Origin of the sequence: Saccharopolyspora karakumensis (assembly GCF_004349225.1) — a bacterium.
Classification (GTDB): Bacteria; Actinomycetota; Actinomycetes; order Mycobacteriales; family Pseudonocardiaceae; genus Saccharopolyspora; species Saccharopolyspora endophytica.
In genome coordinates this window covers 169,890-227,560 of the sequence record NZ_SMLA01000001.1, presented here as the reverse complement: position 1 = coordinate 227,560, position 57,671 = coordinate 169,890, and the positions used below count along the sequence as shown (strand labels likewise).

Genomic DNA, 57,671 nt, shown 5'->3' with positions numbered 1-57,671 from the left:
AGTACCCGCACGCGGTCGTGCAGCGCGCGCTGCACCGCGCCGCCACTTCCGCCGGCTCCGAGGCCGACATCTTCGCCGACCCCGAGGACGAGCCGGGGGCGCAGCTGAGGGCCTTGCTGATCAGCACGCGCCACAACGACCAGGGGGAGGTGTTCGAACGGTCCGCTGCGCGGGACCTGCCCGGTGCGGACGTGGTCGTACCGGGGGACACGGTGCGCGCCGACCCGCTGCTGCGCGCGGCGGTCCTGGCGGCCCGGTTCGACCTGGCCGCCGTGTACCTGGGCCTGGCCGCGGGCACCCTCAACGGCCCGGGCTGGCCGGCCCTGGCCATGAGCTGAGGCGAGCCGCACCGAGAACCCGGGATCTCCCCGATGCCGCACGCCCGCCCGGCGAGGTGTGCTTGGCCGGACGAGCAAGCGCGAGAACGAGGAAGCGAGAACGACTGTGGAGCTACTGCGAAACGCGGTGCGCCCCTACGCCTGGGGCTCGCGCACCGCTATTGCGGATCTGCTCGGTCGGCCCGTCCCCACCCCGCACCCGGAAGCCGAGCTGTGGATGGGTGCTCACCCGGGTGACCCGTCCCGGGTGCTGCGACCCGACGGGGACGAGGTGTCGCTGCTGTCGCTGCTGGACTCCGAACCCGCGCACCACCTCGGCGACGAGTGCGTGCGCCGCTGGGGCGGCAGGCTGCCGTTCCTGATGAAGGTCCTCGCCGCCGACGAGCCGCTGAGCCTGCAGGCCCACCCGTCCGCCGAGCAGGCCGCCGAGGGCTTCTCCCGGGAGGAGCGGGCCGGGATCGCGCGCAACGCGCCCAACCGCAACTACCCGGACCCGACGGCCAAGCCCGAGCTGATCTGCGCGCTCACCGAGTTCCACGCGCTCGCCGGGTTCCGCGAGGCGCAGCGCACCGTCCGGCTGCTCGACGCGCTGGACGTGCCCAGCCTGCGCGCGCACCGCGAGCTGCTGGCCGCGCAACCGGACGCCAGCGGTCTGCGCGCCCTGTTCACGACCTGGATCACGCTGCCCGAGCACTACCTGCGCGACGTCCTGCCGGAGCTGCTGGACGCCTGCGTCGCGCACGTCAGGGAGCGCGGCGAGTTCGCCCTGGAGTGCCGCACGGTGCTGGAGCTGGGCGAGGCCTACCCGCACGACGCGGGAGTGCTGGCGAGCCTGCTGCTGAACCGGATCGTGCTGCAGCCGGGCGAGGCGATCTTCCTGCCCGCGGGCAACCTGCACGCGTACCTGCACGGCACCGGCATCGAGATCCTCGCCAACTCCGACAACATCCTTCGCTGCGGCCTGACGCCCAAGCACGTGGACGTGCCGGAACTGCTGAAGGTCCTGGACTTCTCGTGCGGGGACATGCGAGTCCTCAAGGGCGAGTCGCTGGACGCCAACCTGACGGCCTACCGCGCGCCGGCCGACGAGTTCGAGCTGTCCCGGCTGGACTGGACGCCGGCCGAGTCCGGAACCGTCCACCTGGACTCGCCCGGTCCGCAGATACTGCTGTGCACCAAGGGAAGCGTCCGCCTGACCAGCGGTCATCCGGGCAACGGCTCGCTGCCGCGCGAACTGGTCCTGCACCGCGGCCACTCGGTGTGGCTCGCCGCCAGCGATCCGGCGGTGGAAGTCCGCCCGGCCGAACTGGATCCGGACGGGCAGGCCCAGGTCTTCCGGGCCGCGGCCGGGTCGTTCTCGAGAGCGATCTCGCACAACGGTTAGGTTCACTCCGCCCCTGATCGAGCCGGGCACCCGGTAGATTCCTCCCGACATCGCAGCCGGATCGCCAGGAGGAGAACGTGTCAGCAGGGGGCGGGACCAAGGCCATCCTCGCCGCATTGGTCGCCAACGCGGGAATCGCGGTGGCCAAGTTCGGTGGATTCCTGTTCACCGGTTCGTCGTCGATGCTGGCGGAGTCGGTGCACTCGCTCGCCGACACCTCGAACCAGGGGCTGCTGCTGCTCGGCCAGAAGACCTCGCAGCGCAAGGCCTCCGAGGAGCACCCGTTCGGCTACGGCCGGGACCGGTACTTCTACTCGTTCGTCGTGGCGCTGATGCTGTTCACCCTGGGTTCGGTGTTCGCGCTCTACGAGGGCATCCACAAGATCGAGCACCCGGAGCCGCTGGAGTCGGCGTGGGTGGCGGTGCTCATCCTGGTGATCGCGATCGGCCTGGAGACCTACAGCTTCCGGACCGCCATCAAGGAATCGCGCGCGATCAAGGGCGAGCTGACCTGGTGGCAGTTCATCCGCCAGTCCAAGACCCCCGAGCTCCCGGTGGTGCTGTTGGAGGACCTCGGCGCGCTGGTCGGACTGGTGCTGGCGCTCGGCGGTGTGGGGCTGACGGTTCTGACCGGCAACGCGATCTTCGACGGCATCGGCACCGTGTGCATCGGCGTGCTGCTCGGGGTCATCGCGGTGGTGCTGATCGTGGAGACCAAGAGCCTGCTCATCGGCGAGGGCGCGAGCCGCGACGTGCTCGACGAGATCGTCGGCCAGTTGGAGTCCGAGCGCGTGGAGCGCGTCATCCACATCCGCACCCAGTACCTCGGACCCGACGAGCTGCTGATCGCGGCGAAGATCTGCTTCACCGAGTCGCTCTCGGTTGCGGAAGTCGCCGCCGAGATCGATGGTGCTGAAAAGCGGATCCGAGCGAACGTTCCGGCGGCTCGCCTGATCTACCTGGAACCGGATCTCGACCGTGGCCGGATGACCACGGCCTGACACAAGACACCGTCTTGTCATCACAACGGGTTAACGAAAACTATGGCGAACACTAGTCGACCGTTACCTGGAGCGACACAAGCAGGTTAGGGTGCGTTCCACCCCGCGACACTTGGGACTTGATGAGGAGGCGACAGTGCCAGGCACTGGGCTGTGGCGAACCAAGTCGGTAGAGCAATCCATTCTCGACACCGACGAGCCGGACACAAAACTACGCAAAAACCTGGGCACCTGGGACCTGATCGTCTTCGGCGTATCGGTCGTGATCGGTGCCGGCATCTTCACGCTCGCGGCACGCACGGCGGGTGACGTCTCCGGACCTTCGGTTTCGCTGGCCTTCGTGCTCTCCGCGATCGCCTGCGGGCTCGCCGCGCTGTGCTACGCCGAGTTCGCCTCGACGGTGCCGGTCGCCGGTAGTGCCTACACCTACTCCTACGCGACCTTCGGCGAGTTCATCGCCTGGATCATCGGCTGGGACCTGATCCTGGAGTTCGCGGTCGCCGCCGCGGCCGTGTCCAAGGGCTGGTCGGTGTACCTCGAAGAGGTCCTGAAGCTGATCGGGCTCAGCGTGCCCACCTCGCTGCCGCTCGGGCCGCTCCAGTTCGACTGGGGCGCGCTGCTGCTGGTCGTGGTGCTGTCCACGCTGCTGGCGGTCGGCACGAAGCTCTCCGCGCGGGTGTCGCTGGTCATCACCATCATCAAGGTGGCCGTCGTGCTGCTGGTGATCGTGGTCGGCCTCGCCTACATCAACGCCGACAACTACACGCCGTTCATCCCGCCGGCCGAACAGGCCACTGAGGACAGCCCGGCGATCGAGCAGTCCCTGCTGTCGCTGATGCTCGGCGGTCAGACCAGCACCTACGGCATGTTCGGCCTGCTGGCCGGTGCCTCGCTGGTGTTCTTCGCGTTCATCGGTTTCGACATCGTCGCGACCACCGCGGAGGAGACCAAGAACCCCCAGAAGAACGCCCCGCGCGGCATCCTGGGCAGCCTCGCGATCGTCACGGTCCTCTACGTCGCGGTCGCGCTGGTGGTCACCGGCATGGTGCCCTACACCGACCTGGCCACCACCGAGGACGGCACCCGGGCCACCCTGGCCACCGCGTTCGCGCAGCACGGCGTGACCTGGGCGGCGGCGATCATCTCCGTCGGCGCGCTGGCCGGTCTGACCACTGTGGTCATGGTGCTGCTGCTGGGCCAGACCCGCGTGCTGTTCGCGATGTCCCGCGACGGCCTGATGCCCAAGGGCCTGGCCAAGACCTCCACCGCCGGAACCCCGATGCGCGCGACGGTCCTGGTCGGCGTCGTGGTCGTCCTGGCGGCGGCCTTCTTCCCGGCGGACAAGCTGGAGGAGATGGTCAACGTCGGCACGCTGTTCGCGTTCATCCTGGTCTCGCTGGGTGTCATCGTGCTTCGGCGGACCCGTCCGGACCTGCCGCGCGGTTTCCGCGCCCCGCTGGTGCCGTTCGTGCCGATCCTGGCGATCCTGGCCTGCCTGTGGCTGATGCTGAACCTGACCGCCCTGACCTGGGTCCGGTTCATGGTGTGGATGATCGCCGGTGTGGTGATCTACTTCCTCTACGGCCGGTCGCACTCGCGCCTGGGCAAGGAGGGCGACGTCGCCCACGGCGGCTCCGTCACCAGCTAGCCCGAGCAACACCCCACAGCGGCGTCCTCCTGCGGGAGGGCGCCGCTGTTGCGTTCGGGGCTCGTCGACCTCCGCGGCGGCGGGCGGTTGTGGGCCGAACCGACCGGCACAACGGATCTCGATCACGGACGGTTGGGGAGAAACCGCCCACTGCCGGGGACGTCGAGGCCGCGGGCCACCGGTGGAGGGGAGTGACATGCCAAGGGGTCCACGCCTTCGCGGCGTGGCCCCCTGTGGTGGTGTCAGCTGTCGGAGCGGAGGGAAGCGCCGCGCTCCCAGGGGGCGATGCGGCCCCGGGGCTCGGTGATCTCCGGCAGGACCGAGGGCTCCGAGCGGGCCTCGGAGCCCTGCTGCGCGGGCAGCTCCGGGGCGTCCTCGGCGGGCTCCGCGGCCGGTTCCTCGTGCGACTGCTGCTCCGGGACCTCGGTCTCCGACCCGCCCTTGCGGAACGGGATGACCGGCTTGGAGCGCTTGGTCCTGGCGGCCTCCGCCGTCTCACCCGGAGTGCGGCGGGGCAGGTCCTCGACCGAATCCGTGATCGACCCGCCGTCGTCGCCCTGCGGGGACAGCGACGCGCCGAACGCGTGCGGATCCGGCGCCGACGGGATCTGCGGAGCCTCCGGCGTCGACAGCGGCAGCGCCGCACCGCGCACCGGCCGCTCCAGACCCGCCGCCATCGCCACGGCGCGATCCCACTCCGGATCACCGCTGTAGTCGGAATGCCCCAGCACACCGGGAACCCAGCGACGGCAGGAGAACGGGCCACGCTGCGGGTCCGGCAACCAGTGATCGCCACCGAGCACCAGGGCCCCGGTCGGCCCGCGCGTCGCCGCGGGCAGGGGACCCTCCGTGCCGTCGCCGCGAAGACCGACGCCGATCAGCATCCCGTTGTAGACCTGCCGGTTCCAGGTGGTCACGGCCCCGCCCAACGGGTCCGTGCCGCGGCACAGCGACCGCCACCGGTCGCCCAGCGACCCCGCCAGGTCCCGCAGCGCCGAATGCGGCACCACACCGGGGAAAGCGCGCGGGTAGGCCCACTGCAACTGCGAACCGGCCGTCACCAGGCCGACCCGCTCGCGGTCCTGCTCCGGCAGCTTCTCCAGCAGCCGCGCAGCCGCGACCGCGGCGAGCAGGCTGCCCTGGCTGTGACCGACCAGCACCACGCGCGTGTTCGGATCGGACAGGTGCTCGGCGGCCCGGTCGGCCAGCTCGGGGATCACCTTCAGCGCGTAGCACGGCGGCACCACCGGGTGCGCCTCGCGCGGCCAGAACAGCGCCAGATCGCCCAGCACGCCCAGCACCCGCGCGGTGTCGCGCTTCGTCGCCGCCAGGAACACCGTGCGCAGCAACCCGACCGCCAGACCCGCCAGCGTCACCACGCCGATCGCGCTCAACCAGCCGACGCTGGGCATCCCGGCGAACCGGGCCGCCAGGCTCGCCGCGGTGCTGACCGTCAGGACCCCGGCGATCACCAGGAACAGCTGGTGCGAGTACCGGCGCTGCAGATCGGCGAACTTCCAGGCGCTCGCCGCCTTGCGCTGGTCCTCCTTGCGGCCGGCGTGCAGCAGCGCGACCTCGTCCGGGATGGGAGCGCCGTCCTCGCTGCGCCGGAACCGGCGGACCAGTAACCACGGCAGCGCCAGCAGCAGCGACGCGGCCAGCAGCACCACCGCGCTGCCCCAGAAGAACGTCACGTCGTCGAACGCGGCCGGCAGCAGCAGCGGAGCGGAACCCGGAGCTCGCGGCACGCTCAGCGTCTCCCGGACGCTGAGCGCCAGGCCCGCGCCGAACCCGTTGCCGAGCATCGCCGCCAGCATCAGCACCGGCGCGCTCATCCAGCCGCCCGCCCACGGCCGCAGCTGCTTCGGCGAGGATTTCCACTCGGGCCGCGCCAGCAGCGACGCCGGGACCAGCAGCACGGCGACCGCCACGCAGGTCAGCACCAGCAGCGCGGTGATCGAGTCGATCGTCGAACCCGAACCGGGCAGCGGCCCCCTCAGCTCGCCCGGGAGCAGCGCCGCGGAAGCGACCAGCACACCGCCGACCGACATCAGCACCTGCCGCGCCCGCCGCCCGAGCAGCACCCGGAAGACCTTGCTCGTCTCCCGCATCCCGGCCGGATCGTCCAGCCCGGCGGTGCCGACGACGGACAGGACCAGCAGCGCGGCCGCGACCAGCCAGCGCGGGTCGAAGCTCGGCGACAGCGGTCCGCCCACCGCCACCAGAGCCACAGTGGACAGAGCGGCCGTCACGTGCAGCGCCCGCAGGGCCGGGGTGTCCGGATCGGACACGACGTTCTCGCCGGGCAGCATCGGCGCCAGCGCGGAGTGCTGCGGGCTGTCCTTCTTGGGCGCCGACACCCGCCAGGACACAGTGGACAGCCGGTGCATGAGCAGCACCACCAGCGCCACCGGCACCAGCAGCGCGGTCGAGCGCAGCACGTCGACACCGCGCAGCGCGTGCGGCACGAAACCCATGCACTGCGCGCCGGGTGCCAGGCACTGCGCCGCCACCAGGTCCAGGGTGATCACGGTCAGCTGCGCCACCAGCAGCATCGTCAGCAGCAGCGCGGACAACCGCAGCAGTCCGCGCAGCACCGAGCCCAGCATCCGGCTGAGCGGGTTCGCGGTGCGAGTCGGCGGCAGCATCCAGTGCGCCATGTTGGCCAGCGCGAACGGGAACAGCAGAGCCCAGGTCGCCTTCGCCAGACCACCCGAGGTCATCGCGCCCCACACGTAGCCCTCGACGATCCGGGGCACCGAGCGGTCGCCGGCGTTGAGCATCGGGCCCGGAACGGGTCGGCGCAGCCGGTCGGCCGGCCGCATGATGCGACCCACCCCGTCGCCGGCCACGTCCACCGACGCCACCGAATCCGTCAGCTCGTCGCCGGTGGTGCCGAGAATTCCGTGCACGCGCAGCTCAACGACGCGGGTGTCGGGCCCGGGTACTTGCACAGGGGTCCTCCCGAGCAGGTCGTGATCATCGAACGCCGAGGTGATTCTCCATCGTGGATGCACACATGGCGACCTCTACGATCACGATTGTGATCGTCCCGGCAGGGGATGTCATGATTTCGAACGTTTTGCCATCGGGCCGCCGACGAGCGACGACGGCACCCGGCACCCCGCGGACACCGTTGGGCTACCGTTTCCGACGTGGGACGACTCATCGTCATCGAGGGGCTGGACGGCGCGGGCAAGCGCACCCTGGCCCGGGGGATCACCGCGGAGCTCAACGCGCGCGGGTGCAGCGTGGCGAGCGCGGCGTTCCCGCGCTACGCCGAGGACGTGCACGCCGAACTCGTGGCCGAGGCGCTGCGGGGTGAGCACGGCGACCTCGGGTCCTCCGTGCACGGCATGGCTGTCCTCTACGCGCTCGACCGCAGGGGAGCGGCCGACGGGCTGCGCGCCGACCTCGACACCCACGACGTCGTGCTGCTCGACCGCTACGTCGCCTCCAACGCCGCCTACGCCGCCGCGCGGCTGCACCAGCACGCCGACGGCGAGGTCGTGTCCTGGGTCCGCGACCTGGAGATCACCCGCTTCGGGCTTCCCGAGCCGGACCTGCAGATCCTGCTCCGGGTGCCCGCCGAGGTCGCCACCGGTCGGGCCGAGCACCGCGAGCGCACCGAGTCCGACCGCCGCCGCGACCGCTTCGAATCCGACACCCCGCTCCAGCAGCGCTGCGCCGAGGTCTACGCCGAGCTCGCCGAGGCGGACTGGTGGACCCCGTGGGTCGTCGTCGACGGGGCCGACGAGGTCGATTTCGCGGTGCTCGTCGACAAGCACGTCCTCGCCTGAAGGTTGAAACCGACACCACAGGGAGGCTGCTCCATTCGGTGGTACCGGTTGCGCTGAACCGGCGTCGAGTTCGCTACCTGCGACGACACCCGGCGGGTGGATGCACGGACTCCAAGTGACAAGTGCAACGATGTGGTGCATGAAGGCACGCGTGCTCGTGGTGGACGATGATCCGGCCCTGGCCGAAATGCTGACCATCGTGCTCCGGGGAGAGGGGTTCGAGACCGCTGTCGTCAGCGACGGCACCAAGGCGATGCCCGCCTTGCGCGAGCTCAAACCCGACCTGGTCCTGCTGGACCTGATGCTGCCCGGCATGAACGGCATCGACGTATGCAAGGCGATCCGGACCGAGTCCGTGGTGCCCATCGTCATGCTCACCGCCAAGAGCGACACGGTCGACGTCGTCCTCGGCCTGGAGTCCGGCGCCGACGACTACATAGTGAAGCCCTTCAAGCCGAAGGAGCTCGTCGCCCGGCTGCGCGCCCGGCTGCGCCGCACCGACGCCGAGCCCGCCGAGGTGCTCACCATCGGCGACGTGATCATCGACGTGCCCGGGCACGAGGTCACCCGCGACGGCCAGCCGATCGCGCTGACCCCGCTGGAGTTCGACCTGCTGGTCGCCCTGGCCCGCAAGCCGCGCCAGGTCTTCACCCGCGAGGTGCTGCTGGAGCAGGTGTGGGGCTACCGGCACGCGGCCGACACCCGCCTGGTCAACGTGCACGTGCAGCGCCTCCGCTCCAAGGTCGAACGCGACCCGGAGCGCCCGGAGGTTGTGCTCACGGTCCGAGGCGTCGGCTACAAAGCAGGCCCTCCGTGACGAGGGTCTGTTCCAGTGGGTGCTTTGCTGGTCGGTGCCGGTTGCGGAACCTGAGGCGCCGTCCGGACTCCGTGCGCCACTCCTGATGTGTTCCGCTTACCCCGGGGGTGGACATCGGCGTCGCGGCGTGCTCGCCTGACGACGTCTGGCGAACCCGCGGCGGTGCCAGCTGCGAGAGTGGGCACAGAGAAGGCGGCTCCGCCGCTTGCCCGTGGTGTTGGAACAGGGACGGTCGCCGTGAGCGTGTGGACGCGCCAGAGCCGCTGGGTGCGGTTGTTGAGCAGTCGTGTCCGCGAGGAGACGCGCGCTCGCTGGCACCGCTTCGAGGCGCTGTGGCGGCGGTCGATGCAGCTGCGCGTCGTCGTCAGCACCCTCGCGCTGTCGCTGGCCGTGGTGATCGTGCTGGGCATGGTGCTGCAGTGGCAGATCACCTCGCAGCTGCTGGAGTCCAAGGAGCAGGCCGCGATCTCGCAGGCCGAGGTGAGCCTGCCGATCCTGGAGCGCGAGCTCACCGCCGTCGACCCCAACTCCGACAGCGTCTCCGAGCAGCTGCAGGCCGCCCTGAACCGGCTGACGACCTCCTCCTCCGGCCAGTCCACCAGTGATGTCGCCGGCGCGTTCACCGCCGTGCTGGTGGACGGTCGAGCGCCCGGTGCGCGCCACGCGCAGCCCGCCGCCGGTCCCATCGAGGACGTGCCCGAGGACCTGCGCGTGTTCGTCGAACGCGGCCAGCTCGCCACCAAGATCCACACCGTGCCGGACGGCCAGGTCACGATGATGATCGTCGGGACCCCGGTGTCCAGCGCGACCCGCCCGCTGCAGATCTACCTGCTGTTCCCGCTGACCGCCGAGCAGCAGACCCTCGCCGGTCTGCAGCGGACCCTGCTGGTCAGCGCCGTGGTGCTGCTGGCGCTGCTGGGCGCGATCACCAACCTGGTGACCCGCCAGGTCGTGCGTCCGGTGCGGCAGGCCGCGCAGACCGCCGAGCAGCTCGCCGAAGGCGACCTGGACAAGCGGATGCGGGTGATCGGCGAGGACGACATGGCCCGGCTCGCCGAGTCGTTCAACGAGATGGCCGACAGCCTCAAGCAGCAGATCACGCAGCTGGAGGAGTTCGGCCAGCTGCAGCGCCGCTTCACCTCCGACGTCTCGCACGAGCTGCGCACCCCGCTGACCACGGTCCGGATGGCCGCCGACGTGCTGCACGCCTCCCGCGAGGAGTTCCCGCCCGGCCTGTCGCGCTCCACCGAGCTGCTCGTCGACGAGCTCGACCGCTTCGAGCTGCTGCTCGCCGACCTGCTGGAGATCTCCCGACTCGACGCCGGCGTCGCCGACCTGGCCGCGGAGCGGCTCGACCTGCACGAGATCGCCGAGCGCGCCGCCGAATCCGTGCGCGCCATCGCCGACACCAGCGGCGTCGAGCTCCGCGTGCTCGCACCCGCCGACGGCACCGACCTCGCCATCGTCGCCGACGCCCGCCGCGTCGAGCGCATCATGCGCAACCTCGTCGCCAACGCCATCGACCACGCCGAAGGCGGCCCGGTCGAGCTGCGCTTCGGAGGCAACGAGCAGGCCGTCGCCGTCACCGTCCGGGACTACGGCGTGGGGCTGCGCAGCGGTGAAGCCGAGCTGGTGTTCACCCGCTTCTGGCGCGCCGACCCCTCCCGCAACCGGCGCAGCGGCGGCACCGGGCTCGGCCTGTCGATCAGCCAGGAGGACGCCCGCCTGCACGGCGGTGAACTCGACGCCTGGGGCGAACCCGGCGAAGGCTCCTGCTTCCGCCTGACGCTGCCGCGCAAACCCGGCAAGGAACCCGAGACCAGCCCGCTGTCGCTGCCGAGCACCCGGCGCATCGCCGCCCCCGAAGCGCTGCTGGCCACCGGCGTGGAACGGCCGTCCGAAGCCGACGGCGAGCAGGACGTCCGCGACAACGGGCCCGCTCGCCTGACCGAAGAGTCCTGGGAGGAGAAGTGATGGACGCGCACCGGGCACGCCGACTGGCGGCACTGCTGGTCCTGCTGCTGTCGGTGTCGGCATGCGCGTCGATCCCGGAGGACTCCGAGCCCAAGGCGGTCAAGGAGGTCGACGGCAGCAACACGACCATCCCGATCAACCCGCCACCGGACGACATCGACGCGCTGGCCCTGGTGCGCAGCTTCGTCGACAAGGCCGCTTCGCCCGCCAGCAACCACGAGTCGGCCCGCAAGCACCTGGCGGAGTCGATGGAGCGCAACTGGACGCCACCGCCGGGCATGCTGATCGTGGAGAACGTCGACACCATCCCGGTCGCCACGCCGCAGCCGCAGCCCGAGGGCGTTCAGCTGGTGACGCTGCGGGCCGACCGGATCGGCAGGCTGCTCGCCGACTCCTCGTTCGTGCCCGAGAGCGGCGAGTTCGCCGTGGACGTGCGGGTCGAGCGCCAGAGCAACGGCCAGTGGCGGATCACCACTCCGCCGCCGGAGCTGGTCGTGAGCAAGACGTCCTTCACCTCCATCTTCCGGCCGGTGCCGATCTACTTCCTCGACCACGACCTCACCGGAGTCGCCTCCGACCTGCGCTACGTGGTGGCGCAACCGGCCACCACGCTGCCGCGCCGGGTCATCGACCTGCTCACCTCCGGGCCGTCGGAGGGCATGCGGCAGGCGATGCGCACCGCCATCCCGCCCGGAGTGCACCCCAAGACCAACACCACCGAGGCCGCCGACGGCGCCATGGAGGTCAACCTCAGCGAGCTCGGCGACGTCTCTCCCGAGATGCGCGAGCTGATCGCCGCGCAGGTGGTCTACACGCTCGAGGGCGTGAGCAGCGCGCGCGTGCGCATCACGGAAGAGGGCGTTCCGCTGCTCCCGGACGGCAAGGACCTGCGGCCCACCGACATGGAGCAGTACGAGGCCGACAACGTGCAGCGCCCGGACCTGCCGGGCCTGGCGGTGGTCGACGAACGCGTCCTGGTGCTCGACCGGAACGCGCGGCCGATCCCCGGGCCGGCCGGTTCCGGTGAGTACGACGTGGTGCGCGCGGGGCGCTCGCCGCACGGCGACAAGTTCGCCGCGGTCACCCGCCGCCCCGGTGGTGTGGCGCTGCGCGTCGGCGACTTCGGCGAGCAGCTGGCCGAGCTGCCCACGGTCGGCAACTACATGAGCAAGCCGACGTGGCGCGGCGACGAAGAGGCGTGGACCGTCGTCGACGGCCGCGACGTGGTGCGCGCGGTCGACACCGGCGGCGAGTGGACGCCGCAGACCGTCGACATCCGCGCGCTGCCGCCGGGCCGTCCCATCACCGACCTGCGGTTGTCCCGCGACGGCACCCGGATCGCGGCGGTGATCGACGGCAGCGTGGTGGTCGCCGGGGTCGCCGAGCAGGACGGCCACGCGGTGCTGCAACGCCCGGTGGTGCTGCGCGCTCCGCAGGACATGCAGGTCACGTCGGTGGAGTGGCGGCAGGACGAGTCCCTCGTCGCGATCACCGACAGCAACAACTACCCGGTCTACGACCTGTCGGTGGACGGCTTCCGCTGGGAGCCCTACACGGCGGCGAACCTGGGCCAGCCGCTGACGGCGGTCACGGTCGGACCGGGAGGCCAGGTGGTGGTCGCCGATCGCCACGGCATCTGGCAGTCCCAGGACACCGACGACGTCTGGTCCCTGACCGACGCGCCGATCGGGGGCGCGTCCATCCCGTTCTACCCGGGCTGATCACCGACGCGCGCCGGTGAGTCGGATCGGCGATCGGGCCATGATCGGCCGATGCCGTCCTGCCTGCGCGAAGCGCTCTCCGGCCTGGCCGACCTGCTGCTGCCGCTGCACTGCGTCGGCTGCGACGTCGCGGGCACCGCGTGGTGCCCGCGCTGCGCGGGCAGGCTCGGCGGGCTGCGCCGGGTGGACCGGCCGATGTTCGGGAACTCGCCACCGGTGTTCGCCCTCGGCCGATATCGGGGCGTCGCCCGCCGCGCGGTGCTGGCCTACAAGGAGGACGGTCAGCGCGGGCTCGCCCCTCCGCTGGGCGCGCAGCTGGCCACGGGGCTGCGCTCGATCACCCTCGACCGCTCGCTGGAACCGGGGTGGTGGCTGGTGCCCGCGCCCTCGCGCGCGATGACCTCGCGGCGGCGCGGCGGTGCCCACATGGCCCGGATCGCGCACTTCGCGGCGATCGAGCTCAGCGCCGCGGGGATGCCGGCGCGCGTCGCCGACTGCCTGCTGACCGGACCGGGGGCCGCGGATTCGGCCGGGCTCACCCCGCAGCAACGCCTCGACAACCTCGCCGGCCGGGTGCTGGTGCGCCCCGGCCGGCTGCCCCCGGAGGGGGCGCAGGTCGCGTTGCTCGACGACGTCGTGACGACGGGAGCGACGGTGACCGGCGCCGCGGCCGCGCTCGACGGGGCCCGACGCCCGGTCGCGGTGGCGCTGGCCCTGACCGCGACGGCCGGCTGATCTCGTCGAGTGATTTCGCCTTACCTGATCGGCCCAGGAACTGATCGGCGGCCGCGTTCGTTCCCCTGGTGTGAGCTGGCTGAAAAGGCAGATCGCCCCCATGCGCAGAGCTACTGCGCTTTCTACCCGAACGGGTGAACCACCCGTTCGGAGGCTCACTTCGGCCACGCCTGGCACGCAGCGTGATCTGCTGCTTTCGGCAGCAAACATCACTCTCGGTGGATGCTTGACTTCGCCCGTCTGAGGGGGTGTCACAAATCGATAAACCGAGCTAACGTGGCGAACCAATCCAGCCGACCGAGGCGGAGGGAAGGAGCGAAACCCATGTCCCTGGCGCCTGAAATGAGCTGATCTCCTTTCCGGGCGCCCCCGTGCACACCTCGCCTACGGAGCATGCAAGGAACGGAGGTCGTGAATGGATATCGTCGTCAAGGGTCGTAACGTTCAGGTTCCCGATCACTACCGGGAGCACGTCAACACCAAGATGACCCGGCTTGAGCGGTACAACCGGAAGGCCATTCGGGCGGAAGTGGAACTGTTCCACGAGAAGAATCCCCGCCAGGCCAAGAACTGCCAGCGAGTCGAGATCACTCTGAAGGGCAAGGGCGCTCCCATTCGAGCCCAAGCCTGCGCAGGCGACTTCTACGCCGCCCTCGACGCCGCGACGACCAAGCTGGAGAGCAGGCTCCGGCGCATGCACGACCGTAGAAAGGTGCACTACGGACAGCACAACCCGACTTCCGTGGCAGAGGCGACCGCAGCGATGGCGGACCGGCCCGTGGTGACCGGCCCGGTCGGATCCGGCTCCGGTGGAGCCGAAGGCCGAACCGCGCTGCTCGAAGCGCCCCAGGAAGCTCCCGCGTACACCGCCGAGGTGCCGGGACAGCGCATGACCGAAGAGGACGGCTACGCCCCCGGCCAGGTCGTGCGCGAGAAGGAGCACTCGGCCAAACCGATGACCGTCGACGAAGCCCTCTACCAGATGGAACTGGTGGGGCACGACTTCTACCTCTTCTCCGACGCGGACAGCGGACGTCCCAGCGTCGTCTACCGCAGGAAGGGATTTGACTACGGCGTGATCCGACTCGCCGAGGCATGAAACCCATCTGGGCGGCTTGCCCGGCGGAACCTGAGAGACGTCGTCCGACCGCGGGCGCCACTCCTGTACCGAGCGGAGTGGTCGTCCCGGCCGGGACGACACCCCAGAACCCGCGGCGGTGCGAGCTGCGAGAGTGGGAAGCAGGCAGCGGTTGACGCCGCTCGCCCGACGGCACAGGGCGAGTCTGCGCCACGCCCGACCCACACGGCTGTCCCCCGCGTACGGTGGTTCGCGGGGGACAGCCGTATGTTGCGGTCCGCCAACGCTGCATCGGACTACGGCACACCCCCACAGCCAGCTCTAATACGATGGCCACAAAGCGTCCGTGACGGACGCGTCACGATCAGCTAGCGAGGTCGACCGGATGGTCCTGTCCCGACTGCTCCGCGCCGGCGAGGGCAAGATGCTCAAGCGCCTGCGTGCTATCGCAGCGCACATCAACGAGCTCGAAGACACCGTCGTCGGTTTGTCCGATGCCGAGCTGCGGGGCAAGACAGACGAGTTCAAGCGCCGCCACAGCGACGGAGAGTCGCTCGACGACCTGCTGCCCGAAGCCTTCGCGGTCGCCCGCGAAGGCGGCAAGCGCACCCTCGGCCAGCGGCAATTCGACGTGCAGCTGATGGGCGGCGCCGCCCTGCACCTGGGCAACATCGCCGAGATGAAGACCGGTGAGGGCAAGACCCTGACCTGCGTCCTGCCCGCCTACCTCAACGCCATCACCGGCGAAGGCGTGCACGTGGTCACCGTCAACGACTACCTCGCCAAGCGCGACGCCGAGTGGATGGGCCGCGTGCACCGCTTCCTCGGCCTGGAAGTCGGCGCGATCCTCGCCGAGATGACCCCGGAGCAGCGCCGCCAGGCCTACGCCGCCGACATCACCTACGGCACCAACAACGAGTTCGGCTTCGACTACCTGCGCGACAACATGGCCTGGAGCCTCGCCGACTGCGTGCAGCGCGGCCACCACTTCGCCGTGGTCGACGAGGTCGACTCCATCCTCATCGACGAAGCCCGGACCCCGCTGATCATCTCCGGACCCGCCGACCAGTCCTCCCGCTGGTACCAGGAGTTCGCCCGGCTCGCCCCCATCCTCAAGCGCGACGCGCACTACGAGGTCGACGAGCGCAAGCGCACGGTCGGCGTCACCGAAGAGGGCGTGTCGATCATCGAGGACCAGCTCGGCATCGAGAACCTCTACGAGGCCGCGAACACGCCGCTCGTCGGCTACCTCAACAACGCGCTCAAGGCCAAGGAGCTCTACCAGCGCGACAAGGACTACATCGTCCGCGACGGCGAGGTGTCCATCGTCGACGAGTTCACCGGCCGAATCCTGGCCGGTCGCCGCTACAACGAGGGCATGCACCAGGCGATCGAGGCCAAGGAAGGCGTCGAGATCAAGGCCGAGAACCAGACGCTGGCCACGATCACGCTGCAGAACTACTTCCGCCTCTACGACAAGCTGGGCGGCATGACCGGTACCGCCGAGACCGAGGCGGCCGAGTTCCACACCACCTACAAGCTCGGCGTGGTGCCCATCCCCACCAACGAGCCGATGGCCCGCATCGACCAGCCCGACCTGGTCTACAAGGGAGAGCCCGCCAAGTTCGAGGCCGTCGCCGAGGACATCGCCGAGCGCCACGAGAAGGGCCAGCCGGTCCTGATCGGCACCACGAGCGTCGAGCGCTCCGAGTACCTGTCGAAGCTGCTCACCAAGCGCGGCATCCCGCACAACGTGCTCAACGCGAAGAACCACCAGCGCGAGGCCGCGATCATCGCCGAGGCCGGCCGTCTCGGCGCCGTCACCGTCGCCACCAACATGGCCGGCCGCGGTACCGACATCGTGCTGGGCGGCAACGTCGACCACCTCGCCGACGCCGAGCTGCGCGAGCGCGGCCTCGACCCGGTGGGCAACCGCGAGCAGTACGAGGCCGAGTGGTCGGCCGTCGTCGAGAAGATCAAGGCGCAGGTCGACGCCGAAGCCGACCGGGTCCGCGAGGCCGGCGGCCTCTACGTGCTGGGCACCGAGCGGCACGAGTCCCGCCGCATCGACAACCAGCTGCGCGGTCGTTCCGGCCGTCAGGGCGACCCCGGCGAGTCCCGCTTCTACCTGTCGCTGGGCGACGAGCTCATGCGCCGCTTCAACTCCGCCATGGTCGAGACCGTCATGACGCGCCTGAAGGTGCCCGACGACGTCCCGATCGAGCACAAGATGGTCTCCCGCGCGATCCGCAGCGCTCAGACGCAGGTCGAGCAGCAGAACATGGAGATCCGCAAGAACGTCCTCAAGTACGACGAGGTGATGAACCAGCAGCGCACCGTTATCTACGACGAGCGCCGCCGCGTCCTGGCCGGTGAGGACCTGCAAGAGCAGATCATGCACATGCTCACCGACGTCATCACCGCCTACGTCGACGCCGAGACCTCCGCCGGCTACGCCGAGGACTGGGACTTCGAGAAGCTCTGGAAGGCGCTGGGCTCGCTGTACCCGGTCGGCCTGAGCTGGGAGAAGCTGGTCGAGGAGGACGACGACCTCAGCAAGGAACACCTGCTGGAGCTGATCACCGCCGACGCCAAGGACGCCTACGCCAAGCGCGAGGCCGAGGTCGACGGCAAGGTCGGCCCCGGTGCGATGCGGGAGCTGGAGCGGCGCGTGCTGCTCAGCGTCCTGGACCGCAAGTGGCGCGAGCACCTCTACGAGATGGACTACCTCAAGGAGGGCATCGGCCTGCGCGCCATGGCGCAGCGCGACCCGCTGATCGAGTACCGCCGCGAGGGCTTCGACATGTTCGGCGGCATGCTGGACGCGCTGAAGGAGGAGTCGGTCGGCTTCCTGTTCAACGTCCAGGTCGAGGCCGCCGAGCCCGAGCCCGCACCGGAGCAGCCGGCTGTGCCGGTCTCGGTGAGCCAGGGGAGCAACGGCGTCCCCGAGGTCCCGCAGACGCCGCAGGTCCCGCAGGTGGACGCTCAGCCGCAGGGCGCGCGTTCCCGGCGGGCCAAGCCCGCTTCGGCGGGCCCGGCCCTGAGCCAGCTCGCCGGAGGCCCCGGCGAAGGCGAGCAGACCCCGCCCGCGCTGCGCGGTGGCGGACTGCAGGGCCCCGGCAACCAGCGGCTGAGCTACTCCGGCCCGGACGAGACCGGCGAGATGCAGAAGATCTCCGAGCAGGACGACCCGGAGACCCGCAGCGGCACCCGCCGCGAGCGTCGCGCTGCCGCCCGCGCCGACAACAAGAAGAAGAAGCGCTGACGATCCGCTCAACGCGAAGGGCCCCGGACCGTGTGGTCCGGGGCCCTTCGCTTCTCGGGCGCGGCAGTTGCCGCCGCGATCACGAGTTGGGGCGCTTGCCGTGGTTGGCCTTGTTCTTGCGCCGGTCCTTCTTCTTGCGCGCGCGCTTGCCCATAAGGCGACTCCCTCGAAGTTCGAGTTTCACTCCAGCCCGGTGACCGCGAGTGATCAACTGACACCCGGTCTCCGCTGGGATTTCGAGGTTCCAGTCTGCCATGTCCGATACCTGCCGTCGGCGGGTGGTGGCGGTCGTGGTTTCCTAAGCGGGGGCCGGAGTCGGCCGCGACGAGGAGGAAGAGATGGCCGAGGAGATCCGCGCCGAGACGGTGGCCAGCGTCATGGCGGTGTCGATGTCCGAAGGCGATGCTGTCAACGACGGTGACTCGCTGGTGCTCCTGGAGTCCTTGAGCATGGAGATGCCGGTGCTCAGCGAGGTGTCCGGCACGATCAGCTCCATCGCGGTCAAGCCGGGTGACGTCGTTGAAGAGGGCGATCTGATCGCCGTCGTCGAGTGACGACCCGCTTCGTTCCGAGCAGCAGACCCGGAGGGCCGCCTTGTCCACGCTGAGTGATCTTCTCGCCGAACACACCGGACTGTCCGGCACTGCCGCCGACCACCTGCAGCTGGTGGTCGCCGAGTGGCAGCTGCTGAGCGACCTGTCGTTCGCGGATTTCCTCATGTGGGTGCCGATCGGCCCCTCGGAGGCACCCGAGGACCGCTTCCTGTGCGTCGCCCAGGCCCGTCCCACCACCGCGCCCACCGCGCACCCGGAGGACGTGGTCGGCTCCGAGGTCACCCAGGACGACCACCCGCAGCTCCGGCGGGCCGCCCTGGAGGGCCGCATCTGCCGCGAGGAGGACCCGCGCTGGCACCTGGGGGTTCCGGTCCGGCGCGAGACCATCCCGGTGAAGCTCGGCGACGAGATCGTGGCCGTGCTCAGCCGGGACACCAACCTCGCCGTGCCGAGAGTGCCCAGCCCGCTGGAGATCTCCTACCTGGGCAGCGCCGCCGACCTGTGCCAGATGGTCGCCGACGGCACGTTCCCCACGCCGGAGCCCGCGCCTGACGTGCACACCAGTCCGCGCGTCGGTGACGGCCTGATCCGGCTGGACAACTCGGGAACGGTCGTGTTCGCCAGCCCCAACGCGCTGTCGGCCTACCACCGCATGGGCCACGCGGCGGACCTGGTCGGAGCCCAGCTGGCGCCGCTGACGCGGTCGCTGCTCAACGACCCGTTCGACGCGGACGAGGTCTCGCAGCGGGTCCGGCGGGCGATGGGCGGCGAGCCCAGCATGCGCATCGAAGCCGAGGCGCGCGGTGCGACGGTGCTGTTCCGAGCGCTGCCGCTGCGCCCGCGCGGCCAGTCGGCCGGCGCGCTGGTGCTGGTCCGCGACGTCACCGAGGTCAAGCGGCGGGACCGGGCGTTGATGTCCAAGGACGCCACGATCCGCGAGATCCACCACCGCGTGAAGAACAACCTGCAGACCGTGGCGGCGCTGCTGCGGTTGCAGTCGCGGCGCACCGGCAACAACGAGGCCCGGCTGGCGCTGGACGAATCGGTGCGGCGGGTGACCTCGATCGCCCTGGTGCACGAGACGCTGTCGATGTCGGTGGACGAGCGCGTCGACCTCGACGACGTGGTGGACCGGGTGATCCCGATGATGAGCGACGTCGCCGTCGCCGAGACCGGGGTGAAGGTCAGCCGCGGCGGGAAGTTCGGGGTGGTGTCGGCGGAACTGGCCACGCCGCTGGTGATGGTCCTGACCGAGCTGGTGCAGAACGCTTTCGAGCACGCCTTCCCGGAGGGTCAAGGCGGGGAAGTGGTCGTGCAGGCGGAGCGTTCGGCGCGCTGGCTCGACGTCGTCATCTCGGATGACGGTCGTGGCCTGCCGAAGGGATTCTCCCTCGAGCGCGCCGAACGTCTCGGCCTGCAGATCGTGCGGACCCTGGTGGAGTCTGAGCTCCGCGGGTCTCTGAGCTTGCGTGGCCGCGGTCATCAACGTGGTACCGAAGCGGTTTTGCGGGTGCCTCTGAAGTACCGACGGTGACGGCCCGTATACTGGGCGCCACGCTGGTGCGTCGATCACTCGGGTGACGTCCCCACGCGCCGGGGACGTCGGGCCGATCGGGTCGGTTTCCCCGGTTCCGGCTACCCCGTGGTGATGGGGAGATCGGCTGGAACGTGCGGGACCGACATCGACGCTGATCGGCCGGAGCTGCTAGTCGGGGTCGGGTCAGTTCTTTCGGTGCGAGGCCGTGTGCGGCTGGGGCGAGACGGGCGGTCGGTCACCGGGGGTGCGACCGACCGGCCACGTCTCAGCGAGCTGCTACTCAGGCGTTGGTGCGCGCCCGGGTGCGAGCGTTGCGCCGCTTGAGGGCACGCCGCTCGTCTTCGCTCATGCCGCCCCAGACGCCGGCGTCCTGGCCGCTCTCGAGTGCCCACGCCAGGCACTGAGAGGCAACCGGACAACGGCGGCATACGGCCTTCGCCTCGGCGATCTGCAGCACAGCAGGACCGCTGTTCCCAACCGGGAAGAACAGCTCCGGGTCCTCGTCACGGCAAACCGCATCGTGGCGCCAGTCCATTGTTCCTTGCTCCTCGCTAGGCGCGCCCATGCGCGCCGATAGTTCGTTCGGGGTGTTTGTGAATGCTTTCACGGAGTCCGTGTGCTTGTGAATGCTTTCACGAACTGCCGCGATGTCAAGAGGTCGATCTCGGGCGGTGAGCGAACTCACCTGAAAGATCGACGAGACTTGACCAGGGGTTTCGGTGTGCTCCCGGACTCAGACGGGGGTCATGAGTCGGCAGCGACGTCCATCCGTGACCAGAAGGTTATACAGCGACGCGGAGAGCGTTCGGGACTGAGGAGAACTCGATCGCCGATCGCTCACCCAGGCAATCGCCGTCCACCTGCAGGCGCAACGGCTCCGTACAGGTTACGCGTAGATGGGGCACATCCGCAGCCTGTATTGAATTTCTTCCGTGTGGTTTCCCTCTACCGCGCAGCATCTCCGCTACGTGTCGCAACACAGGGTAGGCAGTCATCCTCTTCAGCGCGAACACGCCGAGACCGGTGTCGAAGCTGGTCTCGGGGCTCATGCGCACCGGCGTCGAACCCAGGTAGGTCCACGGGTCGGTGTTGGAGACAAACACACTGTGTAGTAGCTCACTCGGGTGATCGTCACCGATTTGCAAGCTCAGCTTCGGTTCCCCACGGGCCATCCGAACGTAGCAGGCCAGGGCAATCCGGGCATACAGGGCGGGGGTGGCTTCGCGGCCGCGCGACCGCTGGCGCTCCATCTCGGCGACGACCTCGGCGTCCCAGCCGATGCCGGCGTTGAAGGTGAACCACCTCTCGTCGGCCCTGCCCAACCCGACCTGGCGGGTGCTGCGCTCGGCCAGCGCGCGCATCAGGTGGTGCGTGGCGTCGACCGGGTCCTTGGGGATCCCGAGCGCGCGGGCGAAGACGTTCGCCGAACCGCCGGGCACCACGCCCAGCGTCGGCATCGCCGGATCGCCGGGCTCGGCGACCTCGAACATGCCGTTGACCACTTCGTTGACCGTGCCGTCGCCACCGTGCGCGATGACCAGGTCCGCGCCGTCCCGGACGGCGTCCCTCGCGGCCTCCGAGGCGTGCCCGAAGTGCCGCGTCTCCACGACGTCCAGCTTCAGCACACTGGCCAGGGCGGCGGCGAGCACATCGCGGCCACTGGCTGTGGTGGAGGTCGCCTGCGGGTTGACGACGAGAACGGCGCGCACAACCGAAGCCTAAGCGAGACGGTTTCGTGTCCGTCGGGCGCGGGGCCAGGTTCCGCGGGCCGCGAAGTCTCAACTGGGCTGTCCGGTCACCTCCGAGTCCGACGCGGACCGGGACCGGCCGAGGTGCGCGGCACGGGCGGACGCGGCGAGGGAACGCACCAGGAGCGGATGCGCCGTGCCGCTGACCACCGGTTTCCGGTGACGAGCGGATGCGTAACCCCGGAACGCACCCGACCGTTGTCCACCGGCTGCCGACGTGCACGCGGCGAGTTCGACGGACACCCCGATATCCGCGAACGCCGCTTCAGCCATGAGTCGATCATGTCCTCTCGACGCCTGCGGCAGCTATGCGGCGATCGGGCGGTATTACCATCGAAAGCGCACACGCAGAGTCACTGGCGGGGTCGTGGCCCCGTTCGAGGAGAGGGCCCCTTGTCTACCGAGACCGTTCCCCGCACGGTGCGCATCGCCGGCGTGCTGACCACCTTGCAGGCGGTGGCAGCCCTGGTGTTCGTCGTTGCGCTGCTGGTCCGCAGCGCCTCCAGCGACCTCGGCGGCGTCGGTCAGCTCGAACGCGGCGAGACGTGGGGCGAGGCGGGCTACTACGCGCTGCTGGCCTCCGGTGTGCTCGCCGCGGGCATCGGCCTGATCAAGGGCAAGCACTGGGCCCGCACGCCGGCTCTGCTGCTGCAGCTGCTGCTGCTCGGCACCGCCTGGTACGCCGCCGGCCCGTCCGGGCGACCCCTGATCGGCCTGATCATCGCGGTGCCCGCCGTGGCGGTGCTGTGGTTCCTGTTCAACCGCGAGGGCCGCGAGTGGTCGTTCCACGCCTCGATGGCCCCCGACGCCCGCGAGGACTGACGGGTCAGCTCCCGAAGGAGCGCAGGGCGTCCCCGGTGAGCCGGTAGACGCTCCAGCCGTCCATCGGGAAGGCGCCCTGGGCCTTGTAGAAGGCGATCGAGGGCTCGTTCCAGTCCAGCACCGACCACTCCAGCCGCGCGTAGCCGCGCTCGACGCACTCGCTCGCCAGCGTCCGCAGCAGCTGCTTGCCCAGGCCCGAACCCCGGTGCTCCGGCCGCACGTAGAGATCCTCCAGGTAGATCCCGTGCACGCCCTCCCAGGTGGAGAAGTTCAAGAACCACAGGGAGAGCCCGACGACCGCACCGTCCACTTCGGCCACGTGCCCGAACAGGGCGGGGTCCGGGCCGAACAGCGCCGTCCGCAGCTGCTGCTCGGTCAGGTGGCAGGAATCGGGCTCCTCCTCGTACCTGGCGAGCTCGCGCACCAGCTCCACCATCGCCGCCACGTCGTCCTCGCGAGCCCGCCGGATCATCCCGTCCTCCACTGCCAACCGAGCCTGCTGCTTGCAGGCCCATTCTGCGCGGTGGTGCGGCGGGAACCGAGGCAGGTGCTCAGCCCTGCTGCCAAGCGGGGATGTTCGACCGGTGGATCTGCGGAACGCCCCGGTCGTGGCCGAGGACGGTGATCCCGGCGGCGTCGAGGGCGAAGTGGACCCCCGAGGCGATGGGCAGGTTCAGCCAGCGGGCGATCAGGCACCGGCTGAAGTGGCCGTGCCCGACGAGCACCACATCGGTGTCGGCGCCGCGCACGCGCTCCAGCAGGTCGTCGGCGCGGGTGGCGATGTTGGAGGCGCTCTCACCGCCGGGGCAGGGGTGGCTCCACACCGTCCAGTCCGGAACGGTCTCGCGGATCTGATCGGTGGTCAGGCCTTCGTAGTCGCCGTAATCCCACTCCACCAGCAGCGGTTCGGTCACCACGTCGGCGAGCCCGGCGAGGTCCGCGGTGCGCTGCGCCCGCTTGCGCGGGCTGCACAGCACCGTGACCGGACCGGCGGGCCGCAGGGCGGTCAGGGTCTGCCCCGCCTGGCGTGCCCGCAGCTCGCCCTCGACGGTGAGGGGGATGTCGGTGCGACTGGTGTGCTGACCGGTCAGGGACCACTCGGTGGTGCCGTGCCGGAGGATGTAGACGCGCTGCTCCACGGATCGCAGCGTACGGATCCGCGGCGCTTCCGCAGAACGACGTCACTCACGTCACGTAGTCCACATCGGTCAGTGCTCGTCGTAGTGCTCCCCGTGCGCGGCGTGGCGGTGCCCGTCGTGGGCGTAGTCGACGTGGTCGCCGTGCGGAACCGCGACGTGCCCGCAGTTCTCGCCGTGCACGTGGTCGTGAGACCCGTGCTCCTGGTGCCCGCCGACCTCGCACTCGTCGTAGTGCCCGTCGTGCGCGGCGTGCAGGTGCCCGTCGTGGGCGTAGTCGACGTGATCGCCGTGCGGCACGGCGACGTGCCCGCAGCCGGGCCCGTGGGCGTGGTCGTGACCGGTGTGCTCTCGGCATGCGGTGGTCATAGGTCTCCCCAACTCCACGAGACGTCGGTGTCCGTGCAGGCCAGCCTATGGCTGCCGAGAACGCCTCGCATGATCGTCACTGGCGGCGAGCGTGGGAACCTTCCGCGCAGCCCGCGTCCAGGCGAGCGTGGGACCCTTTCTGCCACCTGCGGTCTCGGGCCGAGGGGGCGAAAAAGAAAACGCCGACCAGCGTTTCCGCTGGCCGGCGTTCTCGGAGGTCGCTGGAGATCAGCCCTTCTTGGTCTCCCAGAAGATCTTGTCGATCTCGGCGATGTAGTCCAGCAGCTCCTGGCCCTTGGCCGGGTCCATCGAACCCTTGGTGCCGGTGGCGCCCGCGGCCTTGGTGGCCTTGTTGACCAGCTCGTGCAGCTGCGGGTACTTCTCGAAGTGCGGCGGCTTGAAGTAGTCGGTCCACAGCACCCACAGGTGGTGCTTGACCAACTCGGAGCGCTGCTCGGCGATCAGAATCGCGCGAGTGCGGAACTCCGGGTCCTCGTTGCCCTGGTACTTCTCCTGGATCGCCTTGACCGACTCGGCTTCGATCCGCGCCTGCGCGGGGTCGTAAACGCCGCACGGCAGGTCGCAGTGCGCGGTCGCCTCCAGGCGGGGGCTGAGGATGCGCGACAGGAGTCGCATGATTCCTCCCTGACAAGTGAGTGCTCCGACGAGGCCGACCCTACTCTTGAAGATCCTCGTCGTCCTACTGGAGGTGCCGGTGAAATCGCTCGGACCGTGGCCGTTGCGCAGGTTGCGGGTGCGCGGACCGTCGATGGTTCCCACACTTCGGGACCAGGACGTCGTCGTGTTCCGGACCGGTGACGTTGCCCGTGCGGGTGATGTCGTGCTGGTGCGGTGGGAACAACGCCCCGACCAGCTGTCGATCAAGCGCGCCGTGCGCCGCGAGGCCGGCGGTTGGCACGTGGAGGGCGACAACGGTTTCGGGTCGACGGACTCCCGCGAGCTCGGCCCCGCTCAGGTGCTGGGCGTGGTGCGCTGGCGGTTGTGGCCATCACCCGGCCGCGTTCGCTGAGGTGGGGAACCTTCCTGCCATCCCGACGGGCGTGACAGGAAGGTTCCCCACCTCACCGCTCGGTGCGCAGCGACTCGTAGTGCGCGAGGCAGGTGTTGAAGTCGGGGAGCAGGCCGCTCTCAGCGGCTTCGGCGAGAGTCGGCGCTCGGCGGTCCTTTTCGGACAGGATCGCCGGGCCGCTGCGCTCGGTGTCCCAGGGCAGGCCGAGGTCCGGGTCCATCGGGTTGATGCCGTGCTCGCCGGAGGGGTTGTAGCCGGTGGAGCACAGGTAGGTCATCACGGTGTTGTCGGTGAGGGCCAGGAACGCGTGCCCGAGTCCTTCGGCGACGTAGAGGGCGCGGTACTCGGTCGAGTCCAGGCGGACCGCCTCCCACTGGCCGAAGGTGGGGGAGCCGACGCGGATGTCGACGACCACGTCCAGCAGCGCGCCCTGCGGGCAGTAGACGTACTTGGCCTGGCCGGGCGGGGTGTCGGCGAAGTGCACGCCGCGGATGACGTCGCGGGCCGAGACGCTGTGGTTGGTCTGGGCCAGGGTCATCGGGTGGCCGGTGGCTTCGGTGAACGCCTTCTCCTGGAACGGGGCCACGAACAGGCCGCGGTCGTCCGGGAAAGCCTTTGGGGTGAATTCGAACGCCCCGGTGATCTCAAGTCGACGTACCTGCACGAGTGCCGAGCCTAGGAGGCGTGATCGGGGCCGGTTCGGTGGGGCGGCGGTGGCAGGAAGGTTCCCCTGCTCGATCACATCGCGGAAAACCAGAGGTCGGCACCCGCATTTTCCAAACAGTTTCGATTCAGATGGCAATACCGGACACTTGTACCGCATAACTGCGAAATGCAAACAGGACGGCCGTACTGCATCTCCTCTTCGGAAAATATGACGCGCGTACTGTCCCAATTCGTAAAATTCTCGCCTTTTTGCTGGTGAGGCGTGTGATCCCTGTCGCTGACATTGCTTCGAGGGGCTGGCACACTAACCGCACCGCAGCGTCCGCCGAGCCGCTGTCCGAACAGGATGGCCGGTATCGGTATTTCGATAGACGTCTTCTTCACCGGTACGCCCGGGAAGCCGGCGTTGACAGCGACCGATCGAGGTCGCATCCGCCCGGCTCGATAGTGCTCGGGCCGCAGGCATGGCAATAGGAGGGACGCCGTGACCACCATCAACGAGGGCGCCGCAAATGGAATCGGTGCCGAGCTGACCCACGAAGAGATCTTCGCCGCGCACGAAGGGGGCAAGCTCACCGCTGCGGTGACCGCCCCGCTGGACAGCGCGCGCGACCTGTCGATCGCGTACACCCCCGGGGTGGCGCAGGTCAGCCGGGCGATCGCGAGCGACCCGTCCCTGGCTGATCGCTACACCTGGACTCAGCGCCTGGTGGCCGTGGTCAGCGATGGATCCGCGGTTCTCGGTCTGGGCGACATCGGCCCGAAGGCATCGCTGCCGGTCATGGAGGGCAAGTCCGCCCTGTTCAAGACCTTCGCCGGGCTCGACTCGATCCCGCTGGTCCTGGACACCAAGGACGTCGACGAAATCGTGGAAACCCTGGTCCGGCTGCGTCCCTCGTTCGGTGCGGTGAACCTGGAGGACATCTCCGCGCCGCGCTGCTTCGAGCTGGAGCGCCGGGTCACCGAGGCGCTGGACTGCCCGGTCATGCACGACGACCAGCACGGCACCGCCGTCGTGGCGCTGGCCGCGCTGCGCAACGCCGCCCGCGTCGCCGGTCGCGAGCTGGAGTCGCTGCGGGTGGTCATCTCCGGTGCGGGTGCCGCGGGTGTCGCCTGCGCGAAGATCCTGCACACCGCGGGCGTCGGCGAGATCGTCGTGCTCGACTCGCGCGGCGTGATCAGCGCCGATCGCGACGGGCTCACCCCGATCAAGCAGGAGCTCACCGAGTACACCAACCCGCGTGGCATCTCCGGCGGTCCCGCCGAGGCGATGCGCGGCGCGGACGTGTTCATCGGCGTCTCCATGGGCCAGGTCCCCGAGGAGCACGTGGCCCTGATGGCCAAGGACTGCATCGTGTTCGCGCTGTCGAACCCCGACCCGGAGATCCACCCCGAGGTCGCGGGCAAGTACGCGTCGGTGGTCGCCACCGGTCGCAGCGACTTCCCGAACCAGATCAACAACGTGCTCGCGTTCCCCGGCATCTTCAAGGGCGCGCTGGACGTGGGGGCGCGGCGCATCACCGACAGCATGAAGGTCGCCGCCGCCGAGGCCATCGCAGCCGTCGCCGCCGACGACCTCAGCGCTGACTACATCGTCCCCTCGCCGCTGGACCCGCGCGTCGCCCCCGAGGTCAGCGCGGCGGTGTCGAAGGCCGCTCGTGCCGAAGGTGTGGCCACGGCGTGATCAACAAACCCTGTCGCGTCCCGGTGGGTCGGCGGTAGGTTCTACACCGGCATCGAGTGGGGCCGGGGGAGTCCTCAGGGGCTCTCCCGGCCCCACTCGTAGGTGACGTCGGGAAATCGAGTTCACGAAGATTTCGGTAGTTCGCGTCATCATGTCGGGCGGAGGCTGTCACCTCTTCAGGGAACCGGCCTCAGGGCCCGGCACCATGGCGATACCGACCGTGCGCAGAACGGTAGGGTCAGCGATACGACCCGTTGTGGTGTGCATCACTAGGTGGTTCGTCATCGGGGCCGTAATGGGCGGCCGTTGCGGCTGCAACGCGGGAGGGGTGCAGTTGACCGAGCGGAGCGAGCGGACCCGGATGCCATCGGCACCCGGGAGTCTCGGCCTGGCCGGCACCCCAGCGCGCGTGCAGGTCCCGAGAGTGGCGCTTCCGGACGCCCCCGCACTGCTGAGCGACAAGGACGGCCAGGTCGTCGCCGCCACCGAGCAGGCAGCCAAGCTGGCCGGCCACGCCGACCCGAGCGCCCTCGTCGGCAGCCAACTCGTCGACCTCATCGGCCGCGAAGGCCGCGAGACCTGGCTGCGCGGCCCGCAGCGACGCGCCCCCGTGCGGCTCCAGACCTGGCCGCACCCCGACGACACGACGCTGCAGGTCACCCTGCTCGTCGACGTCGCCGACCTCACCGAGGACAAACCCGGCACCGAAGTCGGGCCGCGCGACTCCGAAGAGCGCTACTGGCTCATCGACGCCCAGAGCCTCGCCAAGGTCGCCAGCTGGGTCTACTACCCCGACACCGGCGAGATCTACCGCAGCCCGCTGCTCGCCGACTTCCTCGGCGCCGGTGGAGCCGAGCACGCCGACGACGTCACGGCGATGATCTCCACCACCCACCCCGACGACCGCGAGCGCGCCGCGCAGTTCTACGCCGACGTGCTCACCGCCGCCGAAGGCGAACTGCTCGAAGCCGAACTGCGCAACCTGCACGGCACCCGCGTCTTCCTGTGCACCGGGCGCGCCGAGTACGACCGCGCGGGCCAGATCGTGCGAGTCCAGGGCACCGTGCAGGACGTCACCGAACACCGAGCCCTCGAACGGCAGCTGCGCGACGAGCGCCGACGGCTGCAGGACGCGCAACGCATCGCCCGGCTCGGCACCTGGGAAGTCGATCCGCGCACCAACGTCATGCGGCTGTCGAGCATGCTCTACGAGATCCTCGGCCAGCCCGTCACCACCACCGGCACCTTCGACCGCTACCTCGACCACGTCCACCCCGACGACCGCAAGTGGGTCCGCCAGGCGTGGCGGCCGCTGGTCGAACGCGGTGCACCCGTCGAGATCGAGCACCGCTACCTGCGCAACGGCGAGACCACCCGCATCCTGCGGATCCACGGCACCAAGATCGTCGACGCCGACGGCAGGGACCTCTTCGTCGGCACCGTGCAGGACGTCACCGAGCAGCGCGCCGTCGTCACCCGCATGGAGCGCTCCAGCCAGCGCTTCTCCGACCTGGTCAACATCACCCCGGTCGGCATCGGGCTGTTCGACCACTCCGAACGCCTCGTCAACGCCAACGAAGCCCTCTGCGACCTCCTCGGATACCGGCTCGACCAGATGCGCGGGCTCAGCATCCGCGACATCATCCACCCCGAGGAAGCCGACCCGAGCCTGCCCGCGCCCGACGAGCACGCCGGGATCCGCCGCCGCGCGCCGCAGCGCGTCATGGTGCGCGCCGACGGCGAACCCGTCTACTGCGAGCTGCACACCTCCACCTCGGTGCAGGACGACGGAACCGAGTTCTGGCTCGTGGTGTTCCAGGACATCACCGAACGCCGGCGTGCCGCCGAAGCCCTGCGCTACCAGGCCACCCACGACGACCTGACCGGGCTGCCCAACCGCACCGCCGTCAAGGAGCTGCTCGGCAGGCTGCTGGGCCGGGCCGACTCACCCGGCATCGCCGTGCTGTTCTGCGACATCGACAACTTCAAGCGGGTCAACGACTCCCTCGGGCACGACGCCGGCGACGAACTGCTGGTCGCCCTGGCGCGGCGCCTCGAAGGCGGCCTACCCGTGGAGTGCACGGCCGCACGGCTCTCCGGCGACGAGTTCGTCATCATCTGCTCCGACGTCGAGGCCAGCGGCGGAGTCGACCAGCTCGCCACCCGCGTCTCGGCGCTGCTGCGCACCGCCGTACCGGTGCACGGCCAGCTGGTCCGGGTCTCCTCATCGATCGGCGCGGCCGTGCCCAACGGCTCCAGCTCGGGCGGCGAAGACCTGCTGCGCTTCGCCGACGCCGCCATGTTCGAAGCCAAGCGGCGCGGCACCGGCAAGGTCTCGCTGGCCAGCCCGGCCCTGATGGCCGCGGCCGACCGCCAGCTGCACCTCGAAGGGCAGCTCCGCGAAGCGCTCAGCAACGACGGACTCGCCCTGCACTACCAGCCCGTCGTCGACGCCGAGGGCACCGTCGTCAGCGCCGAGGCGCTGATCCGCTGGCCGCACCCGGAACGCGGGATGCTCTCGCCCGACGCGTTCCTCCCGGTGGCCGAACAAGGGGACCTCCTGCGCGAACTAGACCGCTGGGTCCTGCGCACCGCGCTGCGCGAAGCGACGTCCTGGCCGGTCCGCAACGGCCGCCCCGTCAGCATCGCCGTGAACCTCGCGGGCCTGGTCCCCGGCGGCCCCGACTTCGTCGACTCCGTCGCCGACATCGTCGCCGAAACCGGCATCTCGTGGGACCGGGTGATCCTGGAACTGGTGGAGACCTCGCTGGTCGACCTGCCCTCCCGCACCCGGCACGAGATGGGCGAACTCGTCTCCCGCGGCGTGCGGTTCGCCGTCGACGACTTCGGCACCGGCTACTCGTCGCTGGCCCGGCTCAAGGACCTGCCCGCGCAGATCATCAAGGTCGACCGGCGGTTCGTCGCCGGAGTCGGCGGCGACGCCTCGGACTTCGCGGTCGCCCGCGCCGTCGTCGACATGGCCTACGCGATGGACCGGCAGTGCGTCGCCGAAGGAGTCGAGGACGCCACCCAGTTCCGGTTGCTCCGCGGCGTCGGCGTCGAGTCCTACCAGGGCTGGTTGTTCTCCGGCGCCGTGCCCGCCCCGAAGTTCCGCGAGATGCTCGCCAACGGGCCCCTCACCGTGCCGTGATCGCCCGCAGCACGTCGGCGATCCGGTGCCTCGGCAGGTCGATCAGCCGCAGCTCCAGGTCGCCGGGGTGCGGCGCGAGTTCGGCGACCGCCTCCCGCGCCTGACGCTTGGTGAGGTCCTCGCTCCGGGCGATGAGCGCTTCCCGCCAAACGTTGCCCAGCTTGCCGTGAGCGCGCTGCAGCACGAAATCGGCCGCCGACTCGGTTCCCGCGCGTTCGGCGACCACGACCGCGTGCTTGCCGTCCGGGGTGCTGCGGTGCAGCTTCAACCGGTACTTGGCGCTGACGAGATCGCGCAGCTCGGTCTGGGCGCGTTCGCTGGTGATGTCGGGGTGGTTGTTGGCCACCACGAACGCCACCTTCTGCGCGCTGCACGCCAGCAGCATCCGCAGCAGCCACGGCCCCGGATCGGCGCGCAGGTCGAAGGCCGCCGGGGCGCCCTCGCGCACCGGACGAGTCCAGCCCGCCCGGCGCAACTCGGCGACCGGTGCGCCGAGCCGCTCCGCGGCCGCCTCCGGCAAGGCCGCCGGAACCTCGCCCGACGCCTCCACCGACTGCGGGCCGTGCGTGTAGATCGCCTGGTCCTGGCGGAGCGCCAGCTTGCGGGTGTGCGAGGTCGGCTGGCACACGTACAGGTCGCTCGCACTGCCGATGGCCTGCGCCCCGTAGTAGCGGTTGAACTGGGGGAGGATCGCTTCGAACACGAAACCCAGTCGCAACAGCTCGTGCTGGACCTTCCACCCCAGAGCCGGGGTGCGCGGGCTGTAGCCGTAGGCCAGGAACATCCGGCTGTGGCCCGGCGCCAGGCATTCCGCGGCCCGCGTGGAGAACAGGCCGATGCCCTCCGGGGTGTAGGGCGGGTCGGTGAACACCGCATCAGCCCAGCCCTCCACCGAAGGCGGCAACCCGAAGCGCAGGTCGGCGTGGGTGGTACCGATGCCGAACCCGCGCTCGGCCGCGACGGTGTCGATGTGGCGGAGGATGCGCTCGTCCAGGTCCACCACGCGCACCTGCGCCGACGGCACCACCAGCGACAGCGCCAACGACGTCAGGTCGTGATCGCCCAGGCACAGGACCTTCTTGCCGTGGAGGTCGTAGTTGTCGCGCAGCCACATCGCCCGGCGCAGCGCGGTCTCCGGAGTCGCGGTGACGTGGTCCAGCGCCGCCTCCGGACGAGGCCCGGAGGTGATGAAACCGCGCATCGACTCCAACGCCTCGGCATTCAGCCCGGCTTCGGTGTCCGCTGCGGACGCGGTGTCGAGGGACCACTCCTGCCGGTAGAGCGGGAGGAGGGAAGCCTTGATGCCGCCGTGCTCGTCGAGGTCATCACCGACGGCGGTGAGCACCTGCTCGACCGTCCGGCGCGACACCCCGGTCCGCCTGATCAGCTCGTCCAGCGAGCGCGGGCCTGAGGCGAGTTCGGCCAGCACGCGGCGCACGTGGTGGCCGAGGAGGCCGTGCTCGGCGTGGAGCGCTCGAACGGCTTCGATCGGAGTGGGTGGCTGGGCGTTGTCCATGGGATTGCACAGCTTAATCGGTGCGAGAAACCCTCGACGGTCGCGTTCGTGTCACCTCCGATGGTTCAACGCCCTGCGATTTCCCGCATGATGGGAGCAGATCACGCATCGATCTCAGTCGATCGCGGGAAGAGAACCGTCCGGCTAGGGTCGGCCGGGTTTGGGGGACCCGCGCGAGAGGGGGCTCGCTTGATCGAGTTCCAGTCCGTCCGTAAGCAGTACCCGAACGGCACCGTCGCCGTGGAGGAACTCAGCCTGTTCGTCGAGACGGGAACCATCACCGTGCTGGTCGGGCCTTCCGGCTGCGGCAAGACCACCCTCATGCGGATGGTCAACCGCATGATCGACCCCTCGTCGGGCACCGTCTCCGTCGACGGCACCGACGTGCGCGACCGCGACCCGGCGCAACTGCGCCGCAACATCGGCTACGTCATCCAGCAGGCAGGACTGTTCCCGCACCGAACCGTGCTGGACAACATCGCCACCGTCCCGATGCTGGCCGGCAAGACCCGCCGCGCCGCGCGCGAGCACTCCCGCGAACTCCTCGATCTCGTCGGCCTCCCCGCCGACCTCGGCAAGCGCTACCCGGCGCAGCTCTCCGGCGGTCAGCAGCAACGAGTCGGCGTGGCCCGAGCGCTGGCCGCCGACCCGCCCGTGCTGCTCATGGACGAACCCTTCAGCGCCGTCGACCCGGTCGTCCGCGAAGGACTCCAGGACGAGCTGCTGCGCCTGCAGGACGAACTGGACAAGACCGTCCTGTTCGTCACCCACGACATCGACGAGGCCATCAAGCTCGGCGAGAAGGTCGCCGTCCTGCGCCAAGGCGGACACCTCGCCCAGTACGCGCAGCCCGACGACCTGCTGGCCTCACCGGCCGACGACTTCGTGACGTCGTTCGTCGGCCGCGACCGCGGCTACCGCCGCCTGTCCTTCGTGGACTCCGCGCGCCTGCGGCCGAAACCCGTCCCGACCGTCCGATTGGGAGAAAAGGTCCCCTCCGCCGACCAGTGGCGGCTGGCGGTGGATGAAGGTGACCGTCCACGCGGCTGGCTGCCCCCGGGCACCGACTCCGACGGCGACCTCGCCGAGCACACCCTCGTGGCCGGCGGCTCGCTCCACGTCGAGCAGGGGAACCTTCGTGGCGCTCTGGACGCCGCGCTGTCCGCACCGTCCGGACTGGGCGTCGTCGTCAACGCCGACGGAGGCGCGGTCGGCGTCGTCACGGCCGACGACGTGCTGTCGCTGCTGGACGACCACCGGGCGGCGACGTGATCGACTTCTTCGACTCCCCGAGCAACCGCGAACTGGTCGCCACCCAGCTCGCCGAACACCTCTACCTGTCGTTGCTCCCGCTGCTGCTCGGCGTCCTGCTGGCACTGCCCCTCGGACGTCTCGCCCAACGCGTCCGCTGGCTGCGCGGAGCCCTGCAGAACACCGCCAACATCGTCTACACCATTCCCTCCCTGGCGCTGTTCGTGATCCTCCCCGGCCTGATGGGAACCCCGCTCCTGTCGCCGCTCAACGTCATCATCGCCCTGACCCTCTACACCGCGGCGCTGCTGGTGCGACCGGTCCGCGACGCGCTGGACTCCGTGCCCGGCCACATCGTCGCCGCCGCCACCGCCATCGGGTACCGGCCGGGCCGGCGGCTGTTCGCGATCGAACTCCCCTTGGCGGTACCGGTGCTGGCCGCCGCCGTGCGCGTGGCATCGGTGAGCAACATCAGCCTGGTCAGCGTGGGTGCCCTGGTCGGCATCGGTGGGCTGGGCAGGCTGTTCACCGACGGCTTCCAACGCGACTTCCCGCAGCAGATCATCATCGGCATCGTGCTGACGCTGCTGCTCGCACTGGTGGTGGACCTGATGCTGGTGCTGCTGTGGCGACTCGCGACCCCGCGGGCGCGGCGATGATCGGCGAACTGATCGCCTGGCTCGGCGACCCCGCGCACTGGAGCGGACCCGGAGGGATCCCCGCGCAAACGCTGCTGCACCTCTACTACTGCGTGCTCTCCGTCCTCGTCGCCGCGCTCATCGCCGTCCCGCTCGGCGTCTACATCGGACACACCGGCCGGGGTTCGGTGCTGCTGGTGGGATTCAGCAACGCGATGCGGGCGCTGCCCACCCTCGGCGTGGTCACGCTGCTGGTCCTGGGCTTCGGCCTCGGAGTCGCACCCGCCCTCGCCGGCCTGGTGATCCTCGCGATCCCGGCGATCCTCTCCGGCGCCTACGCGGGCGTGCGCAACGCTCCCGCCGACGCCGTCGACGCGGCCAGGGGAATGGGCATGCGCCCGATCCAGGTGCTGTGGCAGGTCGAGCTGCCGACCGCGCTCCCGCTGGTGCTCGGCGGCATTCGCAGCGCGATGCTGCAGGTCGTGGCCACCGCCGCCGTCGCCGCCTACGTCGGCCTGGGCGGGCTCGGACGAATCCTGCTCGACGGCCTGAAGATCAGCGACTACGCGCAGATGGCCTCGGCCGCGATCGTCATCGCAGCCCTGGCGGTCCTGCTCGACGTGGCGTTGGCCGGTGTGACCCGGTTGGTGGTGCCGCGCGGTCTGGTCCTGGCCGCCCGACGAGGAGGTAATGATCGATGAAACGACTGCTGGCGCTGGCCGCTGCGGCACTGGTGCTGACCGGCTGCGGCTCGCAAGACCCGCTCGAAGCCAACAAGGCCCAGAGCAGCCAAGTGGTGGTCGGCTCGGCGGACTTCGCCGAGAGCGAGCTGCTGATGCACGTCTACGCCGAGGCGCTCAAGACGACCGGAGCCGACGTGCAGACGAGAGCCCGCATCGGCGCACGCGAGTTCTACGTCAACGCCGTCCGCAACGGTGAACTCACGCTCGTGCCCGAATACACCGGCAACCTGCTGGAATTCCTCGACCCGGCCTCCAGCGCCACCGAATCGCAGCAGGTCTACGACCAGCTGCGCGGCAAGGTCGGCACCGACATGGAACTCCTCGAGCAGTCCCCGGCCGAGGACTCCGACGTCCTCGCTGTCACCAAGGCCACCGCCGACACCGGCCTGCGCTCCATGGCCGACCTCGGACCGCGCTGCCGCGACATCGTCCTCGGCGCGCCCGCCGAGTGGAAGTCGCGGTGGGAAGCCAAGATCGCGCAGGACTACGGCTGCACCTTCAAGGAGATCCGCAGCGTCGAAGCCGGCACGATCACCGTCAACGCCCTGACCTCGGGCGAGATCCAGGCCGCGAACCTGTTCACCACCTCGTCGCAGATCACCACCAACGACCTGGTGAAGCTCGACGACCCGAAGAACATGTTCCCGGCGCAGAACGTCATCCCCCTCGCGGGCAAGGGCAAGCTGACCCCGCCCCAGATCGAGGCCGTCAACAAGGTCTCCCGAGCCCTGACCACCGAGAAGCTCACCGAGCTCAACAAGCGGCTCGAAGTGGACAAGGCCAACCCCGCCGACGTCGCCAAGGAATTCATCGCCACCGCCGGACTCTGACCGCCCTCGACCGGCCGCCCCGGCGGCGGCCGGTCAAGCGCTGCGACCGCTGATCCGGCCGGTGAGCTCAGCGGCCGCCTCACCGACCTCGGCCGCCAACCCGGGCCAGGTCTCGCCGCAACCCGCGCCCTCGCAGGAATGGCGGAAGGTGACCCCGATGGCGGCGATCGGCCGGACCGTGTGGTCGAACACCGGGCACGCGACCGAGGCGAACCCGGGCGTGACCACACCGTCCTCCACCGCCCAGCCCCGGCGGCGTTCCTCGGCCAGCAACCGGCGCAGCTCCGGCAGGTTGCGAGGGCCCCGATCCGTGCGCAGCACGAAGCGCTCGGTGGAAGGGAACATCGCGCGCACCTGCGCCGCCGGGAGGTGCGCCAACATCGCCCGCCCCGACGCCGGCAGCTGCGCGGGCAACCGGACACCGACGTCGGTGACCAGCGTCTGCGGCTGTGAAGGTCGCTCCTTGAGCAAGTAGAGGAGCTCGGCGCCGTGCAGTACCCCCAGCTGGGCGGCGCGGCCCACCCGGTCCACCAACCGCCGCAGGATCGGGCCCGCCAACCGCTCGAGCGGATCGTGCCGCAAGTAGGCCGAACCCAGCTCGAACGCCGCGACCCCCAACCCGTAGCGGCGCTCCTCCGGCAGGTGCACCACGAAACCGCCCGCCACCAGCTCCGCCAGCAAGTGGTACGTCGTCGACCTCGGCAAGCCCAGCTCGCGCGCCAGCACACCCGCCGACACCGGCCCGGCCCGCCCCGCCAGCGCCCGCAAGATCGCCAACCCGCGCCGCAAGGCGGGCACGTCGCTGCTGTCGCCCACGCCTGGAGTCTGGCATCCCAGACAGAGACCCACCATCAGGGCTTCTGCCAGGAGCTTCCGCGAGCTGGGATGGGGACATGCACAACGAGTTGTTCCTCGGTCCGCAGCCGCTGTCGCGCGCGGAAGTCGTCTCGGTCGCGCGCGAGGGGAGCACCGTGCGGCTCAGCGAGCCCGCCGAACGAGGCATCGCCGCCACCCGCAAGCACATCGAAGAACTGGCCGCCGAGGAACGACCCGTCTACGGGGTCTCCACCGGCTTCGGCGCCCTCGCCGTGCGCCACATCCCCCGTGAGCGAAGGGCGGCCTTGCAGCAGTCCTTCGTCCGCTCCCACGCCGCGGGCGCCGGCGACACCGTCGAACCCGAAGTCGTGCGCGCCCAGATGCTGCTGCGCCTGCACACCATCGCCACCGGCCACACCGGGGTCCGACCCGAAACCGCTCACGCCCTGGCCGCGATGCTCAACGCCGGAATCGTTCCCCTCGTGCACGAGCACGGCTCCCTCGGCTGCTCCGGCGACCTCGCCCCGCTCGCCGCCGTCGCCCTGGCGCTCACCGGCGAAGGCGACGTCCTCGACGCCTCAGGGCAGCAGCGCCCGGCCGCGGACGTGCTCGCGGAAGCCGGCATCGAGCCGGTCGTGCTCGCCGAGAAGGAAGGGCTCGCCCTCACCAACGGCACCGACGGCATGCTCGGGATGCTGGTGCTCGCCCTGCGCGACATCACCGCCCTGATCGACGTCGCCGACCTCACCGCCGCGATGAGCGTCGAAGCGCTGCTCGGCACCGACCGTCCCTTCGCCGCCGACCTGCAAGCTCTCCGCCCGCACCCCGGCCAAGCCCTCTCGGCGGAGAGGATGGCCTCCTTCCTCTCACGCTCGCCGATCGTGGCCAGCCACCGCGGCCCCGACTGCCCGCGCGTCCAGGACGCCTATTCGCTGCGCTGCTCGCCGCAGGTCCACGGCGCCGCCCGCGACACCGTCGCCCACGCCGAGACCGTCGCCGATCGCGAGCTCGCGTCCGCCATCGACAACCCCGTCGTGCTGCCCGACGGCCGCATCGAGTCCAACGGCAACTTCCACGGCGCCCCGCTGGGATACGTGCTGGACTTCCTGGCCATCGCGCTGGCCGACGTGGCCAGCATCTGCGACCGGCGCACCGACCGGATGCTCGACGTCGCCCGCTCCCACGGGCTCCCGGCGTTCCTCGCCGACGACCCCGGCGTCGACTCCGGGCACATGATCGCCCACTACACGCAGGCCGGGATCGTCTCCGAGCTCAAGCGCCTCGCCGTGCCCGCCTCCGTGGACTCCATCCCCACCAGCGCCATGCAGGAAGACCACGTGTCCATGGGTTGGGCCGCCGCCCGCAAGCTCCGCCGCGCCGTCGACGGCCTCACCACCGTGCTGGCCGTCGAACTGCTCACCGCCGCTCGCGCCCTCGACCTGCGCGCACCCCTGGACCCCGGACCCGCCACCGGCGCGGTCCGCGACCTGCTGCGCCGCGACGTGCCAGGACCGGGCCCCGACCGGCACGTCGCACCCGAGATCGAGGCCGCCGAACGACTCATCCGCAGTGGCGAAGTCCTCGCCGCCGCCGAATCAGGGAGGGATCGATGACCGACGTGCGCGCCCCTCGCGGCACGACGCTGACCGCCCGCAGCTGGAGCACCGAGGCACCGCTGCGGATGCTGCAGAACAACCTCGACCCCGACGTCGCCGAACGCCCGCACGACCTCGTCGTCTACGGCGGAACCGGCAAGGCCGCCCGCAACTGGGCCTGCTACCAGGCGATCGTGCGCGAACTGACCACGCTCGGCCAGGACGAGACGCTGCTCGTGCAGTCCGGCAAACCCGTCGGCGTGCTGCGAACCCACGAGTGGGCGCCGCGCGTGCTCATCGCCAACTCCAACCTCGTCGGCGACTGGGCGAACTGGTCGGAGTTCCGGCGCCTCGACGACCTCGGCCTGATGATGTACGGCCAGATGACGGCCGGGTCCTGGATCTACATCGGAACGCAAGGGATCCTCCAAGGCACCTACGAGACGTTCGGGGCCATCGCCACCAAGCGCTTCGGCGGAACCCTCGCCGGAACGCTCACCATCACCGCGGGGCTCGGCGGCATGGGCGGAGCGCAGCCGCTGGCGGTCACCATGAACGAAGGTGTCGCGCTGGTCGTGGAGTGCGATCCGGAACGCGCCCACCGCCGCGCCCGCCAGGGCTACCTCGACGAGGTCGCCGACTCCCTCGACGAAGCCATCGACAAGGCCGTCGCCGCCAGGCGGGACCGCCGCGCCTACTCGGTGGCCGTCATCGGCAACGCGGCGCAGCTGCTCCCCGAGATGCTGCGACGCGGAGTGCCTGCGGACATCGTCACCGACCAGACCTCGGCGCACGACCCGCTGTCGTACCTGCCGCTGGAGGTGGACCTGTCGGACTGGGCCGACTACGCGGCCCGCAAACCCGACGAGTTCACCACCCGGGCGCGGGAATCGATGGCCCAGCACGTCGAGGCGATGGTGGGATTCCTCGACGCGGGCGTCGAGGTCTTCGACTACGGCAACTCGCTGCGCGGCGAAGCCCAGCTCGCCGGATACGACCGGGCCTTCGCCTACCCGGGCTTCGTCCCCGCCTACATCCGCCCGCTGTTCTGCGAAGGAAAAGGTCCCTTCCGCTGGGCGGCGCTGTCCGGCGACCCCGCCGACATCGCCAAGACCGACAAGGCCGTGCTGGAGCTCTTCGGCGACGACGAGCACCTCGCCCGCTGGCTCCGGTTGGCTGACAGGAAGGTTCCCTTCCACGGCCTTCCCGCCCGGATCTGCTGGCTCGGCTACGGCGAGCGCGCCGCAGCAGGCCAGCGGTTCAACGAGATGGTCGCCTCCGGGGAGCTGGCCGCACCCGTGGTCCTCGGCCGCGACCACCTCGACTGCGGATCGGTTGCCTCCCCCTACCGCGAAACCGAGGCGATGGCCGACTCCTCCGACGCTGTGGCCGACTGGCCGTTGCTCAACGCCCTGGTCAACACCGCCTCCGGCGCGACGTGGGTGTCGCTGCACCACGGCGGCGGCGTCGGCATGGGACGTTCCCTGCACGCCGGCCAGGTCACGGTCGCCGACGGCACCGAGCTCGCCGCCCAGAAGCTCCAGCGGGTGCTCACCAACGACCCGGGCATGGGAGTGATCCGGCACGTCGACGCCGGGTACGAACGCGCTGAGGAGGTCGCTGCCGAGCGCGGCGTGCGGACTCCGCTGGTGAGCCGATGAGCGGGCTGAACGCCATCGCCGGGATCGGCGCCGATCAGCGGCGCGGCGGCTACTCGCGGCACGTCTTCGACGACGCCGAGCGGCACCTGCGCGAATGGTTCGTCGAGCAGGCCGAGAACCGCGGTCTCGCGGTGGAAACCGATGCCAACACCAACATCTGGGCCTGGTGGGGAGAACCGGGCCCCGGCGCGGTCGTCACCGGCAGCCACCTCGACTCGGTGCCCGGCGGCGGGGCCTTCGACGGCCCCCTCGGCGTGGTCAGCGCGCTCGAAGCGGTGGACCTCCTGCGGGAACAGGGCTTCCAGCCGCGCACACCGCTGGCCGTGGTCGTCTTCGCCGAGGAGGAAGGCGGCCGCTTCGGCGTGCCCTGCCTCGGGTCCCGGCTGATGACGGGAACCATCCACCCGGATCACGCCCGCAACCTGCGCGACCCCGACGGAGGCACCCTCGCCGAGGCGGTGCGCTCCTTCGGCGCGGACCCCGCCCGCATCGGCCGTGACGAGACCGCGCTCGCGCGCATCGGGACCTTCGTGGAACTGCACGTGGAACAGGGCAAGGGCCTGATCGACCTGGAGCGTCCCGTCGCGGTCGCCGACTCGATCCTCGGACACGGCAGGTGGCGGTTCCGCTTCAGCGGTCAGGGCAACCACGCGGGCGCCACGCTCATCGGTGACCGAAACGATCCCATGCTCCCCGCCGCGCAACTCGTCCTCGCCGCCCGCCGCATGGCAGCCGCGACCCCCGATGGTCGTGCGACGGTCGGCAGACTCGTCCCGACTCCGGGCGGCACCAACGTCATCGCCTCGACCGTGGACGTCCACCTCGACGCGCGCGCTCCCAGCGGAGCGCGGTCCATGGTCGACGACCTGGCCGGGCAGGCGAGGGAGTTCGCCGCGCAGGAAGGGTGTCAGGTGGAGGTCGTCGAGGAATCCTTCGGCGACACCGTCCACTTCGACCCGGCGCTGCGAGACCGGCTGCGCGGCGTCCTCGACGACGTCCCGGTCCTGCCCACCGGCGCCGGCCACGACGCGGGCGTGCTCGCAGCGGAGAAGCCGACCGCGATGCTGTTCGTGCGCAACCCGACCGGCATCAGCCACGCCCCCGAAGAGCACGCGACCGCCGAGGACTGCGAGGAAGGTTCCCACGCCCTCGCCCGCGTTCTCGCCGACCTGGCGGGGTGAGGGGATGTTCTGGTGCGAATGGGCGTGGCTGCCCGAAGGTCCCTGCCGCGACGTGCTGTTCGAGGTCGAGTCCGGGCGGATCACCGCTGTGCGGAGAGGCGAGGCCCCCGGTGGTGCGCGGAGACTTCCCGGCCTGGTGCTGCCGGGTCTGGCCAACGCGCACTCCCACGCCTTCCACCGGGCGCTGCGCGGTGATACCGCACGCGGCACGTTCTGGACCTGGCGGGAGCAGATGTACCGGGTCGCGGCGAAGCTCGACCCGGACAGCTACTACCTGCTCGCGCGCGGCGTCTACGCGGAGATGGTGCAGGCGGGCATCACCGGTGTCGGCGAGTTCCACTACCTGCACCACGCGCCCGGCGGTTCCCGCTACCGCGACCCGAACGCGATGAGCCACGCGCTGGCGCAAGCCGCCCACGACGCGGGAATCAGGCTGACGCTGCTGGACACCTGCTACCTCGCAGGTGGTTTCGACCGAGAGCTCGACGAGGTTCAACAGCGGTTCTCCGACGGCGACGCGGCCGGATGGGGCGAACGCGCGGAGTCCTTCACCGCGAAGGACGTGCTGCTGGGGGCCGCGGTGCACTCGGTGCGCGCGGTGCCGGCCGAGGCGATCGGGCAGGTCGCGGGGTGGGCGCGTGACAGGAAGGTTCCCCTGCACGTGCACGTGTCCGAGCAGCGCGCGGAGAACGAGGCGTGCCTGGCGGCCCACGGCCGAACACCGGTGCAGCTGCTGGCCGAGCGCGGTGCTCTCGGTGAGGACGTCACCGCCGTGCACGCCACGCACCTCGCGGCCGGGGACGTGGCACTGCTGGGCGGCAGCGGAACCGGGGTGTGCCTGTGCCCGACGACCGAGGCGGACCTGGCCGATGGGATCGGTCCTGCCGGAGCTCTGGCGGTGGCGGGAAGTCCTCTGTCACTGGGCAGCGACGGGCACTCGGTCATCGACGTCCTCGCCGAGGCGCAGGCAGTGGAGTCCTACCAGCGGTTGGCGACGGAGACCCGGGGACACCACGGGCCGGGCGAGCTGCTCGCGATGGGCACTGCGCACTCCGCCATCGGGCGACCTGATGCGGGACGGCTCGAAGTGGGAGCCCGCGCGGACTTCGTCGCGATCGACCTCGACACACCGCGCTTGGCCGGCGTCGCGATCCCGGTGGTCCCGGCCGTGGCCCGCGCCGGGGACGTGCGCGAGGTGATCACCGGTGGCAGGACCGCGGTCGCCGACGGAGCCCACACCACCATCGATACCGCGCGTGAACTGCGCGAATCCATCACGGCACTCCGAGCGTGAGGAAATAGGCAGCGATGTCATCCACTGTTATCACTGGAATTGGTGAACTCACGACCAACGACGACGCGCTCGGCACCATCGCCGACGCGGCGGTGGTCATCGACGGCGACCGGGTCGCCTGGGTCGGTCACGCCGGGTCCGCGCCCGACGCGGACGACCGCGTCGACGTCGAGGGGCGAGCGGTCCTGCCCGGCTGGGTGGACAGCCACACACACCTCGTCTTCGCCGGCGACCGCACCGCCGAGTTCGCCGCCCGCATGTCCGGTCAGCCCTACCAGGCGGGCGGGATCGCGGTCACCGTCAACGCCACCAGGCAGGCCACCGACGCCGAACTCGCGGACAACCTGCGCCGTCACGTCGAGGAGGCCGCCGCCCAGGGCACGACCTGCGTGGAGACCAAGACCGGCTACGGGCTGACCGTCGAGGACGAGCTGCGCGCGGCGAAGATCGCAGCCGCGGTCGCCGACGAGGTCACCTTCCTCGGAGCCCACCTCGTCCCGCCAGGAGCGGACGCCGCCGACTACGTGGACCTGGTGTGCGGGGACATGCTCGACGCCGTCGCCGATCACGTCGGATGGTGCGACGTGTTCTGCGAGGAAGGGGCCTTCGACGCCGACCAGTCCCGTCGAGTGCTGACGGCCGCCCGCCGGCGCGGCCTGGGACTGCGGGTGCACGGCAACCAGCTCGGACCCGGGCCGGGAGTGACCTTGGCGGTCGAGGTCGGAGCGGCCAGCGTCGACCACTGCACCCACCTGGAGCCTTCCGACGTGGACGCGCTCGCAGCTTCTGACACCGTCGCGACCTTGCTGCCGGCCTGCGACCTGTCCACCCGCCAACCCCTCCCGGATGCCCGCGCGCTGCTCGACGCCGGGGCCGCCGTGGCGCTGGCCAGCAACTGCAACCCGGGTTCGTCCTACACCTCGTCGATGGCCTTCTGCGTGACGACGGCGGTCCTGCAGATGCGGATGAGCGTGGCCGAAGCCGTTCGCGCGGCCACCTGGGGTGGCGCGCGTGCGCTGCGACGCGAAACCGGCGACGGTGCCGTCGGCGTGCTGCGCCCGGGCGCTCGGGCCGACCTCCAGGTGCTCGAGGCCCCGAGCACGACGTGGTTGGCCTATCGGCCTGGTGTTCCCCTGGCCCGCGCTGTGTGGCGCGAAGGCGACCGCGTTCGATGAGGTCACCTCGTGGGCCTTCGCGGTTCTCGCCTTGACACGTTTCGGTCGTGAGCATGGGAACCTTCCTGTCAACACGGTCGCTGGTTCGTAGACTGCGCTCATGACCTGCGGTTCGAGAATGCCTCGGTGAACGACCGCGAGCGGATGCGGTCGGTGTTCACCGAGGACGCCGACCTCTACGACCGGTGCCGCCCGGGTTACCCGGCGCAGCTGTTCGACGTGCTCACCGCAGCCGTCGGTGAAGGGGCCCGGGTGCTCGAGATCGGCTGCGGCACCGGGCAGGCGACCGTGCCGCTGGCTGCCCGCGGGTTCGCGGTCACCGCTCTCGAACCCGGGGAAGAGCTGGCTGGGGTCGCCCGGCATCGCCTCGCCGATTACGTGTCCGCGCGGGTGGTGGTCGCCGCATTCGAGGAGTGGCCGCTCCCGCCGGTGAAATTCGAACTGGTCGTGGCGGCGACCTCGTTCCACCGGCTCGACCCCGCGGTGCGCATGATCAAGGCCGCAGATGCGCTGCGTCCCCGTGGAGCGCTCGCCGTGGTCTCGACGCACCACGTCGCCGGCGGAAGCGACGAGTTCTTCGCGCAGGCTCAGCAGTGCTATGAGCGATTCGTTCCCAACGCCGAGCCCGGCCGGCGCCTTCCGGTTACCGACGAGATCCCGAAGGACCCGGAGGAGTTCCACCGCTCGGCTCGTTTCAGCCCGCCGGAGTTCCACCGCTACGAGTGGGAGGCCCGCTACACGACCGATCAGTACCTCGGCCTGCTGATGACCTACTCGGGGCATCGGGCGATGCCGCATTCGGCGCTTGACCAGCTCTTGGAGTGCATCGGGCAGCGCATCGACGCTGACCACGACGGCGTGATCACCAAGCGCTACCTGACGCAGCTCGCCCTGGCGAAGCGCCTCGGCTGATCATCGCCGCTTGGTGATAACATCGTCGAATGGCGATCAATTATGTGGAGTTGGACGCCGCCGCCGCGCTGTTCCACGGACTGTCCGACGGCACGCGGTTGGCCATCGTGCGACGTCTTGCCGAAGGCGAGGCGCGGGTCGCCGACCTCGTGGGGCACCTCGGGCTGGCGCAGTCGACCGTGTCGGCGCACGTGGCCTGCCTGCGGGACTGCGGCCTGGTCGACGGCCGTCCACAAGGGCGACAGGTGTTCTACTCCCTCGCCCGGCCCGAACTGATCGAGCTGCTGACCGCCGCCGAAACCCTGCTCGCCGCGACGGGGAACGCGGTCGCCCTCTGCCCGAACTACGGCACGGAGACCCTTCACGACGAGGCCCGGCATGTCTGACGACGAGCAGCAGCAGCCAGCGCGCGTCGACGAGGCCCAGTGCGGCGACCGGTGCTGCGAGCGAACGGAGACCGTCATCGCGGACGCACGACGTCGCGTGCTGCAGCGGCGGGTGCGGTGGCTGGTCGGCGCGACGATCTCCTACAACGCGATCGAAGCGGTCGTGGCCATCAGCGCCGGCGCCGTCGCGTCCTCCACCGCGCTGATCGGGTTCGGGCTGGATTCGGTCATCGAGGTCGCCTCCGCGGCCGCGGTCGCCTGGCAGTTCGCCGGTTCCGACCCGGAGGCGCGCGAGCGAACCGCGCTGAAGGTGATCGCCATGTCGTTCTTCGCGCTGGCCGGCTACGTGGCGGTCGAGTCCGTGCGCAGCCTGCTCGGTGCGGAGATCGCCGAACACTCCACCGCCGGCATCGTGGTCGCCTCCCTCTCACTGCTGATCATGCCGCTGCTGTCCTCCGCGCAACGGCGAGCAGGGCGCGAACTCGGATCGGCGAGCGCCGTCGCCGACTCGAAGCAGACCCTGCTGTGCACCTACCTGTCCGGAGTGCTGCTCCTCGGGCTCGTCCTCAACAGCCTCCTCGGCTGGTGGTGGGCCGATCCGCTGGTGGGTCTGGTGATCGCGGCCGTCGCGGTCAACGAAGGCCGGCAAGCCTGGCGCGGTGAGCACTGCTGCTGATCCTCCCGCGGCTCTTGACCTCCAGTTAACTCGAAGTCGGAGGGTGAGCAGGAGTCGATCGAGAACGGAGTGATCAGGATGCGTGCGGTGCAGGTGACGACATTCGGGGGACCGGAAGTCCTGTCGGTGATCGAGAAGGCCGATCCCGTGCCACGACCGGGCCAGGTCCTGGTGCGGATGAAGGCCGTGGACGTGCTGTTCCTCGACACGCGGCTCCGCCAAGGCTGGGGGCAGGAGTACTTCGAGATGAACCCGCCCTACATCCCCGGCGACGGCATCGCCGGGGAAGTGGTCGCGCTGGGCGCGGACTTCGACCCGGCGTGGCTGGGCAAGAAGGTCGTCGCCAGCACCGAGAACAGCGGAACCTACGCCGAACTGGTCCCCGTCGAGGAAACCGAACTCGCGCTGATCCCCGACGGACTGGACGAGCAGGCGGCCGTGGTGCTCCTGCACGACGCCACCATCGCCGTGCAGCTGATCGACCACGCCGCCGTGCGCCCGGGAGAGCGGGTGCTCGTCACCGCCGCAGCGGGTGGAGCCGCGTCCATCATCGTCCAGCTGGCCAAAGCCGCAGGCGCGCAGGTCATCGGCGCCGCGCGAGGCGAGCGGAAGCTCGGTCTGGTGCGCGCACTGGGCGCCGAGCCGGTCGACTACAGCGCACCGGGGTGGGTCGAGAAGGTCCGCGAACTGACAGGCGGCGTCGACGTCATCTTCGACGGCGCCGGCGGCGCATACGGGCGAGCGGCGTTCCAGTCCGCGGACAACGGCGCGCGCGTCATCACCTACGGCGCCTCCGACGAGGACTTCGCCGAGATCGACGCCGACGAAGCGCGGCGGCGCGACGTGACCATCACCGGGCTCCTCGAGATCCAGCAGCTCTCGCGCCACCAGCGGAAGGACGTGCTCATCAAGGCGCTGGAGCAGGCCGCCGCCGGACACATCACCCCGGCCATCGGACGAACCTTCCCCCTCGAGCGCGCCGCTGACGCGCACACCGCCATCGAGCAGCGCGAGATCGTCGGGCGCGCAGTGCTGCGGGCGTGAACGTGGGCCCGGCCGCGCGTCCGGGGGTGCGCGGCCGGGGCCACCTCACTCGTCGTCGGCGTCGTCGCGCGCGAGGAAGGTCGCCAAACGCTCAGTGGCGTCCTCGAAATCCGGGTTGAGGTCCACGAAGGCCCGCATCCGGTCAGCGACCCACGCCAAGGTGACCTCGTCGTCACCGCGACGCTCTTCGAGTTCTTCAATGCCGCGGTCGGTGAAGTACACCGCTTCCTCCTAGTGCTCCGTCGATCTTCGACGCGGTGTGGTTGGGAACAGCAGGGTACGAAACGGCCCTTCACCACAAGCGATGCGCCCCGGTCGAAGTGAGCGGAAGGTTCCCGTGCACACTCCGCCGACGGCACCCGAGCACGAAAAAGCGGGCCGCCGGCTCCCGAAGGAACCGGCGGCCCGCCTCAGCGAGAAGATCAGGCGAACGCCGTCTGCACGACCTCGGCCTGCTCGACCTCGTGGACCTTGGCCAGACCGGTGGCCGGAGCGGCCATCGGACGACGCGAGACCCGCTTGAGCTTGCCGGCCAGCTCCGGGAACTGCTCGTTCAGCGCCAAGCCCAGGAACGGCCACGCACCCTGGTTGGCCGGCTCCTCCTGCGTCCAGCGGACCGACTCCAGGTTCGGGTACCGCTCGAACAGAGCACCCAGCTTGCGGTGCGGCAGCGGGTACAGCTGCTCCAGCCGCGCCACCGCCGTGTCGGTGATGCCGTTCTTGTCGCGGTGGGCCGCCAGCTCGTAGTAGAGCTTGCCGGTGCACAGCACCAGCTTGGTGACCTGCGACGGGTCCGGCTGAGTCGGGTCGTCGATCACCGAGGTGAACTTGCCCTCGGTGAAGTCCTCGACCGGGCTCGTGGCGGCCTTCAGGCGCAGCATCGACTTCGGCGTGAACACCACCAGCGGACGGTGGATGCCGTCCAAGGCGTGGCGCCGCAGCAGGTGGAAGTAGTTCGCCGGGTTCGACGGCATCGCGACCGTCATCGAACCCTCAGCGCACAGCTGCAGCCACCGCTCGATGCGACCCGAGCTGTGGTCCGGGCCCTGGCCTTCCTGGCCGTGCGGCAGCAGCATCACCACGTCGGAGCGCTGGCCCCACTTGGCCTCACCGGACGAGATGAACTCGTCGATGATCGACTGCGCGCCGTTGAAGAAGTCACCGAACTGCGCTTCCCACAGCACCAGCGACTCGGGGTTGCCCACCGAGTAGCCGTACTCGAAGCCCAGAGCCGCGAACTCCGACAGCGCCGAGTCGTAGACCAGGAACTTGCCCTGCTCACCCGAGAGGTTCTGCAGCGGCGTGTACTCCGAGTCGTTCTTGCGGTCGATGAGCACCGAGTGGCGCTGACCGAACGTGCCGCGGCGGCTGTCCTGACCGGTCAGGCGGACCTGGCGGCCTTCCATCACCAGCGAACCGAACGCGAGCAGCTCGCCGAAGGCCCAGTCGATGCCACCCTCGCGGCCCATCTTGGCGCGACGCTCCAGGACCGGCTTCACGCGCGGGTGCGGGGAGAAGCCGTCCGGCAGGTTGATCTGCGCCTCGGAGATGCGCTCCAGCGTCTCCTGCGAGATCGCGGTGGACAGGCCACGCGGCACCTGCTGCTCGGCCTCGACCGACGGGCTCGGTGCCGGCGGGTGCTTCTCCAGCTCGCGGACCTCGTTGAACACGTGCTCGAGCTGCGCCGCGTAGTCCTTGAGCGCCTTCTCCGCCTCTTCCACGGTGATGTCACCGCGGCCGATCAGCGACTCGGTGTAGACCTTGCGGACGCTGCGCATCTTGTCGATCGCGTCGTACATCTTCGGCTGCGTCATCGACGGGTCGTCGCCCTCGTTGTGACCACGACGGCGGTAGCAGACCATGTCGATCACGACGTCCTTGCCGAACGCCTGGCGGTACTCCACGGCCAGCCGCGCGACCCACACGCACGCCTCGGGGTCATCGCCGTTGACGTGGAACACCGGCGCGCCGATCATCTTCGCGACGTCGGTGCAGTACTTGCTGGAACGCGAGTGCTCCGGAGCCGTCGTGTAACCGACCTGGTTGTTGACGATCACGTGCACGGTGCCGCCGGTGCGGTAACCGCGCAGCAGCGACAGGTTCAGCGTCTCGGCGACCACGCCCTGACCGGCGAACGCGGCGTCACCGTGCAGCAGCACCGGCAGCACCGTGAAGCCCTCCTGACCCTTGTCCAGGATGTCCTGCTTGGCGCGGACGATGCCCTCCAGCACCGGGTCCACGGCCTCCAGGTGGGAGGGGTTCGAGGTCAGCGACACCTTGGTCTCGCCATCACCGAACATCCGGAAGTACTTGCCCTCGGCACCCAGGTGGTACTTCACGTCACCGGAACCGTGGGCCTGACCCGGGTCGAGGTTGCCCTCGAACTCGCGGAAGATCTGCGAGATCGGCTTGCCGACGATGTTGGCCAGCACGTTCAGGCGGCCGCGGTGCGGCATGCCGATGACGACCTCGTCGAGCTCGTTGGCAGCGGAGTTGTCCAGGACCGCGTCCAGCAGCGGAACCACGGTCTCGGCGCCTTCCAGCGAGAACCGCTTCTGCCCGACGTACTTGGTCTGCAGGAACGTCTCGAACGCCTCGGCCGCGTTGAGCTTCGACAGGATGTACTTCTGCTCGGTCGAGTCCGGCTTGGTGTGCGGCTTCTCGACCCGCTGCTGCAGCCATTCGCGCTCGTCCGGCTCCAGGATGTGCATGTACTCTACGCCGACCGTGCGGCAGTAGGAGTCGCGCAGCACGCCCAGCACGTCGCGCAGCTTCATCTTCTCGCGACCGGCGAAACCGCCCACGGCGAACTCGCGGTCCAGGTCCCACAGCGTGAGGCTGTGCGACAGGACGTCGAGGTCCTCGTGCCGGCGCTGCCGGTAGTTCAGCGGGTCGATGTCGGCCATCAGGTGACCGCGGGTGCGGTAGGCGTCGATCAGCTCGAGCACCCGGGCGGTCTTGTCGACCGCGCCCTCGGGAATGTCCTGCGTCCAGCGCACCGGCTCGTACGGGATGCGCAGCGACGCGAAGATGTCGTCGAAGAACCCGTCCTCGCCCAGCAGCAGCTGGTGCACGCGGCGCAGGAAGTCGCCGGACTCGGCGCCCTGGATGACGCGGTGGTCGTAGGTGGACGTCAGCGTCACGATCTTGCTGATGCCCATGTCGACCAGCGTCTTCTCGCTGGCGCCCTGGAACTCGGCGGGGTAGTCCATCGCGCCGACGCCGATGATCGCGCTCTGGCCCTTGGTCAGCCGCGGCACCGAGTGGTTGGTGCCCGACGGGCCCGGGTTGGTCAGCGAGATCGTGGTGCCGGAGAAGTCGTCCGCGGTCAGCGCGTTGCTGCGCGCCTTGCGGATGATGTCCTCGTAGGCCTGCCAGAACTGGTAGAACGTCATGTCCTCGCAGCCCTTGATGGAGGCGACCACGAGGTTGCGCGAACCGTCCTTGCCCGGCATGTCGATCGCCAGGCCCAGGTTGATGTGCTCCGGCGTGACCGCTGCGGGCTTGCCCTTGGCGTCCTCGCCGTAGTGGCGGTTCATGTTCGGGAAGTCCTTGACCGCCCGGATCAGCGCGTAGCCGATCAGGTGCGTGAAGGAGACCTTCCCGCCCTTGTTCCGCTTGAGGTGGTTGTTGATGACGATGCGGTTGTCGAACAGGAGCTTGGCGGGCACCGCGCGCACGCTCGTCGCGGTGGGAACCGTCAGCGACTGGTCCATGTTCTTGGCGATCGCGGCCGCAGCACCGCGCAGGGTCTTCACATCGCCCTCTGCCTGGGGCTGCTTGACCGGGGCGGCCTTGGCGGCCTGCTGCGGAGAGGGCTTCGGAGCGGCGGCGGGCTTGGCCGCGGGTGCGGCGGCCGCCTGCGCGGGCGCCTGACCGTTGGTCTCACCGGCGCGCGTAGCCGTGGCCGTCGGTGTCGGCGGCGCCGCAGTGCCGGCCGCAGCAGCGGTGGCGGTGTTCTCGTTTGTAGCCTGACCCGACTTGTAGTCGGCGAAGAATTCGTGCCACGCCGAGTCTACGGAAGTGGGATCTTGGAGGAACTTCTCGTACATCTCCTCGATCAACCACTCATTGGGGCCGAACTGTGACGCGGGGCTGCTGGACACGGCTGGCGTTCGCCTCGATCCATATGCTCGTGATTTACAGACACACTCGGGTACCAGGCTAGCCGCCCGATTCGCGAGGTTGACACACAGGACGGCCGTTCGGCTGATCGACTCTCATCACAGAATCGATCAGGGTCCTCAGGCCAGCGGGGATGTGTCCCCGTTCGGGCCATCCGACCGAACATCAACCGCTCCTGGTGTGGTTCGTTCGCTGATCAGCGCCGCTTGGCGCTACTCCATACGGGTTGTCGTACACGTCCATTATGGCGTTTCACCGACACGCTGTGTTCCCAACTGGTAGCAGGATCGGCTCGCATCGCGGGATCGACCCCGCGCGGTCGACCTCAGCGCCCGTTTTGCCTGGTCGGCCACGCCGACGAGCGCCCAACCGGCTTCGTTGCGTGCACGGGGCGACACGGGGCGTGGCGATCGTGACAGAAAAGTTCCCTTCCTCACACCCGTCGGCGACCTCGAGCTGTCATGAGCGCAACGTTCCCGCCGGGTGGAGGAGATGAGAGGAAGGGTCCCTTCCTCTCACGCGATGTTGCTCGTCTCCGCGGCGTCGTCCACCGTGCCGCCGTGGACGTCGGCCGCCCGCCACAGCCGGGCGTAGTACCCGCGACGGGCCAGCAGCTCCTCGTGCGCGCCCTGCTCGACGATGTGCCCGCCGTCGACCACCACGATCCGGTCCGCGCGGGCCGCCGTGCCCAGCCGGTGCGCGACGACGAACGTGGTGCGCTGCGCGGCGAGCCGATCGCTGGCGGCCACCACCATCGACTCGGTCGCCGGGTCCAACGCGGCCGTGGCCTCGTCCAGCAGCAGCACGTCGGGGTCGACGAGCTGAGCCCGAGCCAGCGCGACCAGCTGGCGTTGACCCGCCGACAGCCCTCGGCCGCGCTCACCGACCTCCTGGCGGAAACCGTGCGGCAGCATCGAGATCCCCGGAAGGGCTCCCACCGCGCGGGCGGCCGCCTCCACCTCGGCCGGCCCGGCGTCGGGACGGGCGTAGGTGATGTTGTCGGCGACGTCGCCGGTGAACAGGTGACCTTCCTGCGGCACCACCGCCAGCCGCTGGTGGAACGCCGCCAGGTCGTAGTCGCGCACGTCCGTCCCGTCGACCAGCACCGCGCCCTCGGAGACGTCGTAGAACCGCGCGATCAGCTTGATCAAGGTCGACTTGCCCGCACCCGTGGCACCCACCAGCGCCACCGTCTCGCCAGGCCGCACCCGCAGGTTCACCTCCCGCAGCGCGTACTGCTCGGTGCCGGGGTAGCGGAACGACACCGACCGCAACTCCACCTCGCCGCGGAACCGCTCGGGCACCTCCACCGGTTCGGCGGCGGCGGGCACCGACGTCGGCGTGCGCAGCAGGTCGCCGATGCGCTGCAAACCCACCCGGGCCTGCTGGTATCCGTCGAAGACGCCGGACAGCTGCTGCACCGGTGAGAAGAACAGGCCCAGGTACAGCAGGAAAGCGACCAGCACCCCGGCCGTCAGCTCACCCGAAGCGACCCGCGCAGCACCGACCCCCAGCACGGCCGCCTGCGCGATCTCCGACAGCAGCGCCACGAACGGGAAGTAGGTGGCGATGTAGCGCTGCGCGCGCAGTCGCGAACGCCGGTAGGCGTCGCTGCGCTGCGCGAACACCTTCGCCGCGTGCCCCTCGCGGCGGTGCGCCTGGGCCACCCGCATGCCGGAGACGTTCTCCTGCAGATCGGCGTTGACGGTGCTGACCCGTTCCCGCGCCTCGGCGTAGGCGGTGGAGGAGACCCTGCGGAAGATGATCGTGGCGACCACCAGGACCGGCAGCACCGCCATCGCCACCAGCGCCAGCGACGGGTCGGTGATCATCAGGGCTCCGGCGATGCCCACCAGCGTCAGCACGCTGACCACGAACGTGGCCAGGCCCGTCTGCAGGAACGTCGACAGCGCGTCGACATCGGTGGTCATGCGGGTCATGATCCGCCCGGCCAGCTCCCTCTCGTAGAAGTCCAGCCCGAGCCGCTGCAGGTGCGCGAAGCTGCGCAGCCGCAGCACGTACAGCAGGGTTTCGCCGGTGCGAGCGGTGATCACCGTCTGCAGCTTGATCACCAGCCACCCGCCGGCGACCAACAGCCCCGCCACCCCCGTGGCCAGCCACAACGTGTTGAGGTTCGCCGTCCCGACACCGCTGTCGATGCCGTGCCGCACCAGCGACGGCAGCAGCACCGAGGTCAGCGCGTCTCCGGCGACCAGGGCGATCGTCAACAGCAGCCCCCACCGGATCGGCCGGAGCAGCCGCGCCAACCGGAACTCCGGGTCCGGCGCGGTGGGATCGGTCCCCCGCACTCGAGGCAGGTCGCGGGTCGGCGGCAGACCGCGGATCCCCTCCACCAGCTCCGGCGTGGGCGGAGCCGACGTGGTGCTCATGCCGTGACGGCCCGCGGAGGCCACCACGGGGCCTCCGGCCGACCACTCGGCCGGCTGCTCCTGCGGCCACAGCTCCGGGGTGACGCCGTCGGGGGAGACCTCGACGTGCTCGTCGTGCGGGTCGTCGATCGTTTCCCCCGGCCCCGCCAGCAGCGAGCGGAACAGCTCGCACCGCTCGCGCAGCTCAGCCTCGGTGCCGACGTCCACGACGCGCCCTTCGTCGAGCACGGCGATCCGGTCGGCCAGCGCCAGCGTCGAACGCCGGTGCGCGATGAGCAGCGTGGTGCGCTGCGCGGTGACCGAACGCAGCGTGTCGTGAATGGCGGTTTCCGTCGCCGGATCGACGGCCGACGTCGCATCGTCGAGCACCAGCACCCTGGGGTTGGACAGCAGCGCCCTCGCCAGCGCCACGCGCTGACGCTGGCCACCCGACAGCGTCAGCCCGCGTTCGCCGACCGCCGTGTCGTAGCCGTCGGGCAGGCCGGTGATGAACTCGTGCGCCTCCGCACCCTTGGCGGCGGCGATCACGTCGTCCTCGCTCGCATCGGAACGCCCGTAGGCGATGTTGCCGCGAATGGTGTCGGAGAACAGGAACGCTTCCTCGAAGACGACCCCGACCGCGCTGCGCAGCGAATCCAGCCGCAGATCGCGGAGGTCGAAGGTCTCTTCGGTGTCGGTGGAGCCGATCGCGATACGCCCCGAGTGGACGTCGTAGAACCGGGGGAGCAGCAGCGACACCGTCGATTTGCCCGAGCCCGCCGGCCCCACCAGCGCGACCGTCTCGCCAGGGCTGACGCGCAAGGTCGCCTCCTGGAGCACCGGCTGGTCCCGGGTGTAGCCGAAACCGACCTCGTCCAGCCGGACCTCCAGCGGCCCTTCGGGCAGCGAGCGGGCGTCGGGCCTCTCCCCGACCTCGGGCTGCGAATCGGTGAGCTCGTGGATGCGCTCCACCCCGGCTCGTGCCAGCTGGGCCTGGATCATGACGCTGGAGAGCATCCGGGCCGGACCGGACAGCATCGCCACGTAGCCGGCGAATGCGACGAAGGTTCCCAAGCTCACCTGGCCCTGGAACACCAGCCAACCGCCCAGACCCAGCACGCCCACCTGACCGGCGGCGGGCAGCGTCGCCAGGCTCGCCGCGGGAAGGGATGTCATCCGGGCCGCGCGCAGCCGCTCGGCGAACAGCCGGCGAGCCCGCGATTCCAGCCGGCCGATCTCGCGCTCTTCCTGGCCGAAGCCCTTCACCACGCGCACGCCGGTGACGGTCTCCTCGACGTGCTGGGCGATGTCGGCCGCGCGCTGCTGAGCCGACCAGGTGGCGGGGAACAGCTTCTTCTTGCTGCGCGCGGTGACCACGGCGATCAGCGGTGCCACGACGAGCGCCACCACGGTCAGCAGCGGCGACAGCCACAGCATCGCCGCGATCGCGAAGACCGCCAGCACCGCTGTTCCGGCCGCCAGCGGCAGCATCGACAGCAGCGAATGCACGAGCTGCAGGTCGCTGATGGAACGCGACACCACCTGCCCGGTGCGCAGCGCGTCCTGCTTGCCGCCGTCGAGGCGCTGCATGGCGGCGAACACCGCTCTCCGCAGGTCGTGCTGCACGTCCAGCGCCAGCCGGCCCGCGCTGTAGCGGCGGACGAAGGCGGCGGCGAACCGGAACACGCCCAGCACCAGCAGCACGATCACGATCCACCACAACCGCTCGGTGCTGCGCGCCACGGCGTCGTCGACCGCGAGCTTGGTCAGCAGCGGGACCAGCGCCTCCAACCCCACCGCGGTCACGGAGGCGCCCATCGCCAACACCAGTGCGACCGGGTGGCGCCGACAAGCGGCGAAGAGGCGACGGATCCAGCTGCCGGAGGAACGGCCGGGATTCTCGGAGTCGCTCACCCCGCCAGGTTAGGCCTCGGCACCGACGGTGCAGCACCACCGATCCTGCGGTGTGACCGGCGCCAACGGGTGAGGAAGGGAACCTTCCTGCCATTTCGGTCGACGCGGCGCCCGGCTGGCAGAAAGGTTCCCATCCTCACGCCACGTCGCGCCGCGCGCCCACGAACCAGCCGCCGGCCACGAACACCGCGGTGTAGCCGAGGAACGTCAGCAGGCTGGCCCACCACGGGTGCCCGTAGCTGCCGCCGAAGAACAGGTGCAGGAGTTCGAACGCGGTGCGCGGAGTGTTCGGCTCGTTCGGGCCCGCGACCGCGGAGACGAACAGCGGCACCGCGAGGTTGGACACGATGCCGTTGCCCGCCGAGCCCGGCAGGTACGGCTCGATCCCGGACATGGGGGTGTCGAGCAGGCTGAACGACAGGATGAACTCGACCACGAACTTGTAGACCAGCGGCACGATGACCACCAGCACGGCGTTGGCGATCAGAGCGCCGAAACCGACCCCGAGCAGCGTCCACAGCAGCATCGACAGCACGCCCGCTCCGCCGACGCTGAGCCAGCTGCTGAACCCGCCGAAGTTGCTCATGTCGTGGCCCGCGCCGAGCAGGGCACCGAGGCTGGCGAACAGCACGTTCGCGAGCCCGTAGAGCACCCCGACGCCTGCGCAGGGGATCAACTTGGCCCACAGCACGGAGCTGCGCGGGTTGGCGGTGAGGTACGTCGTGGTGATCGTCTTGGCGCGGAACTCGCTGGCGAAGGTCATCGCGCCGAACAGCAGCGCGAAGATCGTGCCGAAGTTCGTCGACAGCGCCACCGACAGCAGGCCCAGCGGAAGCGACGCGCTGAACTCCTCGACCATGTCGATGATCCCGCCGAACGCGGTGCCCAACCACCCGGCGGCGAACCCCAGCACCACCACGGGGATCAGCAGCGCCCACCACAGGCTGGTGGTGACGATCTTCCGGTACTCGGCCTTGATCAGCCCGATCATCACACGCTCCCGCCATTGCCCGGTTGTCCCGGCCCAGCCCACGTCTGCGATGCGGGCGGGGCGTAGTGCGGGAGTCCCGCGTACTGACCCTGGGTGAGGTGGAAGAACAACTGCTCCAGATCGACCCGCTCGTCCTGCATCCCGTAGAGCGCGACCCCGGCCTGCAACGCCAGGTCGGCGACCACGCGGGAATCGGCACCGAAGACGGCCAGCCGCCCGTCCGGGAGGTATTCGACCCCGTAACCGGCTGCCTGGACCTCGGCGACCAGCACGTCGGGGGAGTCGGCCTGCACCAAGGCTCGGGACTGCTGCGCGGCGCGGAGCTCGTCGATGTGCCCGTCGTAGACGCACCGGCCCTGGCTGATGATCACCAGCCGGTCCACGGTGTGCTCGATCTCGCGCAGGAAGTGGCTGGACATCAGCACGGTCCGGCCCCCGGCGGCGAAGGCCTGCAGGAAGCCCCGCAGCCACGCGATGCCCTCGGGATCGAGCCCGTTGGCGGGTTCGTCGAGGATCAGGATCTGCGGGTCGCCGAGCAGCGCGGTGGCCAGTGCCAGGCGTTGCCGCATGCCCAGCGAGAACCCGCCGGTCTTGCGGTCTCCGGCGGCGGCGAGCCCGACCAGCTCCAGCGCCCTGTCGACCTGGCCGTCGGGGATGTTCATGGCGGCCGAGTAGCAGCGGAGGTGGTGCCGGGCGGTGCGGCTCGGGTGGAATCCGTGCGCGTCGAGCACGGCGCCGACGACACCACCGGGGTTCGGCAGCCGGTTGAACGGCAGTCCGTTGATGGTCGCGGTGCCCGAGGTGGGCGTGACCAGGCCGAGGATCATGCGCAGTGCGGTGGTCTTGCCGGCCCCGTTCGGGCCCAGGAAGCCGGTGACGGCCCCGGGCTGCACTGTGAAGCTGAGGTCTTGCACCGCGTGCACGGGCCCGAATCTCTTGTTCAGCCCTTGCACGTGGATGCGACCGCTGCCGTCGTGCACACGCCCTCCCACGTCCGGTCACCCGTCAGTGTGTCACCCCTGATGGCTCCATCCTGCCGGACAGGTGGGGCCGTGAAGGTGTGGTGTCGTGGCCGCTGCGGGTCGCGGGTGCCGGATGCGGGGGAGTCAGCAGGTCAGGCGCGTTCGACCACCGCTGCGCGGTAGATCCTGCTGTGGTCGGTCTCCAACCGTTCGGCCAGCGGCGGTGGGGTCGTGGGCGCGGTCGTGAGGTCGGGGCGGATGAACTCGTCGGTGTCCCAGTCGGAGGGCCCGGGGCCGGTGGCGGACACGATCGGCTCGGGGATCACCGCGACCGCGGGTTCGGGATTCCGGGGGAGGTGGGACCCGGTTTGGCGGCGAAGCCTGGCGCGGCGTTCCGATGATCCGGAGCGCTCGGTGATCAGCTGGTGGTGCGCGGCCTGCCACACCTTGCAGGGCCAGGGTCTGCGGCGCAGCGTTCCCCGGCAGGACGGGCAGCGCCCGTCGGAGTCCGGCTCGTGATCGTCTAACAGGGTTCGAAGGGCTTCGGTAAAGCGATACAGCTCGGTTCGGGCAATCGGTAGCAGCACTTCGGGGGCGTCTTCGCCCATCACTCGGTCCAGGGCGTCGAGCCGATCGAGAACCGCCTTGCGCAGTGCCGTGTCCATCACGTTTTTCTCCCACCCGTCAGCGCGTTTTCCTGCATCGAAGTTTCCGCCGGAGAACGACGGATCATCCGTCACCCGCCGTTACTCCGATGGGTGACATCGGCATCGCGGGTTCACGCCTGCACGGGCACCCGACGAGACTCACCCCATCGAGTGGTTATCGATTCGGCTGGCAATTGGCGGCGAAGTGCTCGCTCACGTCGTCGGCAAACCGGCGATCTTCCCCTACACTGAGAGTGGCGGCCTGCTCCCGGTGACCCCCAGGCTGGTTGAGCGGGCCGCCCCTATTTTGCCTTTTCGCGGTGAATCCGATTCCTGGAAGGGCGAATTGCGCTGCATTCGCCACTTCGGTTACCGGCCAACCAATTCGAATTGGAACTCGGTGCAAGTTTCCGACCGGGGCCGTCGCTGTTGATGTGCGCAGGGAACCTTCCTGTCACAGCACAGCGGGCGGACCGCGAGGAAGGGA

At 70.0% G+C, this 57,671-nt stretch carries 47 protein-coding genes (1 of these 47 only partly in view); 30 read left to right on the top strand and 17 right to left on the bottom strand.

Annotated elements, in window-relative coordinates:
* The 4 genes from E1202_RS01030 to E1202_RS01015 all read left to right on the top strand — a co-directional run.
* A protein-coding gene (locus E1202_RS01030; protein ID WP_132680354.1) for an SIS domain-containing protein crosses the window boundary here: on the top strand, positions 1-338 show its 3' portion. The gene continues 742 nt to the left of window position 1, outside the view; the window shows 338 of its 1,080 coding nt (coding positions 743-1,080); its start codon lies beyond the left edge, outside the window; the stop codon is at positions 336-338.
* 106 nt (positions 339-444) lie between these two features.
* Positions 445-1,722: a mannose-6-phosphate isomerase, class I gene (gene manA, locus E1202_RS01025; protein ID WP_132680353.1), complete on the top strand. Its 1,278-nt coding sequence runs from the start codon at positions 445-447 to the stop codon at positions 1,720-1,722.
* 77 nt (positions 1,723-1,799) lie between these two features.
* Positions 1,800-2,723, top strand: coding sequence for a cation diffusion facilitator family transporter (locus tag E1202_RS01020; protein ID WP_132680352.1), 924 nt, complete (start codon positions 1,800-1,802; stop codon positions 2,721-2,723).
* Between the two features lie 136 nt (positions 2,724-2,859).
* Complete coding sequence (locus E1202_RS01015) at positions 2,860-4,371, top strand: amino acid permease (protein WP_132680351.1); 1,512 nt, start codon at positions 2,860-2,862, stop codon at positions 4,369-4,371.
* Between the two features lie 242 nt (positions 4,372-4,613).
* Here E1202_RS01015 and E1202_RS01010 read toward each other — a convergent pair whose 3' ends face one another.
* The gene (locus E1202_RS01010) at positions 4,614-7,325 is read right to left on the bottom strand and encodes a lipase family protein (protein WP_132680350.1); all 2,712 of its coding nucleotides are present in this window, start codon (positions 7,323-7,325) and stop codon (positions 4,614-4,616) included.
* Positions 7,326-7,526: 201 nt separating this feature from the next.
* Here E1202_RS01010 and E1202_RS01005 point away from each other — a divergent pair, with 201 nt between their 5' ends.
* The 7 genes from E1202_RS01005 to secA all read left to right on the top strand — a co-directional run bounded on the left by E1202_RS01005 (position 7,527) and on the right by secA (position 17,761).
* Positions 7,527-8,171: a dTMP kinase gene (locus tag E1202_RS01005; RefSeq protein ID WP_132680349.1), complete on the top strand. Its 645-nt coding sequence runs from the start codon at positions 7,527-7,529 to the stop codon at positions 8,169-8,171.
* A gap of 139 nt (positions 8,172-8,310) precedes the next feature.
* Positions 8,311-8,988, top strand: a complete 678-nt coding sequence (gene mtrA, locus E1202_RS01000; protein WP_132672453.1) for an MtrAB system response regulator MtrA — start codon at positions 8,311-8,313, stop codon at positions 8,986-8,988.
* 237 nt (positions 8,989-9,225) lie between these two features.
* Positions 9,226-10,962, top strand: coding sequence for an MtrAB system histidine kinase MtrB (gene mtrB / locus E1202_RS00995; RefSeq protein WP_132680348.1), 1,737 nt, complete (start codon positions 9,226-9,228; stop codon positions 10,960-10,962).
* Entirely contained in the window at positions 10,962-12,683 is a 1,722-nt protein-coding gene (locus E1202_RS00990) for an LpqB family beta-propeller domain-containing protein (protein ID WP_132680347.1), read from the top strand. Before mtrB ends, E1202_RS00990 begins: the two co-directional genes overlap by 1 nt.
* Positions 12,684-12,734: 51 nt before the next feature.
* Positions 12,735-13,418: a ComF family protein gene (locus E1202_RS00985; RefSeq protein WP_132680346.1), complete on the top strand. Its 684-nt coding sequence runs from the start codon at positions 12,735-12,737 to the stop codon at positions 13,416-13,418.
* A 415-nt stretch (positions 13,419-13,833) separates the two neighbouring features.
* Positions 13,834-14,517, top strand: a complete 684-nt coding sequence (gene hpf, locus E1202_RS00980; protein ID WP_132680345.1) for a ribosome hibernation-promoting factor, HPF/YfiA family — start codon at positions 13,834-13,836, stop codon at positions 14,515-14,517.
* Positions 14,518-14,881: 364 nt separating this feature from the next.
* On the top strand, positions 14,882-17,761 hold the full coding sequence (gene secA, locus E1202_RS00975; RefSeq protein WP_132680344.1) for a preprotein translocase subunit SecA: 2,880 nt from the start codon (positions 14,882-14,884) through the stop codon (positions 17,759-17,761).
* A 79-nt stretch (positions 17,762-17,840) separates the two neighbouring features.
* On the opposite strand, the gene E1202_RS32880 is transcribed toward secA, so the two are convergent.
* Positions 17,841-17,915, bottom strand: coding sequence for a 50S ribosomal protein bL37 (locus tag E1202_RS32880; RefSeq protein ID WP_372448851.1), 75 nt, complete (start codon positions 17,913-17,915; stop codon positions 17,841-17,843).
* Positions 17,916-18,099: 184 nt separating this feature from the next.
* Between E1202_RS32880 and E1202_RS00970 the strand changes: the two genes are divergently transcribed.
* Complete coding sequence (locus tag E1202_RS00970; protein ID WP_132680343.1) at positions 18,100-18,315, top strand: biotin/lipoyl-binding carrier protein; 216 nt, start codon at positions 18,100-18,102, stop codon at positions 18,313-18,315.
* A 40-nt stretch (positions 18,316-18,355) separates the two neighbouring features.
* Positions 18,356-19,849: a PAS domain-containing sensor histidine kinase gene (locus E1202_RS00965; protein ID WP_132672446.1), complete on the top strand. Its 1,494-nt coding sequence runs from the start codon at positions 18,356-18,358 to the stop codon at positions 19,847-19,849.
* Between the two features lie 283 nt (positions 19,850-20,132).
* Here E1202_RS00965 and E1202_RS00960 read toward each other — a convergent pair whose 3' ends face one another.
* A complete protein-coding gene (locus E1202_RS00960; RefSeq protein ID WP_093413759.1) occupies positions 20,133-20,387 on the bottom strand; it encodes a WhiB family transcriptional regulator in 255 nt (84 codons plus the stop codon).
* A gap of 247 nt (positions 20,388-20,634) precedes the next feature.
* Positions 20,635-21,561 carry a diacylglycerol/lipid kinase family protein gene (locus tag E1202_RS00955; RefSeq protein ID WP_132680342.1) on the bottom strand — a complete coding sequence of 309 codons (927 nt, stop codon included), beginning with the start codon at positions 21,559-21,561 and terminating at the stop codon, positions 20,635-20,637.
* A gap of 432 nt (positions 21,562-21,993) precedes the next feature.
* Here E1202_RS00955 and E1202_RS00950 point away from each other — a divergent pair, with 432 nt between their 5' ends.
* Positions 21,994-22,422 (top strand): hypothetical protein, encoded by a 429-nt coding sequence (locus tag E1202_RS00950; RefSeq protein WP_132680341.1) that lies wholly within the window; start codon positions 21,994-21,996, stop codon positions 22,420-22,422.
* Between the two features lie 4 nt (positions 22,423-22,426).
* Here the strand turns inward: E1202_RS00950 and E1202_RS00945 are convergent, their stop codons facing one another.
* The 4 genes from E1202_RS00945 to sodN all read right to left on the bottom strand — a co-directional run bounded on the left by E1202_RS00945 (position 22,427) and on the right by sodN (position 24,563).
* A complete protein-coding gene (locus E1202_RS00945; protein ID WP_268952285.1) occupies positions 22,427-22,969 on the bottom strand; it encodes a GNAT family N-acetyltransferase in 543 nt (180 codons plus the stop codon).
* A gap of 4 nt (positions 22,970-22,973) precedes the next feature.
* Positions 22,974-23,561, bottom strand: a complete 588-nt coding sequence (locus E1202_RS00940; protein WP_132680340.1) for a histidine phosphatase family protein — start codon at positions 23,559-23,561, stop codon at positions 22,974-22,976.
* A 69-nt stretch (positions 23,562-23,630) separates the two neighbouring features.
* Positions 23,631-23,927 carry a hypothetical protein gene (locus E1202_RS00935; protein WP_132680339.1) on the bottom strand — a complete coding sequence of 99 codons (297 nt, stop codon included), beginning with the start codon at positions 23,925-23,927 and terminating at the stop codon, positions 23,631-23,633.
* Between the two features lie 228 nt (positions 23,928-24,155).
* Positions 24,156-24,563 carry a superoxide dismutase, Ni gene (sodN, locus tag E1202_RS00930; RefSeq protein ID WP_132619066.1) on the bottom strand — a complete coding sequence of 136 codons (408 nt, stop codon included), beginning with the start codon at positions 24,561-24,563 and terminating at the stop codon, positions 24,156-24,158.
* Positions 24,564-24,642: 79 nt separating this feature from the next.
* Here sodN and E1202_RS00925 point away from each other — a divergent pair, with 79 nt between their 5' ends.
* Positions 24,643-24,957 (top strand): S24 family peptidase, encoded by a 315-nt coding sequence (locus tag E1202_RS00925; protein WP_132680338.1) that lies wholly within the window; start codon positions 24,643-24,645, stop codon positions 24,955-24,957.
* A gap of 52 nt (positions 24,958-25,009) precedes the next feature.
* Here E1202_RS00925 and rfbC read toward each other — a convergent pair whose 3' ends face one another.
* The gene (rfbC, locus tag E1202_RS00920; RefSeq protein WP_132680337.1) at positions 25,010-25,621 is read right to left on the bottom strand and encodes a dTDP-4-dehydrorhamnose 3,5-epimerase; all 612 of its coding nucleotides are present in this window, start codon (positions 25,619-25,621) and stop codon (positions 25,010-25,012) included.
* Positions 25,622-26,107: 486 nt separating this feature from the next.
* On the opposite strand from rfbC, the gene E1202_RS00915 reads away from it, so the two are divergent.
* Positions 26,108-27,307 carry an NAD(P)-dependent malic enzyme gene (locus E1202_RS00915; protein ID WP_132680336.1) on the top strand — a complete coding sequence of 400 codons (1,200 nt, stop codon included), beginning with the start codon at positions 26,108-26,110 and terminating at the stop codon, positions 27,305-27,307.
* Between the two features lie 328 nt (positions 27,308-27,635).
* A complete protein-coding gene (locus E1202_RS00910; protein ID WP_235877502.1) occupies positions 27,636-30,458 on the top strand; it encodes a bifunctional diguanylate cyclase/phosphodiesterase in 2,823 nt (940 codons plus the stop codon).
* Here E1202_RS00910 and E1202_RS00905 read toward each other — a convergent pair.
* Positions 30,445-31,974 carry a bis-aminopropyl spermidine synthase family protein gene (locus E1202_RS00905; RefSeq protein WP_132680335.1) on the bottom strand — a complete coding sequence of 510 codons (1,530 nt, stop codon included), beginning with the start codon at positions 31,972-31,974 and terminating at the stop codon, positions 30,445-30,447. The two genes, E1202_RS00910 and E1202_RS00905, sit on opposite strands and share 14 nt — an antisense overlap.
* Before the next feature lie 189 nt (positions 31,975-32,163).
* Between E1202_RS00905 and E1202_RS00900 the strand changes: the two genes are divergently transcribed.
* The 4 genes from E1202_RS00900 to E1202_RS00885 are packed head-to-tail and all read left to right on the top strand — an operon-like array spanning position 32,164 to position 35,436.
* On the top strand, positions 32,164-33,246 hold the full coding sequence (locus E1202_RS00900) for an ABC transporter ATP-binding protein (protein WP_207918410.1): 1,083 nt from the start codon (positions 32,164-32,166) through the stop codon (positions 33,244-33,246).
* On the top strand, positions 33,243-33,884 hold the full coding sequence (locus tag E1202_RS00895; RefSeq protein WP_132680334.1) for an ABC transporter permease: 642 nt from the start codon (positions 33,243-33,245) through the stop codon (positions 33,882-33,884). The genes E1202_RS00900 and E1202_RS00895 overlap by 4 nt, the downstream gene beginning before the upstream one ends.
* Positions 33,881-34,564, top strand: a complete 684-nt coding sequence (locus E1202_RS00890) for an ABC transporter permease (protein WP_132680398.1) — start codon at positions 33,881-33,883, stop codon at positions 34,562-34,564. Before E1202_RS00895 ends, E1202_RS00890 begins: the two co-directional genes overlap by 4 nt.
* On the top strand, positions 34,561-35,436 hold the full coding sequence (locus E1202_RS00885) for an ABC transporter substrate-binding protein (RefSeq protein WP_132680333.1): 876 nt from the start codon (positions 34,561-34,563) through the stop codon (positions 35,434-35,436). The genes E1202_RS00890 and E1202_RS00885 overlap by 4 nt, the downstream gene beginning before the upstream one ends.
* Positions 35,437-35,469: 33 nt before the next feature.
* Here the strand turns inward: E1202_RS00885 and E1202_RS00880 are convergent, their stop codons facing one another.
* Positions 35,470-36,252: an IclR family transcriptional regulator gene (locus E1202_RS00880; RefSeq protein WP_132680332.1), complete on the bottom strand. Its 783-nt coding sequence runs from the start codon at positions 36,250-36,252 to the stop codon at positions 35,470-35,472.
* 77 nt (positions 36,253-36,329) lie between these two features.
* Here E1202_RS00880 and hutH point away from each other — a divergent pair, with 77 nt between their 5' ends.
* From hutH to E1202_RS00835, 9 genes are all read left to right on the top strand, one after another.
* The gene (gene hutH, locus E1202_RS00875) at positions 36,330-37,865 is read left to right on the top strand and encodes a histidine ammonia-lyase (protein WP_132680331.1); all 1,536 of its coding nucleotides are present in this window, start codon (positions 36,330-36,332) and stop codon (positions 37,863-37,865) included.
* A complete protein-coding gene (gene hutU, locus E1202_RS00870) occupies positions 37,862-39,508 on the top strand; it encodes a urocanate hydratase (protein WP_132680330.1) in 1,647 nt (548 codons plus the stop codon). Before hutH ends, hutU begins: the two co-directional genes overlap by 4 nt.
* Entirely contained in the window at positions 39,505-40,689 is a 1,185-nt protein-coding gene (locus E1202_RS00865; RefSeq protein WP_132680329.1) for an allantoate amidohydrolase, read from the top strand. Before hutU ends, E1202_RS00865 begins: the two co-directional genes overlap by 4 nt.
* 4 nt (positions 40,690-40,693) lie before the next feature.
* Positions 40,694-41,983, top strand: a complete 1,290-nt coding sequence (locus E1202_RS00860; RefSeq protein WP_132680328.1) for a formimidoylglutamate deiminase — start codon at positions 40,694-40,696, stop codon at positions 41,981-41,983.
* Between the two features lie 14 nt (positions 41,984-41,997).
* Positions 41,998-43,158, top strand: coding sequence for an imidazolonepropionase (hutI, locus tag E1202_RS00855; RefSeq protein WP_132680327.1), 1,161 nt, complete (start codon positions 41,998-42,000; stop codon positions 43,156-43,158).
* Positions 43,159-43,284: 126 nt separating this feature from the next.
* Positions 43,285-44,070 carry a class I SAM-dependent methyltransferase gene (locus E1202_RS00850; protein ID WP_207918409.1) on the top strand — a complete coding sequence of 262 codons (786 nt, stop codon included), beginning with the start codon at positions 43,285-43,287 and terminating at the stop codon, positions 44,068-44,070.
* Between the two features lie 29 nt (positions 44,071-44,099).
* On the top strand, positions 44,100-44,456 hold the full coding sequence (locus E1202_RS00845; RefSeq protein ID WP_132680326.1) for an ArsR/SmtB family transcription factor: 357 nt from the start codon (positions 44,100-44,102) through the stop codon (positions 44,454-44,456).
* A complete protein-coding gene (locus E1202_RS00840; RefSeq protein ID WP_132680325.1) occupies positions 44,449-45,132 on the top strand; it encodes a cation transporter in 684 nt (227 codons plus the stop codon). Before E1202_RS00845 ends, E1202_RS00840 begins: the two co-directional genes overlap by 8 nt.
* Before the next feature lie 78 nt (positions 45,133-45,210).
* Complete coding sequence (locus E1202_RS00835; RefSeq protein ID WP_132680324.1) at positions 45,211-46,176, top strand: zinc-binding dehydrogenase; 966 nt, start codon at positions 45,211-45,213, stop codon at positions 46,174-46,176.
* Positions 46,177-46,221: 45 nt separating this feature from the next.
* Here E1202_RS00835 and E1202_RS31190 read toward each other — a convergent pair whose 3' ends face one another.
* The 6 genes from E1202_RS31190 to E1202_RS00810 form a co-directional block, all read right to left on the bottom strand.
* A complete protein-coding gene (locus tag E1202_RS31190; RefSeq protein ID WP_093413728.1) occupies positions 46,222-46,398 on the bottom strand; it encodes a DUF6104 family protein in 177 nt (58 codons plus the stop codon).
* 200 nt (positions 46,399-46,598) lie between these two features.
* Positions 46,599-50,228: a multifunctional oxoglutarate decarboxylase/oxoglutarate dehydrogenase thiamine pyrophosphate-binding subunit/dihydrolipoyllysine-residue succinyltransferase subunit gene (locus tag E1202_RS00830; protein WP_235877522.1), complete on the bottom strand. Its 3,630-nt coding sequence runs from the start codon at positions 50,226-50,228 to the stop codon at positions 46,599-46,601.
* Between the two features lie 588 nt (positions 50,229-50,816).
* A complete protein-coding gene (locus E1202_RS00825) occupies positions 50,817-54,584 on the bottom strand; it encodes an ABC transporter ATP-binding protein (protein ID WP_235877499.1) in 3,768 nt (1,255 codons plus the stop codon).
* A gap of 136 nt (positions 54,585-54,720) precedes the next feature.
* Positions 54,721-55,575 carry an ABC-2 transporter permease gene (locus tag E1202_RS00820; protein WP_132680322.1) on the bottom strand — a complete coding sequence of 285 codons (855 nt, stop codon included), beginning with the start codon at positions 55,573-55,575 and terminating at the stop codon, positions 54,721-54,723.
* Positions 55,575-56,555: an ABC transporter ATP-binding protein gene (locus tag E1202_RS00815; protein ID WP_132680321.1), complete on the bottom strand. Its 981-nt coding sequence runs from the start codon at positions 56,553-56,555 to the stop codon at positions 55,575-55,577. Before E1202_RS00815 ends, E1202_RS00820 begins: the two co-directional genes overlap by 1 nt.
* Before the next feature lie 134 nt (positions 56,556-56,689).
* On the bottom strand, positions 56,690-57,202 hold the full coding sequence (locus E1202_RS00810) for a hypothetical protein (RefSeq protein ID WP_132680394.1): 513 nt from the start codon (positions 57,200-57,202) through the stop codon (positions 56,690-56,692).
* Positions 57,203-57,671: the final 469 nt, after the last annotated feature.

Bases quoted from the DNA above. Each gene is read 5' to 3' on its own strand.
- secA (WP_132680344.1), top strand. From the start codon at position 14,882: ATGGTCCTGTCCCGACTGCTCCGCGCCGGCGAGGGCAAGATGCTCAAG.
- E1202_RS00845 (WP_132680326.1), top strand. From the start codon at position 44,100: ATGGCGATCAATTATGTGGAGTTGGACGCCGCCGCCGCGCTGTTCCAC.
- E1202_RS00960 (WP_093413759.1), bottom strand. From the start codon at position 20,387: ATGGACTGGCGCCACGATGCGGTTTGCCGTGACGAGGACCCGGAGCTG.
- E1202_RS00935 (WP_132680339.1), bottom strand. From the start codon at position 23,927: ATGACCACCGCATGCCGAGAGCACACCGGTCACGACCACGCCCACGGG.
- E1202_RS00905 (WP_132680335.1), bottom strand. From the start codon at position 31,974: ATGGACAACGCCCAGCCACCCACTCCGATCGAAGCCGTTCGAGCGCTC.
- E1202_RS00970 (WP_132680343.1), top strand. From the start codon at position 18,100: ATGGCCGAGGAGATCCGCGCCGAGACGGTGGCCAGCGTCATGGCGGTG.
- E1202_RS00810 (WP_132680394.1), bottom strand. From the start codon at position 57,202: ATGGACACGGCACTGCGCAAGGCGGTTCTCGATCGGCTCGACGCCCTG.
- E1202_RS00840 (WP_132680325.1), top strand. From the start codon at position 44,449: ATGTCTGACGACGAGCAGCAGCAGCCAGCGCGCGTCGACGAGGCCCAG.
- E1202_RS00885 (WP_132680333.1), top strand. From the start codon at position 34,561: ATGAAACGACTGCTGGCGCTGGCCGCTGCGGCACTGGTGCTGACCGGC.
- hutH (WP_132680331.1), top strand. From the start codon at position 36,330: ATGCACAACGAGTTGTTCCTCGGTCCGCAGCCGCTGTCGCGCGCGGAA.
- E1202_RS00835 (WP_132680324.1), top strand. From the start codon at position 45,211: ATGCGTGCGGTGCAGGTGACGACATTCGGGGGACCGGAAGTCCTGTCG.
- E1202_RS00990 (WP_132680347.1), top strand. From the start codon at position 10,962: ATGGACGCGCACCGGGCACGCCGACTGGCGGCACTGCTGGTCCTGCTG.
- E1202_RS00830 (WP_235877522.1), bottom strand. From the start codon at position 50,228: ATGTACGAGAAGTTCCTCCAAGATCCCACTTCCGTAGACTCGGCGTGG.
- E1202_RS00865 (WP_132680329.1), top strand. From the start codon at position 39,505: ATGAGCGGGCTGAACGCCATCGCCGGGATCGGCGCCGATCAGCGGCGC.
- sodN (WP_132619066.1), bottom strand. From the start codon at position 24,563: ATGCGACTCCTGTCGCGCATCCTCAGCCCCCGCCTGGAGGCGACCGCG.
- E1202_RS00820 (WP_132680322.1), bottom strand. From the start codon at position 55,575: ATGATCGGGCTGATCAAGGCCGAGTACCGGAAGATCGTCACCACCAGC.
- E1202_RS00890 (WP_132680398.1), top strand. From the start codon at position 33,881: ATGATCGGCGAACTGATCGCCTGGCTCGGCGACCCCGCGCACTGGAGC.
- hutI (WP_132680327.1), top strand. From the start codon at position 41,998: ATGTCATCCACTGTTATCACTGGAATTGGTGAACTCACGACCAACGAC.
- mtrA (WP_132672453.1), top strand. From the start codon at position 8,311: ATGAAGGCACGCGTGCTCGTGGTGGACGATGATCCGGCCCTGGCCGAA.
- E1202_RS00860 (WP_132680328.1), top strand. From the start codon at position 40,694: ATGTTCTGGTGCGAATGGGCGTGGCTGCCCGAAGGTCCCTGCCGCGAC.
- E1202_RS00985 (WP_132680346.1), top strand. From the start codon at position 12,735: ATGCCGTCCTGCCTGCGCGAAGCGCTCTCCGGCCTGGCCGACCTGCTG.
- hpf (WP_132680345.1), top strand. From the start codon at position 13,834: ATGGATATCGTCGTCAAGGGTCGTAACGTTCAGGTTCCCGATCACTAC.
- hutU (WP_132680330.1), top strand. From the start codon at position 37,862: ATGACCGACGTGCGCGCCCCTCGCGGCACGACGCTGACCGCCCGCAGC.